60 protein-coding genes, 1 tRNA gene and 1 pseudogene (2 of these 62 only partly in view) are annotated in these 54163 nt (G+C 64.7%); 34 read left to right on the top strand and 28 right to left on the bottom strand.

Translation table 11 applies throughout. The features are described 5' to 3' along the window. Positions 1–866: the 5' portion of a M20/M25/M40 family metallo-hydrolase gene (locus G566_RS0106220; RefSeq protein ID WP_022679815.1), read on the bottom strand. Its footprint begins 745 nt before the window's first position; the window shows 866 of its 1611 coding nt (coding positions 1–866); the start codon lies at positions 864–866; its stop codon lies off the left edge, out of view. Between the two features lie 131 nt (positions 867–997). On the opposite strand from G566_RS0106220, the gene G566_RS0106215 reads away from it, so the two are divergent. The 5 genes from G566_RS0106215 (at position 998) to G566_RS0106195 (ending at position 6087) form a co-directional block, all read left to right on the top strand. After that, positions 998–1363, top strand: coding sequence for a MerC domain-containing protein (locus G566_RS0106215; RefSeq protein ID WP_022679814.1), 366 nt, complete (start codon positions 998–1000; stop codon positions 1361–1363). A 53-nt stretch (positions 1364–1416) separates the two neighbouring features. Then, complete coding sequence (locus G566_RS0106210; RefSeq protein WP_022679813.1) at positions 1417–1893, top strand: Fur family transcriptional regulator; 477 nt, start codon at positions 1417–1419, stop codon at positions 1891–1893. A 122-nt stretch (positions 1894–2015) separates the two neighbouring features. Continuing rightward, positions 2016–3947 (top strand): 1-deoxy-D-xylulose-5-phosphate synthase, encoded by a 1932-nt coding sequence (dxs, locus tag G566_RS0106205; RefSeq protein ID WP_022679812.1) that lies wholly within the window; start codon positions 2016–2018, stop codon positions 3945–3947. Between the two features lie 56 nt (positions 3948–4003). Further along, on the top strand, positions 4004–5200 hold the full coding sequence (locus G566_RS0106200; RefSeq protein WP_022679811.1) for a multidrug effflux MFS transporter: 1197 nt from the start codon (positions 4004–4006) through the stop codon (positions 5198–5200). After that, the gene (locus tag G566_RS0106195; protein WP_022679810.1) at positions 5197–6087 is read left to right on the top strand and encodes an EamA family transporter; all 891 of its coding nucleotides are present in this window, start codon (positions 5197–5199) and stop codon (positions 6085–6087) included. Before G566_RS0106200 ends, G566_RS0106195 begins: the two co-directional genes overlap by 4 nt. Here G566_RS0106195 and G566_RS0106190 read toward each other — a convergent pair. Further along, complete coding sequence (locus tag G566_RS0106190; protein WP_022679809.1) at positions 6063–6695, bottom strand: glutathione S-transferase family protein; 633 nt, start codon at positions 6693–6695, stop codon at positions 6063–6065. The two genes, G566_RS0106195 and G566_RS0106190, sit on opposite strands and share 25 nt — an antisense overlap. Positions 6696–6735: 40 nt before the next feature. Here G566_RS0106190 and arfB point away from each other — a divergent pair, with 40 nt between their 5' ends. Together arfB and G566_RS14725 are read left to right on the top strand one after the other, a co-directional pair. Continuing rightward, entirely contained in the window at positions 6736–7143 is a 408-nt protein-coding gene (gene arfB / locus G566_RS0106185; RefSeq protein WP_022679808.1) for an alternative ribosome rescue aminoacyl-tRNA hydrolase ArfB, read from the top strand. An 87-nt stretch (positions 7144–7230) separates the two neighbouring features. Continuing rightward, positions 7231–7590, top strand: coding sequence for a DUF883 domain-containing protein (locus tag G566_RS14725; protein ID WP_022679807.1), 360 nt, complete (start codon positions 7231–7233; stop codon positions 7588–7590). Positions 7591–7655: 65 nt separating this feature from the next. Here the strand turns inward: G566_RS14725 and mce are convergent, their stop codons facing one another. Further along, a complete protein-coding gene (mce, locus tag G566_RS0106175; RefSeq protein WP_022679806.1) occupies positions 7656–8102 on the bottom strand; it encodes a methylmalonyl-CoA epimerase in 447 nt (148 codons plus the stop codon). A 62-nt stretch (positions 8103–8164) separates the two neighbouring features. Here mce and G566_RS0106170 point away from each other — a divergent pair, with 62 nt between their 5' ends. Further along, a complete protein-coding gene (locus G566_RS0106170; protein ID WP_029131331.1) occupies positions 8165–8536 on the top strand; it encodes a hypothetical protein in 372 nt (123 codons plus the stop codon). 4 nt (positions 8537–8540) lie between these two features. Here G566_RS0106170 and G566_RS0106165 read toward each other — a convergent pair whose 3' ends face one another. Genes G566_RS0106165 through G566_RS0106155 form a run of 3 tightly spaced genes read right to left on the bottom strand, consistent with a single transcriptional unit; the run spans position 8541 to position 11592 of the window. After that, on the bottom strand, positions 8541–10085 hold the full coding sequence (locus tag G566_RS0106165) for a DHA2 family efflux MFS transporter permease subunit (RefSeq protein WP_029131330.1): 1545 nt from the start codon (positions 10083–10085) through the stop codon (positions 8541–8543). After that, on the bottom strand, positions 10082–11113 hold the full coding sequence (locus tag G566_RS13690; RefSeq protein ID WP_051135964.1) for an HlyD family secretion protein: 1032 nt from the start codon (positions 11111–11113) through the stop codon (positions 10082–10084). The genes G566_RS0106165 and G566_RS13690 overlap by 4 nt, the downstream gene beginning before the upstream one ends. Then, entirely contained in the window at positions 11110–11592 is a 483-nt protein-coding gene (locus G566_RS0106155; RefSeq protein WP_022679803.1) for a MarR family winged helix-turn-helix transcriptional regulator, read from the bottom strand. The genes G566_RS13690 and G566_RS0106155 overlap by 4 nt, the downstream gene beginning before the upstream one ends. A gap of 93 nt (positions 11593–11685) precedes the next feature. Between G566_RS0106155 and G566_RS14720 the strand changes: the two genes are divergently transcribed. From G566_RS14720 to G566_RS0106135, 6 genes are all read left to right on the top strand, one after another. After that, positions 11686–12636 (top strand): hypothetical protein, encoded by a 951-nt coding sequence (locus G566_RS14720; RefSeq protein ID WP_156874442.1) that lies wholly within the window; start codon positions 11686–11688, stop codon positions 12634–12636. A gap of 6 nt (positions 12637–12642) precedes the next feature. After that, on the top strand, positions 12643–12843 hold the full coding sequence (locus G566_RS14715) for a hypothetical protein (protein ID WP_051135962.1): 201 nt from the start codon (positions 12643–12645) through the stop codon (positions 12841–12843). A gap of 3 nt (positions 12844–12846) precedes the next feature. Continuing rightward, positions 12847–13893, top strand: a complete 1047-nt coding sequence (locus G566_RS14710; RefSeq protein ID WP_051135961.1) for an ATP-binding protein — start codon at positions 12847–12849, stop codon at positions 13891–13893. Next, on the top strand, positions 13890–15251 hold the full coding sequence (prsR, locus tag G566_RS0106145) for a PEP-CTERM-box response regulator transcription factor (protein WP_022679802.1): 1362 nt from the start codon (positions 13890–13892) through the stop codon (positions 15249–15251). The genes G566_RS14710 and prsR overlap by 4 nt, the downstream gene beginning before the upstream one ends. A 57-nt stretch (positions 15252–15308) precedes the next feature. Then, a tRNA-Pro gene (locus G566_RS0106140) sits at positions 15309–15385 on the top strand. 129 nt (positions 15386–15514) lie between these two features. Next, positions 15515–15928, top strand: a complete 414-nt coding sequence (locus G566_RS0106135; protein ID WP_022679801.1) for a holin family protein — start codon at positions 15515–15517, stop codon at positions 15926–15928. A gap of 3 nt (positions 15929–15931) precedes the next feature. On the opposite strand, the gene G566_RS0106130 is transcribed toward G566_RS0106135, so the two are convergent. The 10 genes from G566_RS0106130 to G566_RS0106085 form a co-directional block, all read right to left on the bottom strand. Beyond that, entirely contained in the window at positions 15932–16420 is a 489-nt protein-coding gene (locus G566_RS0106130) for a gamma carbonic anhydrase family protein (protein WP_243442419.1), read from the bottom strand. Between the two features lie 23 nt (positions 16421–16443). Continuing rightward, a complete protein-coding gene (locus G566_RS0106125) occupies positions 16444–16971 on the bottom strand; it encodes a GNAT family N-acetyltransferase (protein WP_022679799.1) in 528 nt (175 codons plus the stop codon). Then, entirely contained in the window at positions 16968–18008 is a 1041-nt protein-coding gene (gene argC, locus G566_RS0106120; RefSeq protein WP_022679798.1) for an N-acetyl-gamma-glutamyl-phosphate reductase, read from the bottom strand. Before argC ends, G566_RS0106125 begins: the two co-directional genes overlap by 4 nt. Continuing rightward, entirely contained in the window at positions 18005–19000 is a 996-nt protein-coding gene (hemB, locus tag G566_RS0106115) for a porphobilinogen synthase (RefSeq protein WP_022679797.1), read from the bottom strand. Before hemB ends, argC begins: the two co-directional genes overlap by 4 nt. Positions 19001–19061: 61 nt before the next feature. Further along, positions 19062–20309 carry an MFS transporter gene (locus G566_RS0106110; protein ID WP_051135960.1) on the bottom strand — a complete coding sequence of 416 codons (1248 nt, stop codon included), beginning with the start codon at positions 20307–20309 and terminating at the stop codon, positions 19062–19064. 158 nt (positions 20310–20467) lie between these two features. Next, on the bottom strand, positions 20468–21286 hold the full coding sequence (locus G566_RS0106105) for an enoyl-CoA hydratase (RefSeq protein ID WP_022679795.1): 819 nt from the start codon (positions 21284–21286) through the stop codon (positions 20468–20470). A gap of 107 nt (positions 21287–21393) precedes the next feature. After that, on the bottom strand, positions 21394–22155 hold the full coding sequence (locus G566_RS0106100) for an enoyl-CoA hydratase-related protein (protein ID WP_022679794.1): 762 nt from the start codon (positions 22153–22155) through the stop codon (positions 21394–21396). A gap of 31 nt (positions 22156–22186) precedes the next feature. Further along, positions 22187–23557 carry an MATE family efflux transporter gene (locus G566_RS0106095; protein WP_029131327.1) on the bottom strand — a complete coding sequence of 457 codons (1371 nt, stop codon included), beginning with the start codon at positions 23555–23557 and terminating at the stop codon, positions 22187–22189. A gap of 106 nt (positions 23558–23663) precedes the next feature. Beyond that, positions 23664–24545, bottom strand: a complete 882-nt coding sequence (locus G566_RS13680; protein ID WP_051135959.1) for a lysophospholipid acyltransferase family protein — start codon at positions 24543–24545, stop codon at positions 23664–23666. A 33-nt stretch (positions 24546–24578) separates the two neighbouring features. Further along, entirely contained in the window at positions 24579–25424 is an 846-nt protein-coding gene (locus G566_RS0106085; protein WP_029131326.1) for a PEPxxWA-CTERM sorting domain-containing protein, read from the bottom strand. Positions 25425–25608: 184 nt separating this feature from the next. Between G566_RS0106085 and murI the strand changes: the two genes are divergently transcribed. The 3 genes from murI to G566_RS0106070 are packed head-to-tail and all read left to right on the top strand — an operon-like array spanning position 25609 to position 27897. Then, positions 25609–26397 (top strand): glutamate racemase, encoded by a 789-nt coding sequence (gene murI / locus G566_RS0106080; protein WP_022679791.1) that lies wholly within the window; start codon positions 25609–25611, stop codon positions 26395–26397. Positions 26398–26404: 7 nt separating this feature from the next. Next, positions 26405–26857, top strand: coding sequence for a PaaI family thioesterase (locus G566_RS0106075; protein WP_051135958.1), 453 nt, complete (start codon positions 26405–26407; stop codon positions 26855–26857). Then, positions 26854–27897: an enoyl-CoA hydratase/isomerase family protein gene (locus tag G566_RS0106070; RefSeq protein ID WP_022679789.1), complete on the top strand. Its 1044-nt coding sequence runs from the start codon at positions 26854–26856 to the stop codon at positions 27895–27897. Before G566_RS0106075 ends, G566_RS0106070 begins: the two co-directional genes overlap by 4 nt. A 51-nt stretch (positions 27898–27948) precedes the next feature. Here the strand turns inward: G566_RS0106070 and G566_RS0106065 are convergent, their stop codons facing one another. Both G566_RS0106065 and G566_RS0106060 read right to left on the bottom strand, forming a co-directional pair. Next, the gene (locus G566_RS0106065; RefSeq protein ID WP_029131323.1) at positions 27949–28806 is read right to left on the bottom strand and encodes an OmpA family protein; all 858 of its coding nucleotides are present in this window, start codon (positions 28804–28806) and stop codon (positions 27949–27951) included. Positions 28807–29098: 292 nt separating this feature from the next. Then, positions 29099–29473, bottom strand: a complete 375-nt coding sequence (locus tag G566_RS0106060) for a nuclear transport factor 2 family protein (RefSeq protein ID WP_040605449.1) — start codon at positions 29471–29473, stop codon at positions 29099–29101. Positions 29474–29655: 182 nt separating this feature from the next. On the opposite strand from G566_RS0106060, the gene G566_RS0106055 reads away from it, so the two are divergent. From G566_RS0106055 to G566_RS0106030, 6 genes are read left to right on the top strand one after another with little or no spacing between them, the layout of a single operon-like run. Then, the gene (locus G566_RS0106055; protein WP_022679785.1) at positions 29656–30348 is read left to right on the top strand and encodes a VIT1/CCC1 transporter family protein; all 693 of its coding nucleotides are present in this window, start codon (positions 29656–29658) and stop codon (positions 30346–30348) included. 39 nt (positions 30349–30387) lie between these two features. Further along, complete coding sequence (gene rpiB, locus G566_RS0106050) at positions 30388–30816, top strand: ribose 5-phosphate isomerase B (RefSeq protein WP_022679784.1); 429 nt, start codon at positions 30388–30390, stop codon at positions 30814–30816. Between the two features lie 11 nt (positions 30817–30827). Further along, positions 30828–32132 (top strand): serine hydroxymethyltransferase, encoded by a 1305-nt coding sequence (gene glyA, locus G566_RS0106045; RefSeq protein ID WP_022679783.1) that lies wholly within the window; start codon positions 30828–30830, stop codon positions 32130–32132. A gap of 31 nt (positions 32133–32163) precedes the next feature. Further along, positions 32164–32550: a hypothetical protein gene (locus G566_RS0106040; protein ID WP_022679782.1), complete on the top strand. Its 387-nt coding sequence runs from the start codon at positions 32164–32166 to the stop codon at positions 32548–32550. Then, the gene (gene nrdR / locus G566_RS0106035; protein WP_022679781.1) at positions 32550–33029 is read left to right on the top strand and encodes a transcriptional regulator NrdR; all 480 of its coding nucleotides are present in this window, start codon (positions 32550–32552) and stop codon (positions 33027–33029) included. Before G566_RS0106040 ends, nrdR begins: the two co-directional genes overlap by 1 nt. A 31-nt stretch (positions 33030–33060) precedes the next feature. Further along, positions 33061–33795: an RNA methyltransferase gene (locus tag G566_RS0106030; RefSeq protein WP_022679780.1), complete on the top strand. Its 735-nt coding sequence runs from the start codon at positions 33061–33063 to the stop codon at positions 33793–33795. 60 nt (positions 33796–33855) lie between these two features. Here the strand turns inward: G566_RS0106030 and G566_RS0106025 are convergent, their stop codons facing one another. Together G566_RS0106025 and G566_RS15035 are read right to left on the bottom strand one after the other, a co-directional pair. After that, positions 33856–34560, bottom strand: a complete 705-nt coding sequence (locus G566_RS0106025) for a response regulator transcription factor (RefSeq protein ID WP_022679779.1) — start codon at positions 34558–34560, stop codon at positions 33856–33858. Positions 34561–34697: 137 nt separating this feature from the next. Beyond that, positions 34698–34967, bottom strand: coding sequence for a DUF1153 domain-containing protein (locus G566_RS15035; protein WP_243442426.1), 270 nt, complete (start codon positions 34965–34967; stop codon positions 34698–34700). Positions 34968–35118: 151 nt separating this feature from the next. Between G566_RS15035 and mnmA the strand changes: the two genes are divergently transcribed. Beyond that, on the top strand, positions 35119–36264 hold the full coding sequence (gene mnmA, locus G566_RS0106020) for a tRNA 2-thiouridine(34) synthase MnmA (RefSeq protein WP_051135983.1): 1146 nt from the start codon (positions 35119–35121) through the stop codon (positions 36262–36264). A 166-nt stretch (positions 36265–36430) separates the two neighbouring features. Continuing rightward, positions 36431–37510 carry a sigma 54-interacting transcriptional regulator gene (locus tag G566_RS15585; protein WP_419185337.1) on the top strand — a complete coding sequence of 360 codons (1080 nt, stop codon included), beginning with the start codon at positions 36431–36433 and terminating at the stop codon, positions 37508–37510. 24 nt (positions 37511–37534) lie between these two features. Here G566_RS15585 and G566_RS15790 read toward each other — a convergent pair. Then, a pseudogene (locus G566_RS15790) lies at positions 37535–38317 on the bottom strand (sigma 54-interacting transcriptional regulator); the annotation flags it as partial. A gap of 171 nt (positions 38318–38488) precedes the next feature. Here G566_RS15790 and G566_RS15030 point away from each other — a divergent pair. Beyond that, on the top strand, positions 38489–39262 hold the full coding sequence (locus G566_RS15030; protein WP_022679775.1) for a hypothetical protein: 774 nt from the start codon (positions 38489–38491) through the stop codon (positions 39260–39262). On the opposite strand, the gene G566_RS0106005 is transcribed toward G566_RS15030, so the two are convergent. Together G566_RS0106005 and G566_RS0106000 are read right to left on the bottom strand one after the other, a co-directional pair. Then, positions 39228–40223 carry an alpha/beta fold hydrolase gene (locus tag G566_RS0106005; RefSeq protein WP_022679774.1) on the bottom strand — a complete coding sequence of 332 codons (996 nt, stop codon included), beginning with the start codon at positions 40221–40223 and terminating at the stop codon, positions 39228–39230. The two genes, G566_RS15030 and G566_RS0106005, sit on opposite strands and share 35 nt — an antisense overlap. Next, positions 40223–41608 (bottom strand): cytochrome P450, encoded by a 1386-nt coding sequence (locus tag G566_RS0106000; protein WP_022679773.1) that lies wholly within the window; start codon positions 41606–41608, stop codon positions 40223–40225. Before G566_RS0106000 ends, G566_RS0106005 begins: the two co-directional genes overlap by 1 nt. 115 nt (positions 41609–41723) lie before the next feature. On the opposite strand from G566_RS0106000, the gene crtY reads away from it, so the two are divergent. From crtY to G566_RS0105980, 4 genes are read left to right on the top strand one after another with little or no spacing between them, the layout of a single operon-like run. Continuing rightward, entirely contained in the window at positions 41724–42890 is a 1167-nt protein-coding gene (crtY, locus tag G566_RS0105995; protein WP_022679772.1) for a lycopene beta-cyclase CrtY, read from the top strand. After that, positions 42887–44380 (top strand): phytoene desaturase, encoded by a 1494-nt coding sequence (locus G566_RS0105990; protein WP_022679771.1) that lies wholly within the window; start codon positions 42887–42889, stop codon positions 44378–44380. Before crtY ends, G566_RS0105990 begins: the two co-directional genes overlap by 4 nt. A 55-nt stretch (positions 44381–44435) precedes the next feature. Further along, positions 44436–45368 carry a phytoene/squalene synthase family protein gene (locus tag G566_RS0105985; RefSeq protein WP_022679770.1) on the top strand — a complete coding sequence of 311 codons (933 nt, stop codon included), beginning with the start codon at positions 44436–44438 and terminating at the stop codon, positions 45366–45368. 10 nt (positions 45369–45378) lie between these two features. Continuing rightward, entirely contained in the window at positions 45379–45747 is a 369-nt protein-coding gene (locus tag G566_RS0105980) for an ASCH domain-containing protein (RefSeq protein ID WP_022679769.1), read from the top strand. A gap of 33 nt (positions 45748–45780) precedes the next feature. Here G566_RS0105980 and G566_RS0105975 read toward each other — a convergent pair whose 3' ends face one another. After that, on the bottom strand, positions 45781–46374 hold the full coding sequence (locus G566_RS0105975; RefSeq protein ID WP_022679768.1) for a sterol desaturase family protein: 594 nt from the start codon (positions 46372–46374) through the stop codon (positions 45781–45783). 75 nt (positions 46375–46449) lie between these two features. Between G566_RS0105975 and G566_RS0105970 the strand changes: the two genes are divergently transcribed. Both G566_RS0105970 and G566_RS14700 read left to right on the top strand, forming a co-directional pair. After that, the gene (locus G566_RS0105970; RefSeq protein ID WP_022679767.1) at positions 46450–46764 is read left to right on the top strand and encodes a hypothetical protein; all 315 of its coding nucleotides are present in this window, start codon (positions 46450–46452) and stop codon (positions 46762–46764) included. A gap of 23 nt (positions 46765–46787) precedes the next feature. After that, positions 46788–47120, top strand: coding sequence for an excalibur calcium-binding domain-containing protein (locus tag G566_RS14700; RefSeq protein WP_022679766.1), 333 nt, complete (start codon positions 46788–46790; stop codon positions 47118–47120). Positions 47121–47149: 29 nt separating this feature from the next. Here the strand turns inward: G566_RS14700 and uvrB are convergent, their stop codons facing one another. Both uvrB and G566_RS0105955 read right to left on the bottom strand, forming a co-directional pair. Further along, entirely contained in the window at positions 47150–49354 is a 2205-nt protein-coding gene (gene uvrB / locus G566_RS0105960; RefSeq protein WP_022679765.1) for an excinuclease ABC subunit UvrB, read from the bottom strand. 33 nt (positions 49355–49387) lie between these two features. After that, positions 49388–50161 carry a cytochrome b gene (locus tag G566_RS0105955; protein ID WP_022679764.1) on the bottom strand — a complete coding sequence of 258 codons (774 nt, stop codon included), beginning with the start codon at positions 50159–50161 and terminating at the stop codon, positions 49388–49390. A gap of 304 nt (positions 50162–50465) precedes the next feature. Between G566_RS0105955 and tyrS the strand changes: the two genes are divergently transcribed. After that, complete coding sequence (gene tyrS, locus G566_RS0105950) at positions 50466–51680, top strand: tyrosine--tRNA ligase (protein WP_022679763.1); 1215 nt, start codon at positions 50466–50468, stop codon at positions 51678–51680. Between the two features lie 4 nt (positions 51681–51684). Here the strand turns inward: tyrS and G566_RS0105945 are convergent, their stop codons facing one another. Together G566_RS0105945 and G566_RS0105940 are read right to left on the bottom strand one after the other, a co-directional pair. Then, complete coding sequence (locus G566_RS0105945) at positions 51685–53121, bottom strand: sensor histidine kinase (RefSeq protein WP_022679762.1); 1437 nt, start codon at positions 53119–53121, stop codon at positions 51685–51687. Between the two features lie 194 nt (positions 53122–53315). Next, positions 53316–54005: a response regulator transcription factor gene (locus tag G566_RS0105940; protein WP_022679761.1), complete on the bottom strand. Its 690-nt coding sequence runs from the start codon at positions 54003–54005 to the stop codon at positions 53316–53318. Positions 54006–54143: 138 nt separating this feature from the next. Here G566_RS0105940 and G566_RS0105935 point away from each other — a divergent pair, with 138 nt between their 5' ends. Continuing rightward, positions 54144–54163: the 5' end (the start) of a DUF3089 domain-containing protein gene (locus G566_RS0105935; RefSeq protein ID WP_022679760.1), read on the top strand. 1192 nt of this gene lie beyond the right edge of the window; the window shows 20 of its 1212 coding nt (coding positions 1–20); it begins with the start codon at positions 54144–54146; the stop codon falls past the right edge of the window.

Genomic DNA, 54163 nt, shown 5'->3' with positions numbered 1-54163 from the left:
GGAAGATCGGCCAAGACATTGTAACCATTGGGATCGCTGTCGTCGAACTTGACCTGCGAAGTGATGGTCAGCGTCACGTCGCCCTGCGTCGCCAGGCGGGCGAGGCGGCGATAATCCTCGGCGGTCAGCTCCAGTCCGGGCAGCTTGGGCGTGTCGCGGTGCTGATAACCTTCGCCGTGCAGCAGGCCGTTGTCCCGGTAGCTCATGCGCACCCAGCCCACGGCGCCTTCCTTGGCCAGGAATTCGTCAAGTTGCTTGCCGAACTGGATGAACTTGAACCAGCCGTCACCGTCGTCGGATGCGGTCACCGGCTGTTGAAACTCGTCGAGCTCACCGATTGCCTTGTCTTCCATCCGCAAAAAGGCCGGCTTGGTGGCATCGGCCGGCGGGCGCGGAAAACTGATGGCAACGATCTTGCCCTTCAACTTGCCGCTCCATTCGGCAAAATCGCGCGGCTTCTTCATTGGTGCAACGATGAGCGGCGCGGTGATGCCGCCGGCCGGCGTGCCCGGGGTCCACGCCACCGGAATGGTCCGCAGGCTCATGCGGCGCGGCGATTCCAGCGTGACGCTGGCGCTTTCGATCGACCAGCCGCGGCCGAAATCAAAGCCTTCGGTGCGCACGTTGGTCAGACCCCAGCCCTTGAACTTGTCCTGCGTCCAGCGTTCGGCCACGCGCATGCCAGGCGAATTGGTCATGCGCGGCCCGATCCGGTCGGTCAAATAGGCCACGGTATCCACCACTTCGCCGTGGTTCATGGCTTCATCGGTAATCCGCGCCACCATCGCCAGATCAGGCGCAGCCAGTGTTGGGGCGGCAACGCCGGCAAGCAGCAGGGCAAGAAGCTGGGCTTGTGGGGCGCGCATCGGGCAATCTCCAGATCAGGGAATTCTGGTGTCTAGCGGCCGGCAATCTGCATGGCAACGCGCGAGCCGGCCCAGTGCCGTCAGGCCAAAAGGGGTTGTCGCCAAGGATGTAATAATGTAACACCAATCGCGTGCCGTTGCCCAGCAGCCTCCTCGATCGAATCGCCATCGGCCTGTCGGGCCTGTGCCTGCTGCATTGCATGGCCGGGTTCGTGCTGCTGACCGTGTTTGCGCTCACGGGTGACTGGCTGGATCACCGGGTGCACTTCATTGGCCTGATGCTGGCCATGCCTTTGGCGGCTGTGGCGCTGTGGCGCGGCTGGCGCCGGCATGGCCGCAGCGATATCGGCATGATGGGCGTGGTCGGCCTGGCGGTCATGGCGATCTCGCTGGCGGTGGAACATGGCGCGGTCGCCGAAATGCTGGTTTCCGTCGCTGGTGTGGCGATCCTGGCGTTTGCCCACTGGCAGAACATGAAGGCGCTGCGCCTCCCCTGAGCCTTTGGGCCTGAACCACCCGCCGTCTTGCATGGCGGGCCGCAAAGCCCGATATGCAGATCATGGCACATCCCGCCCACAGCCACGGCCAGCATCACAGCCGAGCCGATCTTGCCGCCGCCGCCCAAGCCCGGCTGAAAAGCGCCGGCGAGCAATGGACGCCCCTGCGCGCAACCGTGTTTGCCGCACTTGCAGGATATGATCGCCCGGTTTCGGCCTATGATGTGACCGATGCGGTTTCCACGGCCAGCGGCCGCCGCATTGCCGCCAACAGCGTCTATCGCATTCTCGATCTGTTTGTGGCCAACAACGTGGCCAGCCGGGTCGAAAGCGCCAACGCCTTCATCGCGAATGTCCACCCCGATTGTCCGCACGATTGCATTTTCCTGGTGTGTGACCGCTGCGGCGGGGCGACTCATGTTGATGATGACCGCATCACCGGCGACGTGCGCAGTGCAGCGCTGGCGGCGGGCTTCACCCCGGTGCGCCCGGTGATCGAAGTGCGCGGCCTGTGCGCAAACTGCGCCTGAAATCAGCATGATGCCGTGCTACGGCAATGAAACTGTCATGTTGGATTGACACTTCGGATGACAGGCCCCGCCATTCTCGCTAAGGGCAATTACTAAAGATTCATCGATTGCGAGCCGTTCTCATGACGCTTGAAACCCCGCTTCTCGACCAAGTCAACATTCCGGCCGATCTGCGCCGGCTGGAACCCGGGCAGTTGCGGCAATTGGCGGATGAACTCCGCCAGGAAATGATCCACGCCGTTTCGGTGACCGGGGGCCACCTCGGTGCCGGCCTTGGCGTGGTCGAGCTGACCGTCGCTCTCCATTATGTGTTCAACACGCCGGACGATAAGTTGGTGTGGGACGTCGGCCACCAGGCCTATCCGCACAAGATCATCACCGGTCGGCGCGAGCGCATTCGCACCCTGCGCCAGGGCGGCGGCCTCAGCGGCTTCACCAAGCGCACTGAGAGCGAGTATGATCCGTTCGGCGCTGCGCACAGCAGCACCTCGATCTCGGCGGCGCTGGGCTTTGCCGTCGCCAACAAGATGATGAACAAGCCGGGCAAGGGCATTGCGGTGATCGGCGATGGCGCCATGTCGGCCGGCATGGCCTATGAGGCGATGAACAATGCCCGCGAGGCCGGCAACCGGCTTGTGGTGATCCTCAACGACAACGACATGTCGATCGCGCCGCCGGTGGGGGCGCTATCGTCCTATCTGTCGCGGCTGCTTTCGGGCCGCAAGTTCCTGGAACTGCGCGAATATCTGAAGCAGGTTTCTGGCAAGGTGCTGCCGCCGCCGCTGCAGAAGGCGGCCGCGCGCATCGATGAATATGCCCGCGGTTTCGCCCAGGGTGGCGGTACCTTGTTCGAGGAACTGGGCTTCTATTATGTAGGCCCGATCGATGGCCATAATCTCGATCACCTGCTGCCAGTGCTCGAAAATGTGCGCGACGCCGCGGAAGGCCCGATGCTGATCCATGTCGTTACGCAAAAGGGCAAGGGCTATGGCCCGGCCGAAGCCAGTGCCGACAAATATCATGGCGTGGTGAAGTTCGACGTGGTTTCGGGCACCCAGCACAAGGCGCAGCCCAAGGCGCCGGCTTATCAAAATGTGTTCGGCGACATGCTGATCGAGGAAGCCAAGCGCGATCCCAACATCGTCGCCATCACCGCTGCCATGCCATCGGGCACCGGTGTGGACCGCTTTGCCAAGGCCTTCCCGGAACGCAGCTTCGACGTCGGCATCGCCGAACAGCACGCCGTCACCTTCGCTGCCGGCCTGGCCGCGCAGGGCATGCGGCCGTTCTGTGCCATCTATTCCACCTTCCTGCAGCGCGCCTATGATCAGGTGGTGCACGATGTGGCGCTGCAGAATCTGCCCGTGCGCTTCGCGATTGACCGTGCTGGCCTGGTCGGTGCCGATGGTGCCACCCACGCCGGTTCGTTTGATGTCACCTATCTCGCCACCCTGCCCAACATGGTGGTGATGGCTGCTGCCGACGAAGCCGAACTGGCCGACATGGTGCACACTGCGGCCATTTACGACGATGGCCCCATCGCCCTGCGCTATCCGCGCGGCGAAGGCACCGGCGTCGCCATTCCCGAAACCCGCACCCGCCTCGAAATCGGCAAGGGCCGCATTGTGCGGCAGGGCAGCAAGGTTGCCATCCTGTCGCTCGGCACCCGCCTCGCCGAAGCGCTGGCCGCCGCCGACACACTCGACGCCAAGGGCCTTTCCACCACCGTTGCCGACATGCGCTTTGCCAAGCCGCTCGACATGGCGCTGATCCGCAAGCTCGCCGCTACCCACGACGTGTTGATCACCATCGAGGAAGGCGCGATTGGCGGTTTCGGCAGCCATGTGCTCACGCTGGCCAGCGACGAAGGCCTGACCGATGCCGGCCTCAAGGTTCGCACGCTCCGCCTGCCCGATATCTATCAGGATCACGACGCCCCGGCGAAGCAATATGCCGATGCAGGGCTGGACGCTGCCGGCATCGTGCGCACCGTGCTCGACGCGCTGCGCCACAACAGCGTCAACGCGGTTGATGAGGGCGCGGCGCGGGCCTGAGGCCTGCGCCATTCGCGCGCTTCCCTTCAGGCGTCTGGCAGCCTAAGCGCTGCAGCGTGCCTGCCCCAACTGCCTCAATTCGCCAGCCCAGTCTGGGTGAAATCCTGCTGCTGGGGTCGCTGACGGCGTTTGGCGCCGTCACCATCGATCTCTATCTGCCCACGCTGCCGGCCATCGCCCGCGATTACGGCACGTCGGCGGCGGCGGTGCAGCTTACGCTGTCCACGTTCTTCGTCGGCATGGCGCTGGGGCAATTGTTCTTCGGGCCGCTCAGTGATCGGATCGGGCGGCGGCCGACCATATTGATCGGTTGCGCGGTCTATGTGGCGGCCAGCCTGTTCTGCGCGCTGGCACCTACGATCGAGGCGCTGGTGGCCGGGCGCTTTTTCCAGGCGCTGGGCTGTTGTGCCGCCATGGTCACCTGCCGCGCCATCGTGCGCGATCGCTATGACCACCGCGATTCCGCCCGCATCTTCAGCCTGTTGATGCTGGTGCTGGCGATCGCGCCGCTGCTGGCGCCCACCGTTGGCGGCTGGATCGCGGCCGCAGCAGGCTGGCACGCCGTGTTCTATGCGTTCGTGGCGGTGGGCGTCGCCATTTCGGCGGCCGTCGGTTTGCGCTTGGATGAAAGCCGCTCCGCCGCCACCGCGCAGGCGGCGCGCGGGCAGGACGTGCTGAGCGCCTATGCCCGGCTGCTGGGTCACAAGCGCCTGATCGGCTATCTGCTCGTCGGCGCGGCCAATGGCGCCACCTTGTTCAGCTATATCGCGGCATCGCCCGATCTGGTGGTGAACAGCTGGGGCTTTTCCGAAAGCCAGTTCGGGTTGGTGTTTGCCGCCATTGCCGTGGGCGTCGTCGGATCAAGCCAGGTCAACCGCCTGCTGCTGAAGCATCGTTCACCTGATGCCATACTGGCTTTGGCAACGCTGGGTGCAGCGGCGGCTGGTGTGGCGCTTTGGCTGGTGGCACTGTTCGACGCGCCGGTGCCGGTCGTGCTGGCGGCGGTGTTCGTGGCGCTGTCCTCGAACGGACTCATTGCCGCTAATGCTTCGGCCGGCGCGCTGAATGTCGATCCGCTGCGGGCCGGGGCGATTTCCGGCCTGATGGGCGGCATCAACTTCGGTATGGGCGCTGCCGCATCGGCGCTGGCCGCGGCCATGTATGATGGCACGGCGCGGCCGCTGGCGGCCAATGTGGCCGTGGCACTGCTGGTGGCGGCGGCGGCCTATCACCTGCTCGCCAAACCGCGATGAGCAGCACCGCGCTCAGCCCGCGCGCCCTGCTGCTGGCGCTGGCGGTGGTGATGGTGTGGGGCAGCAATTTCGCCATCATCGGCGCCACGCTGCACAGCCTGCCGCCGCTGCTGTTTGCCACCCTGCGCTTTGCCGCCGTGGTGTTCCCGTTGATCTTCTTTGTGCGCCGGCCTGCCGTTTCGTGGCGCATCCTGGCCGGCTATGGTGTCGCCATCGGGGTGGGCCAGTTCGGCCTGCTGTTCATTGCCATCAACGGCTTTATCGCCGCCGGCCTGGCCAGCCTGATTGTGCAGAGCCAGGTCGTCTTCACCATCGGCATGGCGATGATGACCAGCGGTGAACGGCTGAAACCCTTGCAATATGGCGCGCTGGCACTGGCGATTGGTGGCGTCGCGGTGATCGCCGGCCACACCGGCGGCGAAGTAACCATCGTGGGCATCGCCCTTGTGCTGGGCGCGGCCTTTGGCTGGAGCCTGGGCAACATGGCCCAGCGTGCTGCCGGCAAGGTGGACATGCTGGGCTTCATCACCTGGTCGTCACTGTTTGCGGTGCCGCCGCTGGCTGGGCTGGCGCTGTGGTTCGAAGGCTGGCCGGCCATCGAGACCGCGCTGCAGGCCACCACGCCCGCCATCTGGGTGGCGGTGGCGTGGCAGGCGATTGGCAACACGCTGTTCGGCTATGGCGCGTGGGGCTGGCTGCTGGCGCGCTATCCGGCCACCAGCGTGGCGCCCACGTCGCTGCTGGTGCCGGTGTTCGGCATGGCCTCCACGGCGCTGTTCCTTGGTGAGCCACTGCCGCCATGGAAGCTGCTGGCCGCCGCGCTGATCATCGGCGGCCTAGCGCTCAATCTGCTGGCGACCCGTCAGCCGGCAATGCGGAAATTGTAAGGCTCGGTCTGCTCGGCGGCCTTGATCCACGCCGGGCGCGACTGCAGGCGCTTCGCATAAGCCGCCACGTTGGGGAAATGCGCGCCCAGGCCCTGCATGGTGGCGATTTCGGCGATGAAGCTCATCATGATGTCTGCGCCGGAAAGCTCGTTATTCACCAGCCAGTCGTTTTCCCCAAGGCATTGGCTGAAATAGGCGACATGCGCACCAATCTGTTCCTGAATGCGCGGGGCCAGCGGCGCGGCGGCTTCGCCCAACCGGGCGGTGTAGAGCGCCAGCAGGAACGGTGTCATCGCCGAACCTTCGGCGAAATGCAGCCACATCAGATAATCCTCATGAGCCGCCGTCCCCGGCGCTGGCATGAAGCGGCCTTGCCCGTGTTTGCGGATGATCCAGTCGGTGATGGCGCCGCTTTCAAAGATGATCTTGCCGTCGGCTTCGATCACCGGGCTCTTGCCCAGCGGATGAACGGCCTTCAGTTCCGGCGGCGCCAGATTGGTCACGGCATCGCGATTGTAATGCTTGATCTCGTAGGGCGTACCCAGTTCTTCCAGCAGCCACAGGATGCGTTGAGAGCGGCTGTTGTTGAGATGGTGAACAATGATCATGGCAATAGCCTCCGCAATCGAATCGGGTTAGGCGCACATCATGGCGATAACCATCCCGGAAGACGAACTGATTGAATCGTTCGTGCGCTCGAGCGGTCCCGGCGGCCAGAACGTCAACAAGGTTTCATCGGCGGTGCAGCTGCGCTTCGACGTGGTGGCTTCACCCAGCCTTCCGGACGAGGTGAAGGAACGGCTGCTGAAATTGGCCGGCCGGCGCGCCACCGGCGATGGTGTCATCGTGATCAGTGCCAACCGGTTCCGCGATCAGGTGCAGAATCGGTCTGATGCGCGGGCGCGGCTTGCCGAATTGGTGGCGCAGGCCTGCATCCGCCCGATCAAGCGCCGGGCGACACGGCCAACCCTGGGATCGAAGCAGCGCCGGCTGGATTCCAAGACCACGCGCGCCGGCGTCAAGGCAGGCCGTGGCAAGGTTCGGATGGATGAGTGAGTTATGTGGTCAATACGGACTTCAAATCTGTCGCCTCACGCACTAACTTCGGTCTGTTGAATCGATTGCCCTCGAAAGGATTGCGCCATGTCTGATAACAGCGAAACCACGGAAACCATGCCCGCCGTTGCCGAAACCATCGAAACCGCGGCCAGCAAGATCGAGAAGTTGAAGGGTGACCTGAAGGATCAGGCCGACAAGGCCATTGGCAAGGCCAAGGAAACTGCCAGCGCCGCCTATGACAAGGCCGCCGCCAAGGCCCGTGAACTGGCTGATGCGGCCCCGGAAAAGGCCCGCGAAGTCAAGGAACGCGCCCAGAAGGTGGCCGAAGAAGGCACTGCCAAGGTGCGCACCACCGTGCAGGAACAGCCGCTCGCCGCGCTGGGTGCCGGCATCGCGCTGGGCTTCGTGGTCGGCTGGCTGCTGAGCGGCCGCAAGAAGGATTGAGCGGGCCGCTGCCAACCGCAGCCCGTCTGAAATGAGGCCGGAGCACTGCTCCGGCCTTTTCCTTGTCAGTGATGCCCTTCCGGCGGCTCCTGCATCAACTCCACCAGCACGCCACTGGTATCGCGCGGGTGTACGAAGATCACCGGCACACCGTGGGCGCCCATGCGCGGCTCGCCGGTGCCCAGAACGGTGGCGCCGCGCGCCCGCATCGCATCACGCGCCGCGATGATGTCTTTCACTTCGAAACAGACGTGATGCTGCCCGCCATTGGGGTTCTTCTTCAGAAAGCCGTGGATGGGTGAATCATCGCCCAACGGCTCGATCAGTTCCAGCTGGCTGTTGGCGACATCGATGAAGGCGACGCGCACGCCCTGCGCCGGCAGATCGAACTTGGCCCGCGAAACGGTCGCGCCGAACAGGCGGCCATACATGGCCACGGTGTCGTAAATCGAAACGCAGGCGATGCCGACATGGTTCAATCGGCCCAAAAGCAGGGGGGGCAAAACGCTCATTCTGGGTCCTCCAATAGCCGGCTTTTCCTTGCATGGGCCGCGAAAGCCGGCAAGCTGGCGCAATGATCTATATCGTTATCAACGCCATCCCGATTGCGCTGGCCACCTTGCTGGGTCTGCTCATCGCCCAGTTCGTGGATCGGCCCAAGGGCCTCACCGGCTGGCTGGTGGCGTTGTTGGCCACGGCCTGGCTGTGCGCCATCCTGGCCGGCGCGCTGATCCTGGCGCCGCCGCGCGCACCGCCGTGGGTGATGACCATCGCCACCGCCTGGGTGATCTGGGTGGGCTTTGTGGTGCCGGCGCTGGCCACATCGCTGCTGATGGCCGGGCAGCGTTGGGGCCGCATTGGCCGGGCCTGCCTGTGGTGGCTGGTGGTGATGCAAAGCCAAGTGGTGGTGATGAAACTGGTGGGGCTCACGCCGCCGCCGGCCTGAGCGGTCATTCGGGCAGATGCACCACGTCGGCCTTTGATGCGGGCCGCCGCGGCCGGCGCAACACCAGCAGCAGTGGCAGCATGGCAAAGGCCATGAACGCCATGGCGCGATAGACATCGATATAGGCAATCATCAATGCCTGCTTGTTCACCGCGCCATCCAGCATGGCCACCACGCTGCCGGCACCGGCTGCAGCCAGGGTGGCTGGATCGGCCCAGGGCAGATTGAACGGGGTGATGCCGCCGCCCAGATCGGCGTGCGCGGTCTGGGTCTGGCGTTCCAGCAGGGCAACCGCCAGGCTGATCCCCACCGAACCGCCGATGTTTCGCAGCAGCATGTAGATGGCCGACGCATCAGCGCGCAGCCGCATCGGCAGGCTGGCAAAGGCCATCGTATTCAGCGGCACGAAGATCAGACCCAGGCCGGCGCCCTGGAAAAACCCGGTGATCACGAACAGCGAAGCGCCTTGCACCGGGGAAAACAGGCTCATGCCCCACAAGGCTGCACCGGTGATCGTGAAGCCGGCGGCCAGCATCAATCGCGGATCAATTCCGCGCCCGACCAGTTGCCCGGCGGCCATCATCGCCATCATCATGCCAATCCCGCGCGGCATCATCAGCGCGCCGGCCGATACCACCGGATAGCCATACAGCGTTTGCAGCATCGTGGGCAGCAGCGCGGTGGTGGCGACCAGCAGGAAGCCCACCAGCGTGATGAACACCATGCCGGTGAGCGCGTTGCGATCGGTGAGCAGTTCGCGATCAATGATGCCGCCCGGCGTGGCCAGCGCGTGCACGCCAAAGGCCCACAGGCCGGCGATGGCGATGCCGAACTCGGCCCGCACTTCCCAGCTTTCCAGCCAGTCCAGCTGCTGGCCGCGATCAAGGCCCAGTTGCAGCGCCGCCATGCCCACGGCCAGCAGGGCAAAGCCGGTCATGTCGAAGCGTCGCTGCTCCAGCTGCGGTTCCGGCAAGATGGCCGCCGCCCAGGTCAGGCACATGATGCCGAACGGCAGGTTGATCAGGAACACCCAGCGCCAATCGAAACTGTCGGTGAGCCAGCCGCCGATCACCGGGCCCAGGATCGGCCCGACCATGATGCCAACGCCCCACCAGGCCATGGCCGGGCCATGTTTTTCGGGCGGCCACACATCGAGCAGATAGGCCTGGCCCAGCGGCGCGATGAAGGCCCCGGCGGCGCCCTGGATCATGCGGAACAGCACCATCTCTTCCAGGCTGCTGGCAATGCCGCACAGCACCGAAGCGGCGGTGAAAGCCGCGACACTCCACAGGAACAGGGTGCGCCGGCCGATGCGCGCCGAAAGCCAGCCGGTGAGCGGCGTGGCAATGGCGGTGGCGACGATATAGCTGGTCAGCACCCAGGTGATGCTGTCGGCGGCGGCGTTCAGGCTGGGCTGCATGTGCGGCAGCGCCACGTTGGCGATGGTGGAATCGAGGATGGTCATGAAGCTGCCCAGCATTACCACCAGCGTGACGGTGATCGGCGACGCTTCTGATCGCGCCCCTGCCACCGGGGCAGCGCTGCTCACTTGGTGATCACCTTCACTTCAGCCGAAAGGCCGGCGATCAATGGCACTGGTGGCTTGCCATCCAGCTTGATGCGCACCGGCACGCGCTGCACCACCTTCACCCAGTTGCCGGTGGCATTCTGTGCCGGCAGTACGGAAAATTCGCTGCCGGTGCCCACCCCAATGGAGTCCACATGGCCGCGCAGCACATGATCGGGGAAGGCATCCAGCTGCACCTCGGCGCGCTGGCCGACCTTCATGTCCTGCAGTTCGGTTTCCTTGAAATTGGCTTCGACATAGGCGCTGTCGGTCACCATCACGCTGAAAGCGGCGACGCCCTGCACCATCACCTGGCCCGGCAGCACCCGGCTGGTCTGGGTGGCGATGCCGTTGGCGGGTGAGATCAGTTTGGTGCGCGCCAGTTCAAACGCCGCCTTGTCACGCACCGCAGCCGCCGTCATCACCAGTGGGTGCTGCTCCACGTCCTGCACGCCATTGGCGGCGGTGCGGGCGGCGGCGTCGTCAGAAAGGGCGCGGTTCAGTTCGGCCCGGGCATTGGCCACCGAATATTGGGCCTGCTGCAGCCGGGCACGGGTGGCAAAGCCGCGGTCAAGCAATGTCTGCTGGCGCTCCATCTCGGTCAGCGCAAAGTCCAGCGCCTCGCGCTTGGCCGCCACATCGGCGGCACTACCACCGGTATCATTGCGCAGGCCGCGCACCTGCCGGCGCGCATCGGCCAGCCGGGCTTCGGCCTGGGCCAGCGCGATGCGGAACGGGGTATCAACCAGCTCGATTACCACCTGGCCGCGCTTCACCGGCTGGTTCTCGACCACGAACACCCGCCGCACCCGGCTGGTGACGTCACTGGAAATCGCCAGCTTGTCGACCCGCACATAGGCATTGTCGGTCGTCACCTGGCCCAACCCGGAAAGCCACAGCCACAGCCCGGCCGCCACCACCAGCAGCGGCACCGACAGCATCGCCACGCGGCTGCGCCAGCGAGAGGGAGATGTTGTGCTCGCCACCGGCGGATCGATGCGCTGGTTCATGCCGCCGATCCTTCGCGACCATCCAGGTTGCCGCGCAGGCGCTGCAGCAGGCCTTGCAGCGCCGCTTCTTCGGCAGCGCTCAAACCCGCCAGCATTTCGGCGCGGACATCCACCGCCACCGCCTGCAGTTCCGCCAGGATCGGATGCGCCCGCGGCGTGAGGAACAGCCGCCAGGCCCGGCGATCAGCAGGATCGGCCCGGCGTTCCACCAGCCCGGCCTCTTCCAGCCGGTCGACCATGCGGCCAACCGTGATGGTTTCCACATCCAGACGCTCGGCAAGGCCGGCCTGGTTGATGCCTTCGGCCCGGGCCAGCGCAATCAGCACCCGCCATTGCGCGCGGGACACACCGATGGACCGCGCCTGGGCATCGAAGCGGCGGCGCAGCAGCCGGGTTACGTCGGACACCAGCACGCCGATGGTATCGGGCGAAGCAAAGGGCACGATGGCCGGTTCCACAGTGGCGGCAAGCGAGTTCATGCCCAGAATTTAGCATACATGCTTATTACAAGATAGATGATCACAGCTGTTGCAATGATCAGCCCTGGTGCACGGGGTGGCACTTTGGCGCGCATGACGATAGGCTGCGGCCAGACGGGCGCAGGGACAGATCGCGGTGACAAGAGTTCAGACCAGTTCGCATGGAGCGCCAAGGTGATCGCGCTCACCGAAGTCGGCCTGCTCAGCCACTTGCTGGCGCTGATCGCCTATGTTGGCCTGTTCTTCGCAGCACTCTCCAAACAGCGCCGCGGCATCAATCTGTGGCTGGCCGGTGCCGCTCTTGTAACCGCGTTGTGGGCGGGCAGCTTTGCTGCCAGCATGCTGATTGACCCCGGCCTGCAACCCTGGATCTCGCGGCTGCAAACCCTGAAGGTCGGGGCCTGGATCGGGGTGCTGCTGTATCTGCTGCGGCCAACATGGCTGGGCGGCGAGGGCGAGGGCCGCTCTTCCTTCTGGGTGGGCGGCATCCTCGGCTTTGTGCTCGCCCTGCAGTTCGTCATCGATATCGCCGGCGCCGGACAGAGCGCTCTGGTGGGTGAAGGCGATGTGGTGGCCAGCCTGTTCCTGGTGATCCGCATTGCAGCCTCGGTCACCGGTCTCGTGCTCAGCCACAATCTCTACATCGCTTCACGCGGTGGCCAGCTTTCCGGCATTCGTCTGCTCGCCATCGGCCTGGCCGGTCTGTTCCTCTATGATCTGAACTTCTACACGCTGGCTTTCCTGCTGCCGCCGGCCTCAGTCGATCTCTACAACATCCGTGGCGCCGTGAGCGCGCTGCTGGTGTTGCTGTTCCTGTTTGCCACCCGCGAAAACTGGGTGCGCGGCGCGCGGGTATCGCGCAATGTTGCCTTCCAGACCGTCGCCTTCTCCGGCGTTGGTTTCTACCTGATCGCCATGTCGCTGCTGGCCTACGCGCTGAAACTGGTGGGCGGCAATTGGGGCACGCTGCTGCAGGTCAGCTTCCTGTTTGCCACCATCATGCTGGCCGCCGTCATCCTGGTGTCGGATCGGTTCCGGGCCTGACTGCGGGTGGCGATCGCACGCAATTTCTACCGCTACCGCTATGATTATCGCAGTGAATGGCTGCGTTTTATCGCCACCGTTTCGGCACCGGGCGATGCGCAAGGGTTGCCCGAACGCGTGGTCCAGGCCGTGGCCAGCGTGCTGGAAGCGCGCGGCGGCTGGTTGCTGGTGCCCGATGATGATCGCTTCAGCCCTGGCGCCACCTAGCAGATGGCCGATCGCCCGCCCGAAGCGCTGGCCATGGACACGCCCTTGGTCGCCTGGTTGCGGCAGGATCGGCTGCTCGATCTTGAAATGGTGCGCGATGGCGAATTGCCCGGTGCGCCCGAACTGCCGGCGTGGCTGGCGGCCGATCGGCGGTACTGGCTGGTGCTGCCGGCCTTCAACCGCGATGCGCTGGCCGGTGTGCTGTTGATCGGTCGCAGTCTGGTGCCGCGCCGGCTGGGCTGGGAAGACGAGGAACTGCTGAAAACGCTTGGCCGTCAGGTGGGCAGCTATGTCGCCGAAAGCCGCGGCCAGTCGGCATTGGAAGAGGCGCGCCGGTTCGAGGAATTCAACCGCCGCTTTGCCTTCATTCTGCACGATATCAAGAATCTGGTCAGCCAATTGTCTTTGCTGGCGCGCAATGCCGAACGCCATGCCGACAATCCGGAATTCCGGACCGACATGGTGGCAACACTGAAGGAATCGGTGGGCAAGATGAACGCCCTGCTGTCGTGGCTCTCGCAGCGCGCCACGGGGCTGCCCGCGGCAGACGCACCAGTGCCTGTTGCCAGCCTGCTTCGCCTGCTGGTGAAATCACGGGCCGGCGCCTGGCCGGCGCCGACCCTGCATGTGGGTGACAAGGCTGATCACGCGATGGTCTCTGGTGATGCCGCCCGGCTGGAACAGATGTTCGCGCACCTTCTGCAGAATGCCATCGATGCCTCCCCGGCCGGCACCCCGATCCGCTTCGACGTGGCCGTGGCGGGCAGCGAACTTGTCGTCACGCTCGCCGATCGCGGCCACGGCATGTCGGCCAGGTTCATCAGGCAGGAATTGTTCCAGCCGTTCACCTCGACAAAGGCCGGCGGGTTTGGCATCGGCGCTTACGAAGCGCGGGAGATTGCCCGGGCCCACGGCGGCCGGCTTGACGTGGCCAGCCGTGAAGGCGAAGGCACAAGCTTCACCATCACCCTGCCGCTTGTTGGTGGCAACAGCGCAGTTGGGGGCGCAGCCGGGAAGGCCGCGCTGCTGGCGGAAGGGGAACAGGCGTGAGTGAGAAGCCCAAGCTGCTGGTGGTGGAAGATGATGCCGGCCTGCAGCGCCAATTGAAGTGGAGTTACGAAGACCAGGAGGTGATCCTGGCCGGTGATCGCGAGGCCGCGCTGGACGCGCTGCGCACGCACCAGCCGGCGGTGGTGACGCTGGATCTGGGCCTGCCGCCCGATCCCGATGGCGTGACGGAAGGCTTCGCCACGCTGGAAGCCATCCTGGCCACGCGTCCGAACACCAAGGTGATCGTCGCTTCCGGCCACGGTGCGCGCGAAAGCGCGCGGCGCGCCATCGCCATGGGAGCTTTCGATTTCTATCACAAACCGGTCGATATCGATGAACTCGGCCTGATCGTGCGCCGCGCCTATCATGTGGCGGAACTGGAAGCCGAAAACCGTCGTCTCGCCGAAGCCGGCAACAGTGGTGACAAGGTGCTGGGCGGCATCGTCACGGCGGCGCCGGAAATGATCAAGGTGGCCCGCATGGTCGAGCGGGTGGCCACAGCCAATGTGTCGGTGATGCTGCTGGGTGCTTCGGGCACCGGCAAGGAATTGCTGGCCAAGGGCCTGCACAATGCCTCGGCGCGGGCAGGTGAGGCCTTTGTGGCCATCAACTGCGCCGCCATTCCGGAAAATCTGCTGGAATCGGAACTGTTCGGCTATGAAAAAGGCGCCTTCACCGGCGCCGTGAAAACCCAGCCTGGCAAGATCGAGATGGCCGAAGGCGGCACGCTGTTCCTGGATGAAGTCGGCGATATTCCGTTGCCGCTGCAGGTGAAGCTGCTGCGTTTCCTGCAGGAACGGGTGATCGAGCGCGTGGGCGGCCGCAAGACCATCCCGGTTGATGTGCGCATCGTCTGCGCCACCCATCAGGATCTGGATGCGATGATCGCGGCCGGGCGCTTCCGCGAAGACCTGTTCTACCGCCTGGCGGAAATCGTTGTGCGCATCCCCGGCCTGAAGGAACGGCCCGGTGACGCCGTGCTGCTGGCGCAATATTTCCTCACGCGCTTCGCCCGCGAAAATGGCCGGGATTTCAAGGGCCTTACCCCTGATGCCATCGCCGCCATCTCCGATTGGCCGTGGCCGGGCAATGTGCGCGAGCTGGAAAACCGCATGAAGCGCGCCGTCATCATGGCCGAAGGCAGCCGCCTCACCGCGGCCGATCTCGATCTGGTCAACAGCAGCGACGAAGCCGCCCTCACCTTGAAGGTTGCGCGCGAGACTGCCGATCGCCAGGCCATTCGCCGGGCGATGCTGCGTGCCGATGGCAATGTCAGCACAGCGGCCAAGTTCCTGGGGGTGAGCCGGCCGACGCTCTATGACCTGCTCAAGCAATATGGGCTCGAGAACGCCGCCTGAGGGGCCAGAGAATGGGGTTGCATCACGCTGCGATAGCCCCTAAGCCCGCCCTCGGCTCGGAGCGTAGCGCAGCCTGGTAGCGCATCAGACTGGGGGTCTGGAGGTCGCAGGTTCGAATCCTGTCGCTCCGACCATTTTCTTCAGACATTCAGTCAAGCGTTTGCTCCCCTCTCAGGGGGAGCAGCAGTGGCTTGCTTGCGCCTGTCCTACATGAACCATATTGGTTAGAATTTGGCCTCCCTCCAACTGGAAAGGCCCACCCCATGTCCATCCTCAATGCCCTGATCGCGCCGGTTGCCGGCTTGCTCGACAAGATCATCCCCGATCCCAGGGCGCGGGACGCGGCCAAGATCGAACTGATGAAGCTACAGAACAGCCAAGAGCTGGAGCTGCTCTCCACCCAGCTCTCCGCCATCGTGGCCGAATCCGCCAGCCATGATCCCTGGACAAGCCGGGCGCGGCCCAGCTTCCTCTATGTCATGTATGCGCTGCTGATGTGGTCGATCCCGATGGGGCTCATCGCGGCCGTGCAGCCACAGATGGCCCATGATATCGCCGCCGGCATGACCCGTTATCTGAATGGTCTGCCCGAACCGCTCTATGCCTTGTTTGGTACTGGCTATCTTGGCTACACCGCCGCCCGCCAGTGGGGCAAGGTGAGAGGCGTTGACAAATAAGCCTTATCCGCCTGCACGATACACCTGCGCCAGCCTGGCATAACCGGCCGCTCCGGCCCGATTGCCGGCAATCTCGGCCGCTGTCAGGCTGCGCAGGAACTTCGCCGGTCGCCCGGCCCACAATTCCCCGCTCTTCACCACCTTGCCCGGTGTGAGCAATGCGCCAGCCGCCAGCATGGCGTCAGGTTCCACCACCGCCCCATCCAGCACGATGGCGCCCATGCCAACGAAGGCGTGGTTCTCCAGCCGGCAGCCGTGGATGATGCAGGCGTGTCCGATCAGCACGTCATCGCCGATGTGGGTATCGAACCGGCCGCCGGTCACATGCACGATCGTGCCATCCTGGATGTTGGTCCGCTCACCCACCGTGATCCGGCCCACGTCGCCGCGCAGCACGCAGTTGAACCAGATCGAGCTGCCGGCACCGATGCTCACCTTGCCGATCACGTGGGCGCCCGGCGCGATGAACACGTCATCGGCAATCTGTGGCATGTCAGAACCAAATGGGTGAATAGTCATCGGCAGATCTCGGTGACGATATGCGGCCGCAGCGGATTGTCGGCGGCCAGCAACGGATGGTCGAAATCCAGATCGGGCCGGCGCTGCATGCCAATGCGCTGCATCACCGCCTGGCTGCGCGTGTTGGCCGGCACGGTCATGGCGACGATGCGGGTCATGCCCTTTTGCCAGCCCCAGTCGAGGCTGGCCCGCGCCGCTTCGCTGGCAAAACCCTGGCCCCAGGCCGAACGCGCCAGCCGCCAGCCGATTTCAGGAAAGCCCGACAGGCCGGTTATGCCCAATGGCGCCATCTTCAGCCCGCAAAAGCCAATGAAGGCACCGGTATCGCGCCGCTCCACCGCCCAGAATGTGTGGCCGAGCACGGCTTGGAGAGCGATCAACCGGTCCACAACTGCATCGCTGCCGGCGCGGTCCATGATCGGCCCCAGATGCTGCATCACGTCGGCATCGGCCCCCATGGCGGCGAACGGCACACGATCATCGTCCCGCCAAGGCCTGAGGATCAGGCGGGCCGTTTCGATCACGGGAAGAGCGGGGCCTGTTCCAACCCCATGGTTTCGGGCAGGCCGAACATCAGGTTGAAATTCTGGATGGCCTGGCCCGAAGAGCCCTTCACCAGATTGTCGATGGCGGCGATCACGATGGCGCGGCCGGGCACGCGATCGGCGAAAACGTTGATCACCGCGTGGTTGGAACCGCGCACCATACGGGTGGCGGGGGCAACGCCTTCGGGCAACAGGTGCACGAACGGTTCGTCGGTATAGGCGTCGGCCAGAACCTCGCGCAGATAGTCCGGGCCGTGCGGGGTTTCGACGATGCAGGTGACGAGCTCGCCCCGGTTCATCGGGACCAGGTGCGGCGTAAAGCTGATCGTCACCGGCTTGCCCGCGCGTGAGCTCAGCTCCTGCTCCATTTCCGGCATGTGGCGGTGACGGCCGATGCCATAGGGGTGGACGGCTTCGGCCACTTCGGGAAACAAATTGGCTTCCTTCAGGCTGCGCCCGGCGCCCGACACGCCCGACAGCGCGTTGACGGTAATATTGTCCGCCGAAATGGCATGGGCGGCCACCAGCGGCAGCAAAGCCAGCAGCACGGCGGTGGGATAACAGCCGGGGCAGGCGGCAATCCGCGCGCCCGGCAGCGCTTCCCGCGCAAACTCGGTCAGGCCATACACCGCCTCGGGCAGCAGCCCGGGCGCCGGGTGCGCGCCGCCATACCAATCGGCATAGGTGTCGGCATCCTTCAGCCGGAAATCCGCCGAAAGATCGATGATGCGCGGGCCGGTGAGGGTGGAGAGCAGCTCCGCCGACGCCGCGTGCGGCAGGCAGCCGAACACCGCGTCGATGCTGCCAAAATCAATCTCGTTCGCCTTCACCAGCCGCGGCAGGTTCGGATAGGGCGCGAAATGCGGCCAGATCTGCGCCATCGTCTGCCCGGCCTTGGCATTGGCGGCCAACGCGGCAATCTCAATGCGCGGGTGGGTGAGCGCCAAGCGCACCAGATCGGCCCCCGTGTAACCCGAAGCCCCCAAAACAGCGATGCGCACGCGTTCGCCCATCATGCCCCCATCAGCCGCGCCGCCAGCGGCGCGTGATAGGTCAGCACACCCGAACAACCAGCGCGGCGGAAGCTCATCAAGGCTTCGAGTACGCCCTTGTTGCGATCCAGCACGCCGGCAGCAATCGCGGCTTCCAGCATCGCGTACTCACCGCTCACCTGGTAGGCGAACACCGGCACGTCGAAGGCGTCGCGGATGGCGCGGATGATGTCCAGATAGGGCATCCCCGGCTTCACCATCACCGAATCCGCGCCCTCCGCGATGTCCAGCGCCACTTCGCGCAGCGCCTCGCGGGCATTGGCCGGATCCATCTGATAGGTTTTCTTGTCGCCCTTCAGCACGCCGCCGCTGCCCACTGCATCGCGGTAGGGGCCATAGAAGGCCGAAGCATATTTGGCCGAATAGGCCATGATCTGGGTGTTGTGGAACCCGTCTGCCTCCAGCCCGGCGCGGATGGCGGCGACGCGGCCATCCATCATGTCGGACGGGGCAATGATATCGCAGCCGGCGCGGGCCTGGTTTAATGACTGGCCAACCAGCATCTCCACCGTGGCGTCGTTCAAGATCTCGCCAGCGTCGCTCAACAGGCCATCATGGCCATGGCTGGTGTAGAGATCGAGCGCTACATCGGTGAGCACGCCGATTTCGGGCGCCGCATCCTTGATGGCGCGGATAGCGCGGCAGATCAGATTGTCCGGGTTCAGCGCTTCCTTGGCATCCTCGCTGCGCCGTTCGGGCAGGGTGTGCGGGAACAGCGCGACGGCGGGAATGCCCAGCGCGGCGGCTTCCTTGGCGGCCTTGGCCAGCCGGTCCACCGACAGGCGCGATACGCCCGGCATGGTGCCCACCGGCACCGCTTCATCGTGGCCTTCGGTCGGGAACAGAGGCCAGATCAGATTGGCCGGGCTGAGCGACGTCTCGCGATGCAGATCGCGGCTCCAGGCGGTCATCCGGGTGCGGCGGAGGCGGGCGGCGGGGTAGGCAGCGTGAGTCATGATGGTGGATTAGCCGGCCAAAGCGGCGCTGTCACCAGTGCCGCCAATCCCACAAGCGCACTTACGCTTTGGCGACGGTCTTCAGCCTCAGCGAATTGAGCAGGACAACACTCACCACCGCGCCCGCCGCGATGGCGGCGAGGCCGGCGTTGTAGCTGCCGGTGGCATCGCGGGCGACGCCGAAGCCGCTGGTGGCCAGGAAGCTGCCGAACTGGCCGAAGGTGTTGACCGCGGCGATGCTGACCGCGCGGTGGCGTTCGTGCAATCCTTCGGTGAGGGCGGCGTAGAACACGGAGTGGACCGGCAAAATTGTTGCGGCGATCAGCACGGCAGCGATGATGGCAACCACTTGCAGATTGGACACGGCAAGCGCGATGAAGGCGCCGGCGCCCACGGCCCAAGGCAGGATCACGTGCCAGAAACGTTCCTGCCGTTGGTCGCTGCGCGCGCTGACGCCGAGCAGCATGATGACGCCGACGATGCCGCACACCGCCGTCAATTGCCCGACGCTGTTGGCCGAAAAGCCGGTCTTTTCGGCCAGGATCAGCTGCATCGTCACCAGATAGGCATTCAGGCCGCCGGTGCAAAGAAACCAGATGATGCCGAACATCAGGAGGCGCGGGTCGGAAATGGCCTTGAACACACTTGTATGTGCGGTGCTGCTGCTGGCTTCGGCGGCGAGTGTGCCGGTCAGCCAGCGGCGCTCGTCCGGCGCCAGCCAGCCAACGCGGTCGGGCGCATCGGGCAGAAAGCGCCAGATGATGATCCCCATCAGAACCGCAGGGCAGGCTTCCAGCAGGAACAGCCATTGCCAGCCGTGCAGGCCCGACACGCCTTCCAGCCCCAGGATCGGCCCCGAAACCAGGCCCATCACGATCTGGGTGACGGGTTGGGCCACGTAAAAGCGGCTGATCACCCGGCCGCGCCACTGCGCCGGAAACCACAGGCTGGCGTAATAGAGGATGGCCGGGAAAAAGCCGGCTTCGGCCGCGCCGAGCAGGAAACGCAGCGCATAGAATTGCATGGGCGTGGTCACGAACATCTGGGCGGCGGAAATCACGCCCCAGCTGATCATGATCCGCGTCACCCACAGCCGTGTGCCAAAACGCATCATCAGCATGTTCGACGGCACTTCCAGCAGGGCATAGCTGACGAAGAAGATGCCGCCGGCAAAGCCGAACACGCTGGCCGAAAAGCCGAGATCGGCGTTCATCGTCTGGGCGGCAAAGCTGATGTTGGCGCGATCGATGATGGCGATCATGTAGGCGAAGAACAGCAGGGGCAGCAGCCGCAGTTGGGCCTTGCGCATTACGCGTTCGGGCATGCCGGGCGCAAACCCCTCAGCCGATGCTGCAGACGTTCCTGTTGTCATGTCTGCTGCCTCCGCCCCATTGGCGGGAGCATGGCCGCTGGCAGGGTTGTCGTCCAGTCAGCGTCGCCGTCCAGTCCAGCCAACCCGGCGCAGGCTCAGCGGCCGGTAAAGCGCGCTGGCCGCTTTTCCAGGAAATGCGCGACGCCTTCCTTGAAATCCTCCGATGCAAAACTGCCGGCCATGTCGGCATCGGCGGCGGCAATCGCTTCGCCCAGCGATTCAAACTGCGCGTTCCACAGCTCGCGCTTCATTTCGCGCAGCGAACGCGGCGACACGTCGTTGGCCAGCATCTTGGCATAGGCCATCACGCCGGCTTCGAACTCGGCCGTTGGGAAAACGCGCGTCACCAGCCCCAGCGTCAATGCTTCGGCGGCATCGACCTTGCGCGACGAAAACAGCAGATCGGCGGCCGCAGCAAAGCCGATCAGGCGCGGCAACAGCCAGGAAATGCCGTGTTCGGCGATCAGGCCGCGTTTGGCAAAGGCGGTGGTGAACACGGCCGCATCGGAGGCGAAGCGGATATCGGTGTAGAGCGCATAGACCATGCCGAGCCCGGCACAGGCACCGTTGATGGCGCCGATGATCGGTTTGGGCACGGCGGGAAACCAGCTGTTCTGCATGCGGAAATCGGCGCGGGCTTGTGGATCGAAATCGGCCGGGCCGGCGGCGGCGCGGGCCGAGGCGCCGTCGCTCTGGATGGCTTGCAGCATGTTCATGTCAGCCCCGGCGCAAAAGCCGCGGCCGGCGCCGGTCAGCACGATCACGCGCACCGCATCATCGTCGCTGGCAGCGCGCATGGCGGCCTTCACATCGCGGGCCATCTCGCCGCGCCAGGCGTTGAGCCGGTCAGGGCGGTTCAGGGTGATGACGGCAACACCATCGGAAACACTGTAGAGAATGTCTTCATAGACCATGGCTTCGGCTCCGCCCCGTGCTGCTGTGTGGTGTAGAGTGAACAGGCAATCGCCCTGCCGTGTCGATGCCCAAACATGGGAGGGACGCGGCTTCTGGCAGGTTCGGATCAGTGCTTCCGCTTGTCGAGGAAGGCGCGGAAACTGTCTTGCGCGGCGACGCCCACTGCGTTTTTGGCCATGACATCGCCCGCATGGGCATAGGCGGCGGGCTGCGGCATCTCCATCTGGCGATAATAGGCCTGCTTGCCCACCGCCTTGGATTCCGCCGCGCCGCGCGTGGCGCGAGTGATGAGGTCGAGCGTGGCGGCTTCCAGCTCGTCATCGGGCACCGCGCGGTTGACCAGGCCCCACTCGGCCGCGGTTTGCGCATCGATGGGGTCGCCGGTCATTGCCAGTTCCAGCGCCCGCTTGCGGCCCAGGTTGCGGGCCACGGCGACCAGCGGCGTGTGGCAGAACAGGGCGCCCTTGCCGCCGGGCAGGGCAAAGCTGGCGCTGGCTGCCGCCACGGCCAGATCGCAGGTGGCGACCAGTTGGCAACCGGCTGCGGTGGCGAGGCCGTGCACGCGGGCCACCACTGGCTGTGGCAGGGCCTGCAACAGGTCCATCATCTCGGTGCAGATGCGGAACAGCTCGCGCACCTCAGCGTGGCTATGGCCGGCCATGTCGGCGAAATGATGCCCGGCTGAAAACACCGGGCCATTGGCGGCAAGGATGACGCCGCGCGCATCGCTGCTGCCGATCTGCTGCAATACGTGGGTGAGTTCCAGCATCAGCGGCAGCGACAGCGTGTTGCGCTGTTCGGGGCGGTTCAGCGTCACCGTCACGATGGGGCCCTGACGGTCAACCAGCAGATGGCTTGTGTCGGTCATGCCCGCATCCTTGCAGATGCGGGGCGGGCTGTCACCGGGTGGCGGCCTGCGGGTTGCCTTGGGTCCAGGCGCCCAGGCGGATGGCGCTGGCCGTAACCAGCGCATGGGCGACCATGCCGGCGGCGATGATCATGAAATACTGTGCCGGCTGGGCGCCGGAGTTGCCGGCCAGAACGGCACTGCCGCCCACGATGACCACCACGCGCACCAGTGCGGCAATCACCGGCCACAACACGCGGCCGGCGCCCTGCGAGGCAAAGAACAGGCAGGTTGCCACGCCGAAGAAGGCATAGAAGGGCGCGACGGTTTGCAGATAGGCACGGGCTGCAGCCCGCACCGCTTCATCGGCGGTGAACAGATTGGCCCACAGCCCCGGAAACAGCGACGCCACCAGCCCGATCGCGCCGGCCAGGATGGCGCTGAAGCCGGCGGCCGTCCAGGCCACCGTGTGGGCGCGGGCGATCTCCCGCGCGCCGAAATGCACGCCCACCATGGCGGTGGAAGCCGCGCCCAGGCCAAAGATCATCGGCACGACCAGGAACTCCAGCCGCGCGCCAATGCCATAGCCGGCCAGCACATCGGTGCCAAAGCGCGCCATGGCGGCCGTGATGACCAGCACCGAAGCCAAGGTGCAGAACGGATTGATCGCGGCCAATCCGCCGATTCGCAGGATGGCGATGATCGGTGCCCAGTGCAGTTTCACGCCGGTAAAGTGCAGGCGCAGTTCGCGGCAGCGAGTGGTGAGGAAGATCAGCATCAGAATGGTCGATATCGTGCTGCTGATGACGATTCCGGCCGGCGCCCCGGCGATGCCCAGCCGCGGGAACGGGCCCATCCCGAACACCAGCACTCCGGCAATGCAGACCTGCAACACTGATCCCATGACGCCGATCCGGGCCGCCACACCCATGTTGCCGGTGGCGCGCACGATGCCGGCCAGCGCGTTTGACAACCACAGGCTGACACAGCCCAGGAACAGCGTATCGGAATAGGCCAGCGCCTGTTCCAGCACGATGCCGGAGCCGCCCAGCGCGCCATAGATCGACCGGCCAAACAAAAGGAACACCGCAGCGCAGAGGCTGGCCAGCACCACCATCAGCAGCACGGCATGCACGGCCACTTCCTCGGCACCGGCACGATCGCCCGCGCCCAGCCGCCGCGACACCGCCCCGGTGATGGTGCCGCCGAACGCGCCGGCCGACAGCATCCCCATCAGCATCATCATCGGAAATCCCAGCGCCAGCCCGGCCAGCGGCGCGGTGCCAAGCTGGCCGACATAAAAGGCCTCGGTCATCATGGTGAGCGACGACATCACCATGGAAACGATGTTGGGCGCGGCGAGGCGCAGCAGGGTGGGGCCGATCGGGGCTGTCAGCAACGGCGATGGAGGTGCAGTCGCCAATTCAGATCCTTCCGGCACGATCTTTTCGAGCAGTGTCTTCCACGTCTAGCGTGGTGACAGGCCGCGCACCACGGTCAGGAATGTCAGTCTCTTGGCCGCGCCGCGATCACGCTACCGGCCGGCCGCCCAGCGTTTCCGACAATTTCGCCGCAATGGCGGCGCGGGCGCGGGCGGAAATCGCCTTGCGGTCGGGCGTGTCGGCGGGGCTGAAGGGTTCCAGGAAATGCACGCGGGCTTCCCAGGTGCCGGGGCGGGACAGCAGCCGCCACGCATTGGCAGCGCCGGTTTCCATGCCGACCCAGGCCAGGTCGCGGCCGGCTTCATCGCAATCGATAACTACGGGTTGCAGCGTGGCGCCCGGCGGGGGCGGGATCAGCATGGCAAACAGCGGCGCCTTGAACGGCAGCAGGCGGCGGCCATCGGAACAGGTGGCTTCGGGGAACATGGCGATGCGGCTGTGGCGGGTGAACTGCGTGCGCATGGCGGCGATCTGGGCCGGTACGCCCATGCGGTCGCTGCGGTTGACGAAGATGGTGTCGTTCAGGCGGCAGATGAAGGCGAGGCCGGGCCAGATCGCGATGCCGTCCTGCGCCACGAAAACGGTGCCGGTCTGACCGCCCAGGATGAGCGCGTCGGTCCAGCTGAGATGATTGGCGATGTAGAAGACATCGCGGGCCACCGGCTGGCCGATGCTGCGCACCCGGATGCCGCAGGCGCGTGCACTCCAGCCCAGAAAACGGCGGGCCCAGGGCGAGGGCAGGCCGAGGCGCCGGCAGGCCATGTGCAGCGGCACGCATAGCGCTGCGACCGCCAATAACCACAAACCGCGTGCCGCCACCCGCCGGCCACCGCCGGGATCCGCCGCCAGCGCGCGGGCAAGGCGCGCCAGCGCCCCACCAACGCCCGGCACAGGTGGTGCTACGAAACCACTGGCATCGGGCAGCGGCGGCGGCCAATCCGTATCAGTTATGGTGGTGGTTTCGGCCATGCACTGGGCATAGCCGCAGGCCGTGGCCGCAGGTCAAGCCCTCAGTGCACGGCGATGGCGGGCAGCGGCACCAGCGAAGCCGAAACCGGCCAGCATCTGCGCCCAGCTGGCCGGTTCCGGCACCGGATCGCCACTGCTGTCCATGAACTCAGCCAGCGACTGGCCAACGGTGATGCTGCCGGAAAGGCTGCGGCCGTCGAGCAGATAGTTGGTGAAGCTGATGCCGATGGCGTTGGTGATCAGCACCCGCGTGCTATCGAAGTTGCTGGCAAACTGCTGATTCAGCCTCACTTTCAGGCCATTTTGGTTAAAGGCGACGAAGTTGGGGGCTACCTGCGCGTTGCTGCCAAGGCTGAATGCCGAACTACCGTTGACGCTGAGCGCGAGGTTGGAGAAGAGTGACCCGCCGACAAACGAGGTTGTGCCGCCAAGCTTGTCGACCGTGGTGACCGATTGCACCTGGCCGGCAGTGAGCGAGAGGATCGATGTCGGCACGCCCAGCAGGCTGGTGACCAGCCCAACATCGAGATTGCTCACCGTGGCGCTGGCACTGCCGCTGCTGGTGTCAATCGGGGTGGTGCCGTTGGCGCTGGCCGCGGTGGCGATGGCACCGCTGTTCAGGCCAAGCGTGGCGGTGACGCCGGAGACCGTACCCAGACCGACGCTGGCGGCCAGCGAGGCAGCACTGTTGTTCAGCGCATAGCCGGGCGAGGTGCGGCCGCTGACGGGAGCAACCGGCCCGACCGAGGTGAGCGGCTGGCCAACCACGCGCACGCTGCTGAACAGGCCACGGGCGGTGGTGGAAATCTCCACCGTGGCCTGGGCGGTGCTGGCCAACCCGAACAGGGCGGCGGTTCCGATGATGATCTGCCTGAACATCGCGCTTTTTCCCTTTTGTTCCATTCGCCGGCAGCACCCGAAACCGGATACTGGTCACCGATGTTGAAGGCGGATGCTGGAAAATTTCAGGGCTGAAAAAGCCAATTCATGCTTTGTTGAGCACGATTTTGCGGCGCGTTTTGCCTTTTGCCGCCAGCCATGACATGAGCCGGGCAAAGCTTGCATGGAGGCGGCCATCACGCATGTTCTGATGCTGGATTCCGGCGTGGGCGGCTTGTCCGTGCTTGATGACGTACGCGCGGCGCTGCCGGCCATCGATATCAGCTATGTCGCGGATAATGCAGGCTTTCCCTACGGCACCAAGACCGAGATGGAGGTGGCCACACGGGTGTGTGCGTTGCTCGGCCGGCTCACTGAACGGTTGCAGCCGGACTTGATCGTGATTGCCTGCAACACCGCCTCCACCATCGCGCTGGCCCACGCCCGGGCGGTGCTGGACGTGCCGGTGGTTGGCACGGTGCCGGCGATCAAGCCGGCGGCGGAAATGTCGAAATCGCGGGTAATCGGCGTGCTCGGCACGATGGCGACGGTGCGCCAGCCCTATGTGGCGCGGCTTTCCGCCGATCATGCCGCCGATTGCACGGTGCTGCTGCACGGATCTGCGCGGCTGGTGGAGCTTGCCGAAGCGCATTTGCGGGGCGAACCGGTGACAGCAGCGGACGTTGCGCCGGAACTGGCGGGGCTGACCAGCCAGAAGGGCGGCGAGCGCATCGATCAGATCGTGCTGGCCTGTACCCACTTCCCGCTGCTGCTGCCGCAGTTGCAGGCGGCAGCGCCGGGGATGGGCTTTGTCGACGGCGGGCCCGGCATCGCCCGGCGGGTGGCCCATTTGCTTGGCGACCGCGGGCGCCAGGGTGAAGGGCGCGGTCCTGCGCTGTTCACTCGGCATGACGAACAGGTTGACGCGCTGGCACCGGCGCTGCACCGCTATGGCCTCAAGATTAGCAGGTGAGACCGTAATGGCCCTGAACGACGACGATCTGAAAGCGCGCATGAACCGCTTCGTGCCGCCCACTGCTGCGATCCTGGGGCAGGAGATTCTCGAGATCGACAGCGCCGCCGGTCGGGTGAAGATGAAGTTTCAGCCGATCGATGCCTGCCGCAACCCTATGGGCAATGTGCAGGGCGGCATCGTGGTTGCCATGTTGGATGATGCCGCCGCGTTTGCGGCCATCATCAAGAGCGGCAAGCGCATCGGCATCCCGACGATCGAGCTGAAAACCAGCTTCTTTGCGCCTGCCAAGGCCGGTGTGCCGCTCTATGCCGAAGGCCGCTGCCTGAAGCTGGGCAAACGCGTCGCCTTCATGGAAGCAGATCTGTTCGACGAGGAGGGCACTTTGCTCGCCCGCCTCACCACGTCGGCCATCCCGATCGAACTGGATGGCCCCAGCAAGCTGGTGGACCGCCAATGACCGAAACCGCACCCGAAGTCCTGGTTGAACGCCGTGGCCATGCGTTGTGGATCACGCTGAACCGGCCGCAGGCGCTCAATGCACTCAACCACCCGATGGCCGTGACCATCCATCGCGCCGTCATCGATGCGATGGGCGACCACGAGGTGCAACACATCGTGATCGACGGCGCCGGCGAGCGGGCGTTCTGCGCAGGCGGCGATGTTGCGCTTCTCGGCCGCGAGGGCCGGCAGAACCGGGCCTTGTGGGAGTCGTTCTTCCACGACGAATATCGCATGAACCAGGCCATCGCCCGTTGCGGCAAGCCGTGGGTGGCGCTGATCGACGGCATCACCATGGGCGGCGGCGTGGGCCTCTCGATCCACGGCCCCTACAGCATCGCTACCGAACGCACGCTGTTCGCCATGCCCGAAACCGGCATCGGCCTGATCCCCGATGTCGGCGGCACCCATGCGCTGGCGAAACTGCCCGGCGAGATTGGTACCTGGCTGGCGCTCACCGGCGCGCGGCTGAAGGCGGCGGATCTGCGCTATTGCGGGATCGCCACCCATTATGTGCTGTCACAGCATCTGCCGACCCTGTGCGACTTGCTCGCCACTAGCCACGAGCCGTTGGCCGAAGTGCTGGCCGCGTTCGACGAAGTCGCTGGAGAACCGTCGCTCGCCGCGTATCGCGATGCCATCGATTATCATTTTGGTCATGACCGGATGGAAGACATCATGGCCAGTCTGGATGCCGGCGATGATTGGGCACAGGAACAGGCCGCCACCATCCGCCGCATGTCCCCGATCAGCTGCAAGCTGAGCCTCACCGGCCTGCGCGCCGCGCGCGGAGTGGAGATCGAGGACGCGCTGATCAACGAATATCGCATGGTGTGCGAAATCCGGAACGGCCATGATTTCTTCGAAGGCATCCGCGCCCAACTGATCGACAAGGATCGCAATCCCAAGTGGCAGCCCGCCACGCTCGAGGCGATCAGCGACGACGATGTGGCGCGGCATTTCGAAGTGCCGGAGACGGGTGATCTGACGTTCGAATGAACAGGGACGAATAAGCGGGCAGCAGGCCAATCCTGCCGCCCGCCAGTTCGATCACAGTCCGTCGACAGCCTTGCTTACCAACACGTTGACGGCAACGCGGCGGCTCTGGGCCTTGCCTTCATCGGTGCTGTTGTCGGCCACCGGATCGGATTCGGCCATGCCGCTGGGCGTGAGGGTGCGGAATTGTTTCCAGCGGCACACCTGCTGCAGATGTGCCAACACCCGGCTGGCCCGTTTTTCGCTCAGTTCCTGGTTGTAATCCTCGTCGCCCACGGAATCAGTGTAGCCGACCACCAGCAGCAGCGCGTTGGGTGTCTTTTCGGCTGTGGCCGCAGCATTGCACAATTCGGCCTTGGCCTGATCTGACAGGATCCATTTGCCGGTGTCGAAATAGACGTTTGTGGTGGCCTTCACGTTGTAATTGTCGATATCGGCAACGCGGCCGCGCAGCGCGGCAGTGGCGGCGGACTGTTCTTCAAAGCCTTGCGCCGTGCCCTGTCGGATCATGGCGGCGGTCTTGAAATCATTGCCGCGGAAGGTAACGATACTGGCCACCAGCGCGTCGCCGGCCTGCAGTGTCTTCACCGTCACTGGCAGGCCGTTCATCAGCGAGGCGGCGCCGAACTTGCCTTTGCCGCCGAACAGGCCGGTCCTGCCCTTCACCTGGGTGGCGTCGTCGATGCTGATGATGGTCTTGGTGCCATCTTCGGCGGTCACCGCCATGCGATCACCGCTGCGCGCCGAAATGATGCCCTTGATTTCGGGGCCAGGCTGCGGACGTTCGCCAGTCACGGTCTGAGTGTTGGGGGCGTCGGGCACGGTGGGTGCATTCTGGGCGGCGACTGGTGCGGCTACGGCCATAGCGAGCATGATCGCTGTCGTACTGGCTGTTCTGGTCATGATGTTCATCGGCTTAATCCCTTGCAGTTCGGTTGCGGCGCGGCTGCCGGTGCCCCTGATGGCATGCCAAACCCTGTAATCGGGCAACCTCGTCGCCCTTGGCCATTGCTGCCGTTGTGCACTTCCGTCCTGTCGCCATTGCTGCCGAATGAACATGGTTGGCACAGCAGGCCAAAGCGCGGTTGAACGGTGCGCAGGGCGCGACAAGCCGTGCCGCCACGGCGGGGGTGTTGTGACGTTCAGGCGTAGTGGGGAAAACGCCCGTGGGGGCGATTCCCGCCTGCCCCGGTCAGCCCCCGGTCTAAAAACAGGCCTTCCACTGCACCGTATCGACAAACCAGCGTTCTTCGCTGATCTTGTCACCCACAAAGCGGAACAGCACGGCAAGCTGGCTGCCGCCGGCACATTTGGTGCTGGCCCAGTTCAGGATGGAGACGACCTCATCGCCATCCGAAATCTGCCGCAGGCCGGTGATCTCGAAACCCGGCGGCAGGGCAGCGCCCAGGTTTTCCAGCGCGCCGCGAAATGCCGCCGTGCCGTGCAGCATGTCAGTCTGGCCGGGCATCACGAACAGCATGTCGGGCAGATAGTCCGCGATCAGCGTGTCCCAATCGCCGCGGCCCACCGCCTCCCATCCGCGTTGCACGATATTGGCGTGGCTGGTGGTGCTGGCCATGGCTGGTTCGATCCATATCTGTGGGGCCCGCGTCATGCGCGCCGTTGGCAGAATATGCCTCAATCTCACCCGCAGTCGCCATTGGGCAAATGGCCCGGTCAGGCCTGTCAACCCGGCAGCACCCCCGATTGCGTAGCTGGACGCGGTGACCGATAAACACAGGCCACAACGCCGGAGGATCCATGCGCAGCCACCGCGAGACCCATCTTGTTGCCCGTGCCGGCTGGCTGCGGGCAGCCGTGCTGGGGGCGAACGACGGGATTGTCTCCACTGCCAGCCTGATCCTGGGCGTCGCCGCCTCGGGGGCGGAGCGACCGGCGCTGTTAGTGGCGGGCATCGCCGGGCTGGTGGCTGGCGCCATGTCGATGGCGGCGGGGGAATATGTCTCGGTCAGCAGCCAGGCCGATACCGAAGGTGCGGATCTGGCGCGTGAACGGGCGGAATTGGCCGCCAGTCCCGAACATGAACATGAAGAGCTTGCGGCCATTTACGTGACACGCGGCGTCGATGCCGAAACCGCCCACAAGGTGGCCAGCCAGATGATGGCGCATGATGCGTTGGCGGCGCACGCTCGCGACGAACTGAACATCACCGATATCACCACGGCCCGCCCCGTGGTTGCCGCGCTTGCATCGGCAGGCACCTTCACCGTGGGGGCGGCGCTGCCGCTGCTGCTCGCCGTGCTGCTGCCGATGAACATGATGGCGCTGGGGCAGGGTAGCGGCTCGATCCTGTTCCTTGGGCTGCTGGGTTATGTCGGCGCCAAGGCCGGTGGCGCGCCGCCGCTGCGGCCGGTGGTGCGCGTGGTGTTCTGGGGCGCGCTGGCGATGGCGCTGACGGCAGGAATTGGCAGGCTGGTTGGCACGGCGGTGTGATGCGGCTAGAGAGCGGGCACTCTTCCGGAGTCGCCCCCGATGCCCACGATTGCCCTTGCTTCCGACCATGCCGGATACGCCTTGAAGGTGATGCTGGCCGAAGAATTGCGCAACCAGGGCCACGATGTGCTCGATCTGGGGCCCGGTAGCGAGGCCAGTGTCGATTATCCCGATTTCGGCCATGCGCTGGGGGAGGCGGTGGCGCAGGGCCGCGCCGCAAAGGGCATTGCCGTTTGTGGCAGCGGCATCGGCATTTCCATCGCCGTTAACCGCATTGCCGGCGCCCGTTGTGCGCTGGTGACCAGCGGCTTGATGGCGCGGTTGGCCCGTCAGCATAATGATGCCAATTGCATCGCGCTGGGCAGCCGGATAATCGGCATCGAGACCGCCCGTGATTGTGTGGCCGAATTTCTGAACACGCCGTTCGAAGGTGGCCGCCATGCCGGGCGCGTCGCCAAATTGGGTTGAGGAGAAGCAGAATGAGCACCCGTCCCGTTACGGAAATCCGCCCCGATGGCTTCTTCGAAACGCCGGCTGCGGTGAGTGATCCTGCTGTGGCCGCTGCGATTGCCGCCGAGCTTGACCGCCAGCAGAACCAGATCGAACTGATCGCGTCGGAGAACATCGTTTCCCGCGCCGTGCTGGAAGCCCAAGGATCGGTGTTCACCAACAAATATGCCGAAGGTTATCCCGGCAAGCGTTACTATCAGGGCTGCCATCCCTCTGATATCGTGGAACAGCTGGCGATCGACCGCGCCAAGGAGCTTTTCGGCGCTGCCTACGCCAACGTGCAGCCGCATTCCGGCGCGCAGGCCAATGGCGCCGTGATGCTGGCGCTCACCAAGCCCGGCGACACCATCCTGGGCATGAGCTTGGATGCCGGCGGCCACCTTACCCACGGTGCAAAGGCGGCGATGAGCGGCAAATGGTTCAACGCCATTCAATATGGCGTGCGCCGTGAAGACCATCTGATCGATTATGACGAGGTCGAGCGCCTGGCCGTGGAGCACAAGCCGGTGCTGATCATTGCCGGTGGTTCCGCCTATCCGCGCATCATCGATTTCGCCCGTTTCCGTTCCATTGCCGACAAGGTAGGCGCCCGTCTGCTGGTGGACATGGCGCATTTTTCCGGCCTCGTGGCCGCGGGTATCCATCCGTCGCCGATCCCGCATGCCGACGTGGTGACGACCACCACCCACAAGACGCTGCGTGGGCCCCGGGGCGGCATGATCCTTTCCCGCGATGCCGAACTGGGCAAGAAGTTCAACAGCGCGGTGTTCCCCGGGCTGCAAGGCGGTCCACTGATGCACGTTATCGCCGCCAAGGCGGTCGCCTTTGGCGAAGCGCTGCAGCCGGGCTTCAAGGATTATTCGAAGGCCGTGATCTCCAACGCGCAGGCGCTGGCGGCGCGGCTTGTGGAGCGCGGCTGCGCCGTGGTGGCTGGCGGCACCGATACCCACCTGGCGCTGATCGACCTGACGCCCAAGGGTATTACCGGCAAGCAGGCCGATGAAGCGTTGGAGCGCGCCGGCATTACCTGCAACAAGAATGGCGTGCCCTTCGATCCGCTGCCGCCCACCCAGACCAGCGGCATCCGCGTCGGCTCGCCGGCCGGCACCACCCGCGGTTTCGGCATTGCCGAGTTCCAGGCCATTGGCGACATGATTGCCGACGTGCTGGACGGGCTGGCCGCCAATGGGCATGATGGCAATGTTGAAGTGGAAAAGGCGGTGAACCAGCGGGTGCGGGCGCTGTGCGCGCGTTTCCCGATTTATCCGGTCTGATCCGCTTCGCCATTTCGGGGGAGAAACGCGGATGCAGGGGGATGAAGCAGGCGGCCCAAAGCCGGAGCCTGACAAGCTGACCCAAGCCGCCGAGGATGCAGTGGCTTCGGCCAAGCGCGCGCTCGACAACGAGACCGGCAAGCAGATTGCCGATATTGCCGATGCCGGCTTCACCAAGGCGGGCCAGGTGGTGGACGATCTGCTCGACAATCCCACTGGCGCGAAATTCAAGCAGGGCGCTGACGATCTGTTTGCCAAGGCTGGCCCGGTGGGCGGCACCGATGTGGGCCGCAACGTGATGGCGGGCGCTGCGGTGGGCTTTTTCGTCGGGCTGATTTTCTCCTTCATCGGCCTGTTCTGGGGCACGCTGATCGGCGCCGCGCTCGGTTTCCTGCGCACCATCACCAAGAGGCCCTGATGCGCTGTCCCTTTTGCGGCAATGACGACACCCAGGTGAAGGACAGCCGTCCCACCGATGATGGCGCGTCGATCCGGCGGCGGCGGCAGTGCCCGGCCTGTGCTGGACGCTTTACCACCTTCGAACGCGTGCAACTGCGCGAACTCACCTTGGTCAAGAAGAGCGGCAAGCGCGAGCCGTTCGACCGTGACAAGCTGGCGCGATCGATCGAGATCGCCTGCCGCAAGCGCCCGGTGGAGCCCGAACGCATCGAGCGGCTGGTCAACGGCGTCGTGCGCCAGCTGGAATCGCTGGGCGAGGCCGAGATCGAAGCCGATACGGTGGGTGAACTGGTGATGGCAGCGCTGAAAGCGCTCGATCCGGTGGCCTATATCCGTTTTGCTTCTGTCTATCGCGATTTCCGTGAAGCCAAGGACTTCGAGACGTTCGTAGGCGGGCTGAGCGAGGCCGTGAACGGCGTGAAGGGCAAGCCCGACTGACAAGCGCAGACAAACCGGCTAGGGCGACCTCATGAGCCTGCCCCTCAATCCGCCCGCGATCATCCTCGTGCGCCCGCAACTGGGCATGAACATCGGCGCTGTGGCCCGCGCCATGCTGAATTTCGGCCTGACCGAATTGCGCTTGGTGCAACCACGTGACGGCTGGCCCAATCCGGACGCCGGCCCCTCTGCGGCTGGTGCGGACAAGGTGATCGAGAACGCGCGCGTGTTTGATAGCGTGGCCGAGGCGATTGCCGATTGCCATCTGACCATCGGCACCGCGCAAACCACGCGCGACATGGTTCGCCGCGTGACGTCGCCCGCCGGCTGTGTGGCGGAACTGCAGGCGCTGCCCGGCAAATCCGCGCTGTTGTTCGGGCCGGAGCGCACCGGACTGGTGCGCGAGGATCTGCTGAAGTGCCACGCCATCTGCACCATTCCCAGCAATCCCGATTTCGGCAGCCTCAACCTGGCGCAGGCCGTCGCCGTGCTGGGCTATGCTTGGGTGATGGGCCATGACGCGCCGCCACCCACCTGGCTGGTCAATAGCGACGGCCCGGCGGCCCAGCATGAACTAGCCGGGCTGATCGCGACGATCGACTCGCGGTTGGAAACCAATGGCTTTTTCAATCCCGCGCCCGGCAAAACCGAAACCGCACGGTGGATGCTGCGCAACGTGCTGACGCGCCCGGGATTTACCGGCGCGGAAGTGCAGTTCCTCCGCGGCGTCGTGCGCCATTTGGTGCAGGCACGCCGGCCATCCTGACAACCAAAAAGGCCGCTGGTTGCCCAGCGGCCTTCGTGGAAGAAGCGTGCCGTGACCTGATCAGGCCACGGCAGGATATTCACTGGGTTCCGGGTCGCGTAGCGCATAGCCGCGGCCCCAAACGGTTTCTATGCAGCCGGACGACGGCGCACCGGCCTGGTGCAACTTCTTGCGCAGCTTGCACACAAACACGTCGATGATCTTCAGTTCAGGCTCGTCGCGGCCACCATAAAGATGGGTCAGGAACATTTCCTTGGTCAGCGTCATTCCCTTGCGGAGCGACAGCATCTCGAGGATCGCATATTCCTTGCCGGTCAGTGCCACGCGCTTGCCGTCCACCGACACGCTTCGGGCCGCCAGATCAACTGCTACCGGACCGGTGACAATGAGCGACTGGCCATGACCCTGGCTGCGCCGCACGAGGGCGTGCAGGCGGGCCATGAGTTCCTGGCGGTCGAAGGGCTTGGTGACATAATCGTCGGCGCCCGCGCCGAAGCCGGTCACCTTGCTGGTGGTTTCGGCATCACCCGACAGGATCAGCACCGGCGTATTGATGCGCAGTTGGCGCAGTTGGCGCAGCACTTCATGACCGCTGATATCGGGCAGCGTGAGGTCCAGCATGACCACATCGAATTCATAGGTTCGAGCAAATTCGAGCGCGAGCTCCCCTGTGCCCGCAGTTTCGTGCTCGATGCTCGCTTCGTCGAGCATGCGCTCAACGCTGCGAGACATTGCACGGTCGTCTTCAATCAAAAGAACGCGCATGCATACGTCTCCGAGTTCGGATTGACCGCCGGGCGCAACAAGCCCGGCACACACCCCTGCGTATTCTTAACCTGATTTATGAGCATCCGTAAACACCTCTTTAGAAAATTCTCCAAATTATTCCAAAAGTTGACTCATTATTTACCATATGATTCATCCGATTTAAACAGTGGACGATAGATCTGCACCCGAGTCACCCGCAGGCCAGGTGTGCCCACCTTGTCCACGGCGCGCTGCCAAAGTTGAATCTCTTCAATGCTTAAGCGCCAACGCTTGCAAGCGTCTTCTAGGCTGACGTGGCCCTCCCGGATCGCCTTGAGCACGGCGGCCTTGCGGCTGGGCACCCAACGCACCGTATCATTGGGAGGCAACGAATCGTCAGCGGATCCGGGCGGGGGTGGAGACATGAAAGACACGGATTTGCCTCCTGTCGGCGCGCGGGGCCGATGAAACGGGATGAACCATTCATCATGACGGCGGCGCGCGGCCTGGCTTTACCGGGCGCGCCCCTTGACGACAACCGGCCGCATGCCCATTGCGCCGCCTGAACCCATGAACATGCCCGCCGCCTTTCCCCTCGATCTTGACGCGCTGCCCGCCAGCGCGCGCGACGTGCTGGCGCCTCTGGCTGGCCGGCGAGTGGCCGTCGCCATGTCGGGCGGGGTCGATTCGTCGGTGGTAGCGGCACTGGCAGCGGCTGCCGGCTGCGACACGGTGGGCATTACGCTGCAGCTCTATGATCAGGGTGCCGCTGCACGCCGGCCAGGCGCCTGCTGCGCCGGGGCCGATATCCGCGACGCGCGTACCGTGGCCGAGCGGCTGGGCATCGCCCATTATGTCATCGATATGGAAAGCCGCTTCCGCGAAGCGGTGATCGACAATTTCGTCGACTCCTATGCCAAGGGCCTGACCCCGGTGCCGTGCGTTGAATGCAACCGCACGGTGAAGTTCACCGATCTGATCGCGCTTGCCCGCGATCTGGGGGCCGAGGCGTTGCTGACCGGCCATTATGTGCAGCGCATCGATGGCCCGGATGGCGCCGAACTGCATCGCGGCGCTGATCCGGGAAAAGACCAGAGCTATTTCCTGTGGACCACCACGCAAAGCCAGCTCGATTATCTGCGTTTCCCGCTGGGCGGGCTGGCCAAGGCCGAAACCCGCGCGTTGGCTGAAGCCTTTGGCCTGGTCGTGGCGGCCAAGCCCGACAGCCAGGATATCTGCTTCGTGCCGGGCGGCGATTATGCGGCTGTGGTGGAGAAGATCCGGCCGGAACTGGCTCGGCCCGGCGAGATCGTCGATGTCGCTGGCCGGGTGCTTGGCGGCCACAATGGCATCCACCGTTTCACCGTTGGCCAGCGCCGCGGCCTTGAACTGGGTGGCCAGGCCGAGCCGCTGTATGTGATCGGCATCGATGCCGCGCAGAACCGTGTCATCGCCGGGCCGCGCCGAGCGCTGGCGGTGCGCGCGGTGCAACTGGATGGCGCCAATCTTCTCGGCCCGATTGATGGCCGGCTGATGGTGAAGGTGCGATCGATGGCACCGCTGGCGCAGGGCTGGATCGAAGGCGACATGCTGCGCTTTGCCGAACCGCAGTTTGGCGTTGCCCCCGGCCAGGCCGCGGTGGCCTATATCGGCGATCGGCTGGTGGCCGGTGGCACGATGGTGGCCACCGTGGCGGCCGAGCCGGGCCTGATTCCGGCCTGAAATCCGGCGTCAAGAAACTGACAGTGTCAGACGATTGACGCCCGCCGCGTCGGCGGTCTGACGCTTTGCCCGTCGGCTTTTTGACGGGCCATTATTTGTTAACCACGTCGCATGGTGGCGGTCGTTCAGGAAGGCGATTTGGCACGCGCCTTGCTGAGAGACGGGCATGAGCACACCTGTCCCTGTTCCGTCCCCGCTGCCCTGGATCCCCGGTCTTGCCGATTGGCAGCGCACCGATCTGGAACTGATCATAGGCGATCAACGGTTTCCCGTTGCCGGGCTTAAATCGCGCCGGCTTGTGCTTAACAAGGCCGCTGCAGGCTCCGCCCGGCTGGAGGGCAACACGCTGCATGTGGACGTCGAACCGGGTGATGCCGAATGGGCGCTGGCGCTGGCGGCAGCCTTTGATGCCCCCAACCGACCGGCAGCGGCCGATCCTGCATCATGCGATTTGCTGAAACTGGCGGCGCGGGTTGGGCTCAGCCCGACCAGTGTGCTGATCGAAGGTCCCACCGGCACTGGCAAGGAAGGGCTGGCCCGGCTTGTGCATCAATCCTCCCCTCGCCGCGAAGCCCCCCTCGTCGCGGTGAACTGCGCCGCGCTTGCCGAACAGATGGTGGAAGCCACGCTGTTCGGGCACGAGCGCGGCGCCTTTACCGGTGCCCATGCCGCTTCGCCCGGCCTGATCCGAAGCGCCGATGGTGGCACGCTGTTTCTCGATGAAGTCGCCGAATTGCCGCTCGCCGCGCAGGCCAAGCTGCTGCGCGTGCTGCAGGAACGCGAGGTTCTGGCCGTGGGCGCCACCCGCCCGGTGACGGTGGACGTGCGCCTGATTGCAGCTGGCAATCGCGATCTGGCCGCAGACGTGGCCGCCGGTCGTTTCCGCGCTGATCTTTACTGGCGGCTGGCGGTGTTCCCGTTGCGCACCGCGCCGCTGTCCGAACGGCCGGCTGATATTGTTGCCATTGCCGCCCACTGGCTGCTGGGCCGCGCCGGCGGCGATGGTCTGGTGCCGTGGCTCACCCCCTGTGCGCGCGCCCGGCTGGCCAGCCATGATTGGCCCGGCAATGTGCGTGAACTGGGCAATGTGCTGGATCGCGCGCTGGTGCTGTGCGACGGGCCGGATATAGGCCTGTTCCAGATCGGCGAGCAGCTGTTTCAGATCCACGCCGTCAGGCCCGAGCAGCGAGGGCGCCGCCGGGCGTGGTGGGGGCGCAATCTCGTTCGGCCGCGCCGGCGGCGGTAGCGGCGGCGAGGTGGCGCCGCGCAACAATTGGCCCAGCGCCTCGCGGCCGATGATTTCGCCGCCGTGGTGGATGCAGGCGCGTTCGACGAAATTCTTCAGTTCCCGCACATTGCCCGGCCACGGCAGGCCGGCCAGCGCCTCCAGCGCCGCGGGCGTGAAACGCGCCGGTCGGGCTGCGGCTGACAGGAAATGCTGCACCAGGCAGGGCACATCTTCCGGCCGCTCATTCAGCGGCGGCATGGCGATGTGGATGACATCAAGCCGGTAGAGCAGATCGGCGCGGAAGCGCCCGGCGGCGATGGCAGCGGTGAGATCCACAGACGTGGCCGCCACCACCCGCACATCGACGCTGATCGGCAACATGCCGCCCACCCGTTCGATCACCCGTGTTTCCAGCGTGCGCAGCAATTTGGCCTGCATGGCGGCTGGCATGTCGCCCACTTCGTCGAGGAACAGTGTGCCGCCATGCGCCGCCTCGAACCGGCCGGCGCGGGCCTTCACGGCGCCGGTGAAGGCACCCAGTTCATGGCCGAACAATTCGGATTCGAGCAGTTCAGCCGGCACGGCAGCGCAGTTCAGCGCCACGAACGGCCGGGCGGCGCGGCGGCTTTTCTGGTGCAGCAACCGGGCCACCACATCCTTACCGCTGCCCGATGGCCCGGTGATCAAGACCGAAGCATCGGCATCGGCAATCTTGTCGATTTCGCAGCGGATGGCAGCAATGGCCGGGCTGATGCCCACCAACGCTGCCAATTGGAGATCAGTACGCACCGCAACTGGTGAACTATGCCTGGATTTGCCCCGCATGCCGCATAATCCTTAACGCAAAATAAACCATTATGACGCAAGTTCCGGTTTGCCCCCGATCGCGCACTATTCGTGTTACAAGGTAAGTGCGCTGATTTAAGGTGTGAATGCTTCCAGTATGATGCAGCGAAAGTCATCCACAGCCTTTGAATTCTCCATTACGGAGCAAACATGATCAATTGCCGCATCATTTTCCTCGGCGACGAAGCCAGGCTTGCCGGCCTGCACAGGGTGCCTGGTTGGGAAATTTTACCTGCTGGTAACGATCCGCTGGCGGTGGTGGCCAACTTGGCGCTGTTGCCGGCCGATTCGGAGGTGCCGGAAGGCCTGATTGACCGGCTGGCGCTGCCGTTGCTGGTGGCGGTAGGCGAGGCGCCGGCCGCTCACTGGCTGGACCGCGCCGATGGCTTCGTGCTGGCCGGCGACGATGCCGATACGATTGCCACTGTGGCCAGCAGCGTTTTGAATGCCGGCACCGGCTGGCGCGTGGCCGAACAGGCAGGCACGGCCCAGCATATCTCGGCGCTGTCCGCCGAAGCCCAGCGCATTGCCGATGCGCTGGCTGAACTGGCCCGCAGCACCGAACAGGAGGGTGAAGCGCAGGTGGCAGCCCCGATGGTGCGCCGCCTTATCCGCCTGCGCCGCGATCGCGATCGCCATTTCCCCGCCGATCTGTTCGGCGATCCGGCCTGGGACATGCTGCTCGATCTGGTGGCGGCGCGCATGGAGGGGGTGGATGTCGCCGTCTCCAGCCTGTGCGTGGCCGTTGCCGTGCCCACCACCACGGCGCTGCGCTGGGTGCGCAGCCTGAGTGAAGCCGGCGTGTTCGTGCGCCGCACCGATCCGGGTGACGCCCGCCGCGCTTTCATCACCCTTTCCGATCAGGCGCACGAAGCGATGATCGGTTGGCTCAGGCGCTTTGCGACGGTATTTGCGTTGCGCTGAGCAGTTCCAGCACTGGCGCCAGGCTGCGATCGGGGGCTTCCTCCATCGGAATATGGCCGATGCCATCGAGGATGGTGACGCGGCTGCCCTTGATCTGGCTGTTGAACCATTGCGCGACCGAAACCGGGATCAGCTTGTCTTCCCGGCCCCACAGGATCAGCGTCGGCACGGTAAGGCCGGGCAGCTTGGTCGCCGCGCCATCATCGCCGCTGTACTGGCCGAACCGTTGCACCGTGGCGCGGCGGTTGCCGGGGTAGAGCAGCAGTTCCCAATAGCGATCGACCATGGCCGGGGTGGCGATGGCCTGGTTGGAAACGCTCTGCTGGAAGCTCTTTTCGATCAGGCTGCGCGGCGTGACGGTGGCGAGGATATCGCGCGCGACGGGCACGCGCGCCAGCCGGAAGCCGAGCGGCGGCGAGGAACCTTTCGGCATCGGCTGGCCGCTGGCATCGACGAGAATAAGGGCGGAGAGCCGATCAGGGTGCGCCACGGCATAGCGCCAGGCGACACCGCCACCCATCGAATTGCCACCGAGCGCGAAGCGGGTGAGGCCGAGCTTGTCGACGAGTTTCTCGACGATGCCCACGTAAGCTGCGCTGGTGTACAGCCCTTCCGGCGTTGGCCCGGAAAGCCCGTGCGCCGGCAGATCGAGGCTGATGATGCGATAGCCCTTGGCGGTGAGCCGCGCCACCCACGGCTCCCAGGTGTGCAGCGAGGCGTTGGAGCCGTGGACGAGCACGACCGGGAAGCCATCGCGCGGCCCTTCATCGCGAACATGGATGGTGGTGCCCGGCGACAGTTCCACGAACTGGCTGGCGGTGTTGGCATATTTGGCCTTCAGCGTGGCCACCGGAATATCGGGTGTGGCAAACACCGCCCACAATACCGCGATCAAGCCAGCGAACACGGCCAGCCCGTAGCCCAAACCGCGCCACCAATTGTGCTTCTTCCCACCCGACATCAGATTGCCTCGATGCGGACGGGCAGGCCATCCTTGGGCTTGGGGATCGGGAACATGCGGAAATCGCTTTCCACGTCACCCAGTGGCTTTTCCGCGACGATGCGATGGCCTTCCAGCAGGGCGAAGAAGAACATCTTCACCTGCATGTAGGCGAAATGCTGGCCCAGGCACATGTGGGCACCGCCGCCGAAGGGCACCCAGGCATATTTGTGCCGCCCGCGGCTGTTTTCGGCGGTGAAGCGGTTCGGATCGAAATGTTCCGGGTTCGGCCAATATTCTTCCAGGCGATGGCTGATCATCTGGTTGACGCCGATATGCGCGCCGGCCGGCACGACATGGTTCTGGAAGGTGAAGCTTTTCACGGCGCGGCGCGGCATGGACGGCACCGGCGGGATCAGCCGCAGCGCTTCCTTGAACACCATGTCGGTCAATTCCATCTCGCCCAGCGTCTGATAGGTCAGCTTGCCGTGGCGCTCGCGGATGCCCTTGATCTCTTCGCGCAGCTTGTCCTGCCATTCCGGATATTTGGCCAGGCACCAGACAATGCTGGTGATCGACGACGTGGTGGTATCGTGCGCGGCCATCATCAGGAAGTTCATGTGGTCGATGATGTCCTGCTCAGTGAGCAGATTGTCATTCTCGTCGCGGGCGCTGCAGACCTGGGTGAAGATGTCGTTGCCGTCCACCCCGCGCCGCTTGGGGATTTCGCCGGCGAAATACTGGCTCATGAAGGCACGGCCATCGACGCCGCGCTTCATCGCGGTGAAGGGCAGCGGCTTGCGGATCACGCCAACCGACGCCGCAACCATGTCGCAGAAGGCCTTGTTGATCTTTTCGGCTTCACCACCCCACGGCACGCCCAGGAAACTGGTGGCGGCGAGATCGAGGGTGAGGGACTTGATCGATGGGTAGAAGTTCAGCGATTTGCCCTTCGGCCATTTCGCCAGCCCGCGGGTGATGCCTTCATCCAGCTGGGTGAAATAATGCTGCATCGGCTCGGTCTTGAAGGCGACGCTCAGCGTCTTGCGATGGATGCGATGCTCTTCGAAATCCATCAACATGAGCCCGCGCGGGAACAGCAGTTCCAGCACCGGATTCCAGCCCAGTTCGCTCGAAAAAATCTTGTCCTTGTTGAACAGGATCATCTCGTTGGCTTCCGGGCCGATCATCGAAACGCCCCAGCCGCCGAAATCCTGGCGGCGCACGATGCGGCCATGCTGCTCGAACAGTTCGCGGCTGCGGCCGAGCGGGTTGGCGAGGAACTTCAGCGTGCGCAGGATCGGAAAGCGCGCCGGGACCATGCCGGGGATATGCTCAAGCTCCGCGTAGGTCGGTTCCGGCAGATCGGCCGGGATGAATTCGCTCTTGGCGACGGGGGCATTCATGGGCGCTTGCCTCTTGCTGGGTGCGGAGGTGAGATACGCATTTCCACCGCCCGGCGCAATCACAGCGGCAAACCGCCACTTCCCCCGGCGGCGTCGCCCGGCTAACACGCCAAGTGTGACACCGGATTTCGATCTTGTCCTTGCTGGCGGAGGCCTTGCCAACGGCCTTATCGCGCTGCGCCTTGCGCAACTGCGCCCGGAACTGCGCGTGGCCATCGTCGAAGCTGGGCCGGCAATTGGCGGCGATCACACCTGGTCCTCGTTCGGTCTCGATATCAATGAAGAACAGCGGCGCTGGACCCAGCCGCTGTTTGCGCATCGCTGGGATTGCTACTCGGTGCGCTTTCCGCGCCATGCCCGCACGCTGAATGTGGGTTATGGCAGCAGCAACAGCGATCGGCTCGCCGCTGAAGTGGCCAAGGCGCTGCCGCCGGAGTGCATCATCACCGGCGTGCCGGTGGTGGCGCTCAGCCCGACGAGCGTGACCCTCGCCGATCAGCGCGTGCTGACCTGCAGCGCCGTGATCGATGGCCGCGGCCAGAGCAAATCGACCGCGCTTGATCTGCGATGGCAGAAATTCCTCGGGCAAGAAGTGGAACTGGCCGAGCCGCACGGCCTTGATGGCCCGATCATCATGGATGCGACGGTGCCGCAGCACGATGGCTACCGCTTCATCTACACATTGCCGTTCGGCCCGAAGCATGTGCTGATCGAAGACACGTATTTTTCCGATGGCCGCGATCTGGCGCCCGATCTGCTGCGCCAGCACATCGCCGATTACGCGGTGTCGCAGGGCTGGCAGATTACCGCCGTTACCCGTGAAGAAGCCGGCATCCTGCCGCTGGCCATTGGCGGCGATATCGAAAAATTCCTCGATGAAGGCGTACCCGGCGTGGCGCGCGTGGGCCTGGGCGCCGGCCTGTTTCATCCGGTGACCGGCTATAGCTTCCCCGATGCCGTGCGCATGGCCGATATGGTCGCCGCGCTGCCGGCGTTCGATGCCGCGACCATCCACCGCGCCTGCCGCGACCACGCAGTGCGTGTGTGGAACAGCCGCGGCATGTATCGCGTCCTCAATCGCATGTTGTTCCTCGCCGCGCAGGACGAGGAACGGCGCACGATCCTGGAACGTTTTTATGAACATCCAGACGATCTAGTGGGCCGGCTCTATGCCGCCGACAATCGCTGGAATGATTGGCCGAAAGTGTTTTCCGGCCGGCCGCCCATCCCGCCGCTGCGGGCGCTGGGCACGCTGGTCAAGTATGAATTGGGGATAAAATGACGACTGCCGCAGTGATTGGTTCCGGTTTTGGTGGCTTGGCGCTGGCCATCCGCCTGCAATCGGCCGGCATCCAGACCACGTTGATCGAAGCCCGCGACAAGCCAGGTGGCCGTGCCTATGTGTTTGAAGATGATGGCTTCATCTTCGATGCCGGCCCCACCGTGATCACCGATCCGACCTGCCTGGAAGAATTGTTCGAGCTGTCTGGCCGCAAATTGTCGGACTATGTCGAACTGATGCCGGTGATGCCGTTTTACCGCCTGATGTGGGAAGACGGCACGGTTTTCGATTATTCCAACGACGAAAAGGAACTGCTGCGCCAGATCGGCGAACTCAACGTGAAAGACGTTGCCGGCTATCAGGAATTCTTGAAATTTTCGGATAACGTGTTTCGTGAAGGCTATGAAAAGCTGGGCCACGAAGCCTTTCTCGATTTCAAATCGATGCTCAAGGCCGCGCCGCAGCTGATGCGCTATGAAGCCTTCCGTTCGGTCTATTCGATGGTGTCGCGCCACATCGAGGACGAGCGGCTGCGCCAGGCGTTCAGTTTCCACACGCTGCTGGTGGGCGGCAATCCGTTCCGCACCTCCAGCGTCTATGCGCTGATCCACGCGCTGGAAAAGAAATGGGGCGTCTGGTTCCCGCGCGGCGGCACCGGCTCGCTGGTGCGCGGCATGGTGAAGCTGTTCGAGGATATCGGCGGCAGCGTGCGCATGGGCAGCAAGGTGGAAGCCATCATGGCTGACAGCGGGCGCGTTACGGGTGTGCGCTGCGCCGATGGCTGGTCCGGCCGTTTCGATGCGGTGTGTTCCAATGGCGACGTGGTCAACACCTACCAGGAGCTGCTGGGCGGCCACCCGCGCGGTGCCGAAATGGCGGCCAAGATGAAGCGCCGCAGCTTCTCCCCGTCGCTGTTCGTGCTGTATTTTGGCCTGAAGGGCGTGCGCACCGATGTGGCGCACCACACCATCCTGTTTGGGCATCGCTACAAGGAACTGCTCAGCGAAATCTACAAGGGCGGCGAGCTGCCGGAAGATTTTTCGCTGTATCTGCATCACCCGACGATGACCGATCCGGGCCTCGCCCCGGAAGGCCACGGCGCCTATTATGTGCTGTCGCCGGTGCCGCATCTGGGCAAGCTGGACATCGATTGGGAAAAGGAAGCCCCGCGGTACGCCGATTCGATTTTGGACGCGTTGGAACGCCGCGTTCTGCCCAATCTCAAGCGCGATCTGGTGACGATGCGCACCTGGACGCCGAAGGATTTCGAAACCGAACTGTTTGCCCACCAGGGCAGCGCCTTCAGCCTGGAACCGGTGCTGTGGCAGAGCGCCTATTTCCGCACCCACAACCGCGATGATGTGCTGTCCAACCTCTATTTCGTTGGTGCCGGCACGCACCCCGGCGCCGGCATCCCCGGCGTGGTGGGCAGCGCCAAGGCCACCGGCAAATTGATGGTGGAAGATCTGCTGGGCAAGAAGGCGGCCTGATCTCCGCCATCCAGCCCGCTTGCGCCGCGCGGCGCAGGCGGGCAGAAGCCCATCCGTGTCTGACGTTCTTGCCAATGCCCGCGACGCCATCGCCCGCGGTTCGAAAAGCTTCGCACTGGCCAGCCGCCTGTTCGATGGCCCAACGCGCGACCGCGCCATGCTGCTTTATGCCTGGTGCCGCCACACCGATGATGTGATCGATGGCCAGGTGCTGGGCGAGGGCCGCAACGACGATCGCCGCCCGCCGGCCGAGCGCCTGGCCGAAGTGCATTGGGAAACCGAACGCGCCCTGGCCGGCAATCCCACGCCCGGCACGACTTACGAAGCGCTGGCGCTGGTGGTGCAGCAGACGGGGATGCCGGCGCGTTATCCGCGCGATCTCATCCAGGGCTTCCGCATCGACATGGAAGCGCGGCCATTCCTTACCTTCGATGATACGCTCACCTATTGCTATCACGTGGCGGGCTGCGTGGGCGTGATGATGGCGATCGTGATGGGCGTGAAGCCCGACAAACGTGCGGTGCTGGAACGCGCCTGTGATCTGGGGATGAGCTTTCAGCTCAACAACATCGCCCGCGACGTGGTCGAAGACGCGATGAACGGCCGCCGCTACATCCCCGATGATTGGCTGGCCAGCGTGCGGCTGGAGCCGGACAGTTACGTGTTGGAACGCAACCGCCGGCAGCTGTCGCGGCTGGTCGCGCGGTTGGTGTTCAAGGCCGAGGACTTTGAGGAATCAGCCCGCTTCGGCACCTCGGCACTGGGCAACCGCGCCGCCTGGGCTGTGCTGGCCGCAGCCCGCATCTATGGCGGCATCGGCCGCAAGGTGCGCGGGCTGGAGGAGGAGGGGTTGGCCCAGCGGGTTTCGACGACGAAAGCCGAAAAGGCCCGTGCTGTGGCGTTGGCGCTGGGCGATGCGCTGGTGCGCAAGCAGCGCTGGCCGATGCCGGGGCCGCCCCGTGACGGCCTGTGGACGATGCCGGAGTGAGGGGACCGGAATGACCGACCTGCCACGTTGGTCATTTGGGGACAGTCCGGAACTGGCCGATGCGCTGCTGGCGCTGGTGCGCGAAGGTCGCAAGACGGCGACATGTTGGGCGGCCGCGCAGATGGGGCCCAGCGTTGCCGGCGAACGCGGCATCGTGCTGGATGGCGCCGGCCAGCCCGCGCTGCTGGTCGAGACCATCTCCTGCGTGGCCATGCGCTATTGCGATGTCGGCGCGGACTTTGCGGCGCTGGAGGGGGAGGGCGATCTCTCGCTCGACTATTGGCGCGCTGCCCATCGTCGCTATTTCACGCGGGCGGGCGTGTTTGCCGATGATATGGATTTGTGGTGCGAGACGTTCCGGCTGGTGGAGCGGTTCTAAGCCGATTTACCGCGCCAGCCGTTGTGGGGCGCGTCAGCGCGCCCAATGCTCGGCGTTATCAATCATCCCCATCTCGGCCTTCATCTTCGCGCTCGCGCGGATGCGGCCGCGGCCATCGGCTTCCAGTTGCGCCTTCAGCTTGCGGATCGGCGGCGCCCAGATGAAGCCGAAGCTCACCGTGCCGTGTTTGGTTTCCACCACATGATGCAGGCGGTGCGCCTGCACCACGCGCTTCATGTAACCCCATTGCGGGTTCCAGCTGTGCTTCACGCGGCGGTGCACCAGGATATCGTGCAGGAAGAAATAGATGGCGCCATACATGGTGATGCCCGCCCCGATCGCGGTGATCATGTGCAGGCCATAATGGGTGCCGATCATCAGCAGGATCATCGACGGGATGGCGCCCGCCACGCCAAACCAGTCGTTGCGTTCAAACTGGCCGGTGCGCGGTTCGTGATGGGATTTGTGCAGTACCCACAGAAACCCGTGCATCACATATTTGTGGGAGACGATGGCCACCACCTCCATGATTCCCACCACGAGCAGCGCGATGCCGATGCCCTGCCACCAATTCACATCGGCAAGCATGGGGTAGCGGGTGGAGAGCAAAGCCAGATAATCAAGCATGGGTTCATGCTATAGCCAGACAAAAGCCGCTAATCACTAGGGGTGTTGCCGCACCCCCATCAATTCGGAGCCGACATGACGCCGCGCCTTTCCCTGCTTGCCTGCCTCGCCCTGCCGCTGCTGCTCACCGCCTGCACCACCCCGGCCCAACGCATCACCAGCAACCTGACGGAACTGGGCGTGCCCCCGCGCCAGGCCCAGTGCATGGGTGGCCGGCTGGGCGAACGCCTCTCCATCGGCCAGCTGCGCCGCCTGCAGGAACTCACCGGCCTGCGTGCCGAACGTTTTGAACGGATGAGTATCCGCGAGATCGCCAACAAGCTGACCGACGAGCGCGACCCTGGCCTGGTGGCGGAATTCCTGCGCGCCGGGGTGGGTTGCCTGATTTAATTGGCCTTTAAGATTGGTCGTGCATGCTCCGCATCATGACCAGACGCCGACGCAACGAAGAATTATCATCCGTGCCGCTGCCAACGCTGGCTGTTATTGGCATATTGTTGGGCGGTGGAGGCGGCTGGCTTGCGACAATGCCGCCCTCCGAGCAGGCCAATCTTGTTCGGGACACTGTAGCGCCGGTCAACGAAGTGGTTGCCTTGGTGAGGCCCGAACCGCGCCCGTTCAGGCGCTTTTCCGGTTGCAACGACGCGCGGGCGGCTGGCTATGAAAACATCAGGTCAGATGAACCAAATTACCGGGCAGATTGGGACGGCGATGGTGATGGCCTCGCCTGCGAACCGCATTATTGATCGTCACCCCGGCGTGACGGGAAGGGCGCTCAGCGCCCCGCCCCGCGCCGTTTCGCGTTGAAGCCCTTCTTCTGCATCTTGGAAAAGCGTGTCGTCCGCGTGCCCGCCGCGCCGCCAGTGGCGCGGCCCTTGGCGGCGGCGGCGCGTGCATCCGGCGGCAGGCCGAGTTCATCCATTTCCAGACGGCGGATCTGGTCGCGGATGGCGGCGGCGGTCTCGAACTCCAGATCAGACGCGGCCTTTTTCATCTGCTCTTCAAGGTCGGCGATATAGGCCTTGAGGTTGTGGCCAACGAGATGCTGGGTCTCGTCGTCACCCGTATCGACGACCAGGCCATCCTTCATCGACACATCGGCCAGCACATCGCCGATGTTGCGCTTGATGGTGGTCGGCGTGATGCCGTGTTCGAGGTTATATTCCTCCTGCTTGGCGCGGCGGCGATCGGTTTCCATCATGGCGCGCGCCATCGATCCGGTGATGCGATCGGCATAGAGGATCACCCGGCCTTCCACGTTGCGCGCCGCCCGCCCGATGGTCTGGATGAGTGACGTTTCGGAGCGCAGAAACCCTTCCTTGTCCGCATCCAGGATCGCCACCAGGCCACACTCTGGAATGTCGAGCCCTTCGCGCAGCAGGTTGATGCCGACCAGCACGTCATACACCCCCAGGCGCAGATCGCGGATCAGCTCGATGCGCTCCAGCGTTTCCACGTCGGAGTGCATGTAACGCACCCGCAGGCCGGCTTCGTGCAGGAACTCGGTCAGATCTTCGGCCATGCGCTTGGTCAGCGTCGTCACCAGCGTGCGATAACCGGCGGCGGCGACCTTCTTGGCTTCCTGGATCAGATCTTCCACCTGGTCTTCCACCGGCTTGATCTCCACCGGCGGATCGATCAGCCCGGTGGGGCGGATCACCTGTTCGGTGAAAACGCCGCCGGTCTTGTCCATTTCCCACGGGCCCGGCGTGGCGGAAACGAACACCGTCTGCGGCCGCATCGCCTCCCACTCGGCAAATCGCAGCGGGCGATTGTCGATGCAGCTGGGCAGGCGGAAGCCATATTCGGCCAGCGTCACCTTGCGGCGGTGATCGCCCTTGGCCATGGCGCCGATCTGCGGCACCGTCACATGGCTTTCATCGATGAACAGCAGGGCGTTTTCCGGCAGATATTCGAACAAAGTGGGCGGCGGCTCGCCAGGCAGGCGGCCGGTGAGGAAGCGGCTGTAATTCTCGATGCCCGCACACGCCCCGGTGGCGGCGATCATTTCCAGATCAAAATTGGTGCGCTGCTCCAGCCGCTGCGCCTCCAGCAACTTGCCTTCGGTATTCAGCTCCTTCAGCCGCTCGGTCAGTTCGTGGCGGATGGCGTCCGCGGCCTGCTTCATGGTCGGGCCGGGCGTCACATAGTGGCTGTTGGCGTAGATCTTGATCTGGTCGAGCTTGGCCACCGTCTCGCCGGTGAGCGGGTCGAACTCCGAAATCTGCTCGATCTCGTCTCCGAAGAAGCTGATGCGCCAGGCGCTGTCTTCATAGTGAGAGGGGTAGATTTCCAAGGAGTCGCCGCGCACCCGGAAATTGCCGCGCGCGAAACTGAGATCGCCGCGCTTGTATTGCATGGCGACGAGCTTCCTCACCACCTCCTTCAGATCGGCCGAGCCGCCCTTCTTCAAGGAGAAGGTCATCGCCGAATATGTCTCGACCGAGCCGATGCCATAAATGCAGGAAACCGACGCGATGATGATCACGTCATCGCGCTCCAGCAGGGAACGGGTGGCGGAATGGCGCATCCGGTCGATGGCCTCGTTCACGCTCGATTCCTTTTCGATATAGGTATCGGTGCGCGCCACATAGGCTTCGGGCTGATAATAATCGTAATAGGAAACGAAATATTCCACTGCGTTATCGGGGAAGAAGCTCTTGAATTCGCCGTATAATTGCGCGGCCAAAATCTTGTTGGGCGCCAATATGAGGGCCGGGCGCTGCACCGCCTCGATCACCTTGGCCATGGTGAAGGTCTTGCCCGAACCCGTCACCCCCAGCAGTACCTGATCGCGCTCACCCTCATTGGCCTGGCCCACCAGTTCGGCGATGGCGGCGGGCTGGTCCCCGGCCGGCGTATATTCGGTGCTCAGCACGAACGGCCGGCCGCCCTCGCTCTTTTCCGGGCGCGCGGGACGGTGCGGGGTGAACTCGGTCAGCTCCGTTTCGGCAAGGCTGGTGCGAATCTGGATGGCCATGGCGCCATCATTGCACCATGTGCGCCGTTTGTTCTAGCGCAGCATGCGGCGAATGAGCTGGCGATCACGCAGGGCGAAATGATGCCACAGCACCGCGCCGGCATGGGCCGCGAACGCCGCAGCAAACAGGCCCGAAAGCCAGATATGCAGAGCGCGGGCCGGCGGCATCGGCAGGGCTTCGGGCAGGTGCAGCCCCAGCACCGACCAGCCGGTGGCCCCCGCCAGCAGCAACCCCGAAACCGGCAGGGTGGCCAGCGAGAGATACAGCGCCAGTTTGTTCAGCTTTGCCGCGCCATTGGGGCTGGCCGGGCCAGGCGAAGCGCGCTGGGCCGCCCAGCGCAACAGCAGCAGGAAAAACACCGCAACGCCAATGCCGATATGCGCCGCAAGAAAATCCGTGCGCTCCGGCGAAGGGCGAAGCACCGTCACGAACAGCCCCATTGGCAGCGCGGCCAGCATCAGCACGGCGCTCGTCCAGTGCAGGATGCGGGCGATCTGCCCCCACTTCTGCCGCTGGTTCCAGTCCGGCACCGGCTCCGCGTACCGCCGCCACTGCACCGGCAGCAGCGCCAGCAGCAGCAGGACCGCCAGCACCGCAATCACCGCCATGATATTGAGCAGCAACGGCCGCACATCATCGGCCGCCCGCGCCGCAAACGTACCATCGCCATTGGCCAGCCAGATCGACCAGGCCATCATACCCAACGCCGCCGCCGCACCCACCTGTGCCAACACCCGCCACGCCCACGCCGGATGGTTCAAGCCCACCGCCAGCCCCAGCGCCAGAAACAGATAGATAAATGTCATCCCCGGGCCCGATGGGGGATAAGGCGGCGGGATGCAAGGGGAGAGCGTTTCTCGGCGTCAAACCCGTGCGTTGTGCGGCTGGCGCTGGAAAGGAGAAGGGGCTGCTGGAGGCTCTCCTCTTCTGCCTCTGTTCTGTCCCACAGCCCGGACTATGGGTTGGACCGGCGCAGCACACATCGGTCTTGGCCTCGGCCGCACACAAGGGCCGGTGAAAACAGGCGAGATGCGGAAAAGAACTGTCAGAATTGGCCGCGCTTGTGGGGGCATGACAAGCGCTGCCACACACCGTAAAGCCGTCCCCACCATGACCTACAGCAGCGACTTTCTCACCCGTCTCGAAACGCGCGGGTTTATTCATCAGATCACCGATGCGGCGGCGCTGGATGGCGCGGCGGGGAAGGGCGCGATCACGGCTTATGTCGGCTTTGATTGCACGGCGCCCAGCCTGCACATCGGCAATCTGGTTTCGATCATGATGCTGCGGCATCTGCAGCAATCGGGGCACAAGCCGATCGTGCTGATGGGCGGCGGGACGACCAAGATTGGTGATCCGTCGGGCAAGGATGAGGCCCGGCAGTTGCTGGGGGATGAGCAGATCAATGCCAACCTTGCCAGCATCAAGCGGATTTTCGAGCGGTTTTTGCGCTTTGGCGATGGGCCGACCGATGCGGTGATGGTCAACAATGATGATTGGCTGTCGCGGCTGCAGCTGGTGCCGTTCCTGCGCGATTATGGCAGGCATTTCTCGATCAACCGCATGCTGACGTTTGACAGCGTGCGGTTGCGGCTGGAGCGGGAGCAGCCGCTGAGCTTCATCGAGTTCAACTACATGATTTTCCAGGCCTATGATTATCTGGAACTGAACCGGCGGTTTGGCTGCACGCTGCAGATGGGCGGCAGTGACCAGTGGGGCAATATCGTGAACGGCACCGATCTCATTCGCCGGGTGGATGCGAAGGACGCCTTTGGCCTGACGACGCCGCTGATCACGCGCGCAGATGGCGCCAAGATGGGCAAGACGGCCAAGGGCGCGGTGTGGCTGCACGAGGATCAGCTGCCGCATTTCGATTACTGGCAGTTCTGGCGCAACACGCATGACGCCGATGTGGGCAAGTTCCTGCGGCTGTTCACCGATCTGCCGCTGGACGAGATCGTCCGGCTGGAGGCGCTGGAAGGCGCGGAGATCAACACCGCCAAGGAGGTGCTGGCCACCGAGGCGACCGCGCTGTGCCGGGGGCGGGACGCGGCCGAGGCTGCTGCGGAAACGGCGCGCACCACCTTTGCCGGCGGCGGCGCGGGTGAGGAGCTGCCGCAGTTTGCGGTGGCCGCGCCGGTGACCATCGTGGATGCGCTGATCGGGCTGGGCTTTTCTGCATCGAAGAACGAGGCGCGCAAGCTGGTGGCGCAGGGCGGCGCTCGCATCGATGGGGAAGCGGCGGGCAGCGATGCCGTGCTGGTGGCACCGGGCCAGAAGGTGAGCGCCGGCAAGAAGCGGCACGGGCTGGTGGTGGCGGGCTGAGGCGCTATTCCGCCGCCGGCACGGCTGGCAGATCGATCGCAACCTGCAGGCCGGGCTTGTTATCGGCCAGTGTGAGCGTGCCGCCGTGCAGGCGGGCGACGGCGGCGGCCAGCGACAGGCCAAGGCCGGCCCCCTGCAACCGCTGGCCCTGTCGGCCGCGCGCCGCATCAAGCCGGCCAAAGCGCCGCAACGCTTCGCGCCGTTGGGCGGTGGGGATGCCGGGGCCGTGATCGCCCACCACCAACCGCGCCCCGCCATCGGTGCGCTCGGCGGCCAGTTCGATGCGCTTGCCGAAGGCGCCATAGCGCAGGGCATTGTCGATCAGATTGGCCAACGCCCGGCCCAGCAACTGGCGGTGTGCCAGCGCCGTCACCCGGGTCAGGCCGGGTTGCACGGCCAGTTCCACGCCGGCATCTTCGGCCAGCGGCCCATACATGTCGGCCAGATCGGCGACCATCTGGGACAGATCGACCTGTTCAAAGCGGTCGCGGCCGATGCCGGCTTCGGCGCGGGTGATTTCCAGGCTGGTATCGAGCATGCCAAGCAGCGATTCCGCTTCGGCCGATACGGCTTCCAGATCGGCGGCATCGATCACGCTGCCCTGTTGCAGCTTGTCGATGCGGGCTTTCAGCCGAGTGAGCGGTGAGCGCAGATCATGCGCCAGCCCATCGGTGACGGCGCGCAGTTCATCCAGCACCGATTCCACCCGCGCCAGCATGACGTTGAAGGCCTGGCCCATGGAATCAAAGGCATCGGCGGGCGGGCCCGGCGGCAGATCGACCCGGGCGTGCAGTTTGCCGGCGGTGACCTCGCCCACCACATCGGCGATGCCGCGCGCCCGATCGCTGATGATGGAGACCACCAGTTTGCTGGTGAGCCAGGCCAGCAGCGCCGCCACGGGCAGCGCCACGGCCAGCAGCGTGGTGAGCGTGGACTGCAACTGCACTTCGGCTTCTAGGCTGCGGCCGACCAGCAGGCGATAGCCATCGGGCATGGGCCGTGCCGTCACCATATAGGGTTCGATGTCGCCATGTTCGGTGTGCATGGCGGGCACGCGGTAATAGCGCCGGTCGCTGGGAACGCTCGCCGGCCAGCGCGCCAGATTGCCAAGCAGCAGGCTGCCATCGCGGGCGGCGAGGTGGATGATGAGCGGGCCAGGCACCGCCAGTTCGCCATCGAGAATGGTGACGGCAGCCTCGATGCCATTGCGGCGCCAGGTCCGTTCGGCCGTCTCGGCAATGGCGGTGATGCGGGCCTGCGCTTCGCGATCGAGCTGGGTCTGGGTTGCACGTTCCAGCAGGATCAGCAGCAGCGCCGATCCGGCCAGGATGACCAGGAACAGCATCAAGCTGATCCGCGCCGTGGTGGTGCGCGGCACCAGCCCGCTCAGCAACAGGCGGAAGCCTGATGGTTTCCACGAAGACAGCCCCGCCCGGGGCATTAGGTCGGTTCCCGACCAGCTTGCGCAATCGTCATCGCCCCAAGTGGGGCGACCCCTTCGGGGCGGCGCCAATTTGGCGCACGGCTGCGTCGCTCGTTGGTTGCGATGCCAGAGACATCGCGCCCTCCTCGCTTCTTGCCGTGCATCAAATTCGTCTCCGTGCCGATAACCCAAGCTGGTCGGCAACTGCTCCGTCAGGCCGTGACCGTTTCGCCGCCGACGCGGTAGCCGGTGCCGCGCACGGTCTGCACGATATTGCCGGCGCCGCCTTCATCCAGCTTCCTGCGCAGGCGACTGACATGCACGTCGATCACGTTTGTACCGGGATCGAAATGATAATCCCACACGCCTTCCAGCAGCATGGAACGGGTGACGACCTGGCCACGGTGGCGGACCAAATATTCCAGCAGGCGGAATTCGCGCGGTTGCAGATCGATGCGCTTGCCCGTCCAGGTGACACGGCGGGCGAGCAGATCAAGCTCCAACTCGCCTTCCACCAGCCGGGTGATCTCGCCCGATGGCAGGGCGCGGCGCTGCACAGCTTCAAGACGGGCAAGCAATTCCGGCAATTCAAAGGGCTTGGTGAGATAATCGTCGGAACCGGCGCGCAGGCCCTTTACCCGTTCATCCAAGCTGGCCAACGCGGAGAGCACCACCACCGGCGTGCGGTTGCCGGCTTCGCGCAGGCGGGACAGGACAGTGAGGCCATCGAGTTCGGGCAGCATGCGATCCAGCACGATGGCGGCATAGTGCCCGGCCATCGCCAGTTCGAGGCCCAACGTTCCAGTGCCGGCAATATCAACATGAAAGCCAGCCTCGCGCAGACCCTGCGCGATATGATCGGCCATGGTGGCATCGTCTTCAACGCAGAGGATATTGCTCATGGCTGTGACTTTATGCCGCTCATTACAAAAAACTCAAGCGGTTCGAAGGGCAGCGACATGATTTTCTTCGCAGTGCATGACGACCGCTGCTAGGCACCAGCCGATCATCACCACGAGGCTGGCGACTTGTCTGAACGAATGACGGAAGAAAACGAACA

Origin of the sequence: Sandarakinorhabdus limnophila DSM 17366 (genome assembly GCF_000420765.1) — a bacterium.
Taxonomy (GTDB): domain Bacteria; phylum Pseudomonadota; class Alphaproteobacteria; order Sphingomonadales; family Sphingomonadaceae; genus Sandarakinorhabdus; species Sandarakinorhabdus limnophila.
Note: the sequence above shows the minus strand (reverse complement) of the source record. Positions and strands in the feature narration are given on the sequence as shown.

Coding starts and splice junctions, on each gene's coding strand:
- G566_RS0106210 (WP_022679813.1), top strand. CDS start 1,417: ATGCAGATCATGGCACATCCCGCCCACAGCCACGGCCAGCATCACAGC.
- dxs (WP_022679812.1), top strand. CDS start 2,016: ATGACGCTTGAAACCCCGCTTCTCGACCAAGTCAACATTCCGGCCGAT.
- G566_RS0106195 (WP_022679810.1), top strand. CDS start 5,197: ATGAGCAGCACCGCGCTCAGCCCGCGCGCCCTGCTGCTGGCGCTGGCG.
- G566_RS0106190 (WP_022679809.1), bottom strand. CDS start 6,695: ATGATCATTGTTCACCATCTCAACAACAGCCGCTCTCAACGCATCCTG.
- arfB (WP_022679808.1), top strand. CDS start 6,736: ATGGCGATAACCATCCCGGAAGACGAACTGATTGAATCGTTCGTGCGC.
- G566_RS14725 (WP_022679807.1), top strand. CDS start 7,231: ATGTCTGATAACAGCGAAACCACGGAAACCATGCCCGCCGTTGCCGAA.
- mce (WP_022679806.1), bottom strand. CDS start 8,102: ATGAGCGTTTTGCCCCCCCTGCTTTTGGGCCGATTGAACCATGTCGGC.
- G566_RS0106170 (WP_029131331.1), top strand. CDS start 8,165: ATGATCTATATCGTTATCAACGCCATCCCGATTGCGCTGGCCACCTTG.
- G566_RS13690 (WP_051135964.1), bottom strand. CDS start 11,113: ATGAACCAGCGCATCGATCCGCCGGTGGCGAGCACAACATCTCCCTCT.
- G566_RS0106155 (WP_022679803.1), bottom strand. CDS start 11,592: ATGAACTCGCTTGCCGCCACTGTGGAACCGGCCATCGTGCCCTTTGCT.
- G566_RS14720 (WP_156874442.1), top strand. CDS start 11,686: ATGACGATAGGCTGCGGCCAGACGGGCGCAGGGACAGATCGCGGTGAC.
- G566_RS14710 (WP_051135961.1), top strand. CDS start 12,847: ATGGCCGATCGCCCGCCCGAAGCGCTGGCCATGGACACGCCCTTGGTC.
- G566_RS0106135 (WP_022679801.1), top strand. CDS start 15,515: ATGTCCATCCTCAATGCCCTGATCGCGCCGGTTGCCGGCTTGCTCGAC.
- G566_RS0106130 (WP_243442419.1), bottom strand. CDS start 16,420: ATGCCACAGATTGCCGATGACGTGTTCATCGCGCCGGGCGCCCACGTG.
- argC (WP_022679798.1), bottom strand. CDS start 18,008: ATGATGGGCGAACGCGTGCGCATCGCTGTTTTGGGGGCTTCGGGTTAC.
- hemB (WP_022679797.1), bottom strand. CDS start 19,000: ATGACTCACGCTGCCTACCCCGCCGCCCGCCTCCGCCGCACCCGGATG.
- G566_RS0106110 (WP_051135960.1), bottom strand. CDS start 20,309: ATGCGCAAGGCCCAACTGCGGCTGCTGCCCCTGCTGTTCTTCGCCTAC.
- G566_RS0106105 (WP_022679795.1), bottom strand. CDS start 21,286: ATGGTCTATGAAGACATTCTCTACAGTGTTTCCGATGGTGTTGCCGTC.
- G566_RS0106100 (WP_022679794.1), bottom strand. CDS start 22,155: ATGACCGACACAAGCCATCTGCTGGTTGACCGTCAGGGCCCCATCGTG.
- G566_RS13680 (WP_051135959.1), bottom strand. CDS start 24,545: ATGGCCGAAACCACCACCATAACTGATACGGATTGGCCGCCGCCGCTG.
- G566_RS0106085 (WP_029131326.1), bottom strand. CDS start 25,424: ATGTTCAGGCAGATCATCATCGGAACCGCCGCCCTGTTCGGGTTGGCC.
- murI (WP_022679791.1), top strand. CDS start 25,609: ATGGAGGCGGCCATCACGCATGTTCTGATGCTGGATTCCGGCGTGGGC.
- G566_RS0106075 (WP_051135958.1), top strand. CDS start 26,405: ATGGCCCTGAACGACGACGATCTGAAAGCGCGCATGAACCGCTTCGTG.
- G566_RS0106070 (WP_022679789.1), top strand. CDS start 26,854: ATGACCGAAACCGCACCCGAAGTCCTGGTTGAACGCCGTGGCCATGCG.
- G566_RS0106065 (WP_029131323.1), bottom strand. CDS start 28,806: ATGAACATCATGACCAGAACAGCCAGTACGACAGCGATCATGCTCGCT.
- G566_RS0106060 (WP_040605449.1), bottom strand. CDS start 29,473: ATGGCCAGCACCACCAGCCACGCCAATATCGTGCAACGCGGATGGGAG.
- G566_RS0106055 (WP_022679785.1), top strand. CDS start 29,656: ATGCGCAGCCACCGCGAGACCCATCTTGTTGCCCGTGCCGGCTGGCTG.
- rpiB (WP_022679784.1), top strand. CDS start 30,388: ATGCCCACGATTGCCCTTGCTTCCGACCATGCCGGATACGCCTTGAAG.
- glyA (WP_022679783.1), top strand. CDS start 30,828: ATGAGCACCCGTCCCGTTACGGAAATCCGCCCCGATGGCTTCTTCGAA.
- G566_RS0106040 (WP_022679782.1), top strand. CDS start 32,164: ATGCAGGGGGATGAAGCAGGCGGCCCAAAGCCGGAGCCTGACAAGCTG.
- nrdR (WP_022679781.1), top strand. CDS start 32,550: ATGCGCTGTCCCTTTTGCGGCAATGACGACACCCAGGTGAAGGACAGC.
- G566_RS0106030 (WP_022679780.1), top strand. CDS start 33,061: ATGAGCCTGCCCCTCAATCCGCCCGCGATCATCCTCGTGCGCCCGCAA.
- G566_RS0106025 (WP_022679779.1), bottom strand. CDS start 34,560: ATGCGCGTTCTTTTGATTGAAGACGACCGTGCAATGTCTCGCAGCGTT.
- G566_RS15035 (WP_243442426.1), bottom strand. CDS start 34,967: ATGTCTCCACCCCCGCCCGGATCCGCTGACGATTCGTTGCCTCCCAAT.
- mnmA (WP_051135983.1), top strand. CDS start 35,119: ATGCCCGCCGCCTTTCCCCTCGATCTTGACGCGCTGCCCGCCAGCGCG.
- G566_RS15585 (WP_419185337.1), top strand. CDS start 36,431: ATGAGCACACCTGTCCCTGTTCCGTCCCCGCTGCCCTGGATCCCCGGT.
- G566_RS15030 (WP_022679775.1), top strand. CDS start 38,489: ATGATCAATTGCCGCATCATTTTCCTCGGCGACGAAGCCAGGCTTGCC.
- G566_RS0106005 (WP_022679774.1), bottom strand. CDS start 40,223: ATGTCGGGTGGGAAGAAGCACAATTGGTGGCGCGGTTTGGGCTACGGG.
- G566_RS0106000 (WP_022679773.1), bottom strand. CDS start 41,608: ATGAATGCCCCCGTCGCCAAGAGCGAATTCATCCCGGCCGATCTGCCG.
- G566_RS0105990 (WP_022679771.1), top strand. CDS start 42,887: ATGACGACTGCCGCAGTGATTGGTTCCGGTTTTGGTGGCTTGGCGCTG.
- G566_RS0105980 (WP_022679769.1), top strand. CDS start 45,379: ATGACCGACCTGCCACGTTGGTCATTTGGGGACAGTCCGGAACTGGCC.
- G566_RS0105975 (WP_022679768.1), bottom strand. CDS start 46,374: ATGCTTGATTATCTGGCTTTGCTCTCCACCCGCTACCCCATGCTTGCC.
- G566_RS0105970 (WP_022679767.1), top strand. CDS start 46,450: ATGACGCCGCGCCTTTCCCTGCTTGCCTGCCTCGCCCTGCCGCTGCTG.
- G566_RS14700 (WP_022679766.1), top strand. CDS start 46,788: ATGCTCCGCATCATGACCAGACGCCGACGCAACGAAGAATTATCATCC.
- uvrB (WP_022679765.1), bottom strand. CDS start 49,354: ATGGCCATCCAGATTCGCACCAGCCTTGCCGAAACGGAGCTGACCGAG.
- G566_RS0105955 (WP_022679764.1), bottom strand. CDS start 50,161: ATGACATTTATCTATCTGTTTCTGGCGCTGGGGCTGGCGGTGGGCTTG.
- tyrS (WP_022679763.1), top strand. CDS start 50,466: ATGACCTACAGCAGCGACTTTCTCACCCGTCTCGAAACGCGCGGGTTT.
- G566_RS0105945 (WP_022679762.1), bottom strand. CDS start 53,121: ATGCCCCGGGCGGGGCTGTCTTCGTGGAAACCATCAGGCTTCCGCCTG.
- G566_RS0105940 (WP_022679761.1), bottom strand. CDS start 54,005: ATGAGCAATATCCTCTGCGTTGAAGACGATGCCACCATGGCCGATCAT.